At 58.3% G+C, this 56,618-nt stretch carries 53 protein-coding genes and 2 pseudogenes (1 of these 55 running past the window's edge); 29 read left to right on the top strand and 26 right to left on the bottom strand.

Features of this window, described 5'->3' with window-relative positions; all coding sequences use genetic code 11:
* Together ACQZ60_RS19575 and ACQZ60_RS19570 are read left to right on the top strand one after the other, a co-directional pair.
* Positions 1–1,045, top strand: partial view of a putative bifunctional diguanylate cyclase/phosphodiesterase gene (locus ACQZ60_RS19575; protein WP_448735932.1) — the 3' portion only. 1,031 nt of this gene lie to the left of the window's left edge; only the last 1,045 of its 2,076 coding nucleotides appear in the window; its start codon lies beyond the left edge, outside the window; it ends in the stop codon at positions 1,043–1,045.
* An 85-nt stretch (positions 1,046–1,130) separates the two neighbouring features.
* On the top strand, positions 1,131–2,351 hold the full coding sequence (locus ACQZ60_RS19570) for an ABC transporter substrate-binding protein (protein ID WP_448736063.1): 1,221 nt from the start codon (positions 1,131–1,133) through the stop codon (positions 2,349–2,351).
* 25 nt (positions 2,352–2,376) lie between these two features.
* On the opposite strand, the gene ACQZ60_RS19565 is transcribed toward ACQZ60_RS19570, so the two are convergent.
* Positions 2,377–3,387 (bottom strand): AraC family transcriptional regulator, encoded by a 1,011-nt coding sequence (locus tag ACQZ60_RS19565; RefSeq protein ID WP_448735931.1) that lies wholly within the window; start codon positions 3,385–3,387, stop codon positions 2,377–2,379.
* Positions 3,388–3,816: 429 nt separating this feature from the next.
* Between ACQZ60_RS19565 and ACQZ60_RS19560 the strand changes: the two genes are divergently transcribed.
* Positions 3,817–4,812, top strand: coding sequence for an AraC family transcriptional regulator (locus ACQZ60_RS19560; RefSeq protein WP_448735930.1), 996 nt, complete (start codon positions 3,817–3,819; stop codon positions 4,810–4,812).
* A gap of 137 nt (positions 4,813–4,949) precedes the next feature.
* Here the strand turns inward: ACQZ60_RS19560 and ACQZ60_RS19555 are convergent, their stop codons facing one another.
* Complete coding sequence (locus ACQZ60_RS19555) at positions 4,950–5,861, bottom strand: LysR family transcriptional regulator (RefSeq protein ID WP_448735929.1); 912 nt, start codon at positions 5,859–5,861, stop codon at positions 4,950–4,952.
* A gap of 179 nt (positions 5,862–6,040) precedes the next feature.
* On the opposite strand from ACQZ60_RS19555, the gene ACQZ60_RS19550 reads away from it, so the two are divergent.
* The gene (locus ACQZ60_RS19550) at positions 6,041–6,814 is read left to right on the top strand and encodes a type 1 glutamine amidotransferase domain-containing protein (protein WP_031234424.1); all 774 of its coding nucleotides are present in this window, start codon (positions 6,041–6,043) and stop codon (positions 6,812–6,814) included.
* Between the two features lie 83 nt (positions 6,815–6,897).
* On the opposite strand, the gene ACQZ60_RS19545 is transcribed toward ACQZ60_RS19550, so the two are convergent.
* From ACQZ60_RS19545 to ACQZ60_RS19515, 7 genes are all read right to left on the bottom strand, one after another.
* Positions 6,898–7,965 carry an ABC transporter ATP-binding protein gene (locus tag ACQZ60_RS19545; RefSeq protein ID WP_448735928.1) on the bottom strand — a complete coding sequence of 356 codons (1,068 nt, stop codon included), beginning with the start codon at positions 7,963–7,965 and terminating at the stop codon, positions 6,898–6,900.
* Positions 7,966–7,994: 29 nt separating this feature from the next.
* Positions 7,995–8,375, bottom strand: coding sequence for a cupin domain-containing protein (locus ACQZ60_RS19540; RefSeq protein WP_020812739.1), 381 nt, complete (start codon positions 8,373–8,375; stop codon positions 7,995–7,997).
* Positions 8,376–8,388: 13 nt separating this feature from the next.
* Positions 8,389–9,480, bottom strand: a complete 1,092-nt coding sequence (locus ACQZ60_RS19535; protein ID WP_020812740.1) for a Gfo/Idh/MocA family protein — start codon at positions 9,478–9,480, stop codon at positions 8,389–8,391.
* A gap of 2 nt (positions 9,481–9,482) precedes the next feature.
* On the bottom strand, positions 9,483–10,310 hold the full coding sequence (locus ACQZ60_RS19530; RefSeq protein ID WP_020812741.1) for a carbohydrate ABC transporter permease: 828 nt from the start codon (positions 10,308–10,310) through the stop codon (positions 9,483–9,485).
* Entirely contained in the window at positions 10,307–11,314 is a 1,008-nt protein-coding gene (locus tag ACQZ60_RS19525) for a carbohydrate ABC transporter permease (protein WP_020812742.1), read from the bottom strand. The genes ACQZ60_RS19530 and ACQZ60_RS19525 overlap by 4 nt, the downstream gene beginning before the upstream one ends.
* A 1-nt stretch (position 11,315) precedes the next feature.
* Positions 11,316–12,569, bottom strand: a complete 1,254-nt coding sequence (locus ACQZ60_RS19520) for an ABC transporter substrate-binding protein (protein ID WP_448735927.1) — start codon at positions 12,567–12,569, stop codon at positions 11,316–11,318.
* An 89-nt stretch (positions 12,570–12,658) separates the two neighbouring features.
* Positions 12,659–13,324, bottom strand: coding sequence for a GntR family transcriptional regulator (locus ACQZ60_RS19515; protein WP_020812744.1), 666 nt, complete (start codon positions 13,322–13,324; stop codon positions 12,659–12,661).
* 130 nt (positions 13,325–13,454) lie between these two features.
* Between ACQZ60_RS19515 and ACQZ60_RS19510 the strand changes: the two genes are divergently transcribed.
* From ACQZ60_RS19510 to ACQZ60_RS19480, 7 genes are all read left to right on the top strand, one after another.
* Positions 13,455–14,651 (top strand): Tm-1-like ATP-binding domain-containing protein, encoded by a 1,197-nt coding sequence (locus tag ACQZ60_RS19510; protein WP_448736062.1) that lies wholly within the window; start codon positions 13,455–13,457, stop codon positions 14,649–14,651.
* 9 nt (positions 14,652–14,660) lie between these two features.
* Complete coding sequence (locus ACQZ60_RS19505) at positions 14,661–15,500, top strand: phosphoenolpyruvate hydrolase family protein (RefSeq protein WP_448735926.1); 840 nt, start codon at positions 14,661–14,663, stop codon at positions 15,498–15,500.
* A gap of 351 nt (positions 15,501–15,851) precedes the next feature.
* Positions 15,852–17,114 carry an ABC transporter substrate-binding protein gene (locus tag ACQZ60_RS19500; RefSeq protein WP_448735925.1) on the top strand — a complete coding sequence of 421 codons (1,263 nt, stop codon included), beginning with the start codon at positions 15,852–15,854 and terminating at the stop codon, positions 17,112–17,114.
* 65 nt (positions 17,115–17,179) lie between these two features.
* Positions 17,180–18,061 (top strand): carbohydrate ABC transporter permease, encoded by an 882-nt coding sequence (locus ACQZ60_RS19495; protein ID WP_031234425.1) that lies wholly within the window; start codon positions 17,180–17,182, stop codon positions 18,059–18,061.
* Between the two features lie 3 nt (positions 18,062–18,064).
* The gene (locus tag ACQZ60_RS19490; protein ID WP_020812750.1) at positions 18,065–18,916 is read left to right on the top strand and encodes a carbohydrate ABC transporter permease; all 852 of its coding nucleotides are present in this window, start codon (positions 18,065–18,067) and stop codon (positions 18,914–18,916) included.
* A 59-nt stretch (positions 18,917–18,975) separates the two neighbouring features.
* Complete coding sequence (locus ACQZ60_RS19485) at positions 18,976–20,118, top strand: ABC transporter ATP-binding protein (RefSeq protein ID WP_031234426.1); 1,143 nt, start codon at positions 18,976–18,978, stop codon at positions 20,116–20,118.
* 22 nt (positions 20,119–20,140) lie between these two features.
* Complete coding sequence (locus ACQZ60_RS19480; RefSeq protein WP_020812752.1) at positions 20,141–22,279, top strand: beta-galactosidase; 2,139 nt, start codon at positions 20,141–20,143, stop codon at positions 22,277–22,279.
* Between the two features lie 99 nt (positions 22,280–22,378).
* On the opposite strand, the gene ACQZ60_RS19475 is transcribed toward ACQZ60_RS19480, so the two are convergent.
* The 4 genes and pseudogenes from ACQZ60_RS19475 to ACQZ60_RS19460 all read right to left on the bottom strand — a co-directional run bounded on the left by ACQZ60_RS19475 (position 22,379) and on the right by ACQZ60_RS19460 (position 26,131).
* Positions 22,379–23,548 (bottom strand): ROK family transcriptional regulator, encoded by a 1,170-nt coding sequence (locus ACQZ60_RS19475; RefSeq protein WP_031234427.1) that lies wholly within the window; start codon positions 23,546–23,548, stop codon positions 22,379–22,381.
* A gap of 287 nt (positions 23,549–23,835) precedes the next feature.
* Positions 23,836–24,241, bottom strand: a pseudogene (locus tag ACQZ60_RS19470) (DUF1612 domain-containing protein); the annotation flags it as partial.
* Positions 24,242–24,320: 79 nt separating this feature from the next.
* Complete coding sequence (locus ACQZ60_RS19465; RefSeq protein WP_020812755.1) at positions 24,321–25,346, bottom strand: SAM-dependent methyltransferase; 1,026 nt, start codon at positions 25,344–25,346, stop codon at positions 24,321–24,323.
* Positions 25,343–26,131, bottom strand: a complete 789-nt coding sequence (locus ACQZ60_RS19460) for a DUF1295 domain-containing protein (RefSeq protein WP_448735924.1) — start codon at positions 26,129–26,131, stop codon at positions 25,343–25,345. Before ACQZ60_RS19460 ends, ACQZ60_RS19465 begins: the two co-directional genes overlap by 4 nt.
* Before the next feature lie 192 nt (positions 26,132–26,323).
* Between ACQZ60_RS19460 and ACQZ60_RS19455 the strand changes: the two genes are divergently transcribed.
* From ACQZ60_RS19455 to ACQZ60_RS19425, 7 genes are all read left to right on the top strand, one after another.
* Positions 26,324–27,694 (top strand): NAD(P)/FAD-dependent oxidoreductase, encoded by a 1,371-nt coding sequence (locus ACQZ60_RS19455; protein WP_448735923.1) that lies wholly within the window; start codon positions 26,324–26,326, stop codon positions 27,692–27,694.
* Entirely contained in the window at positions 27,691–28,509 is an 819-nt protein-coding gene (locus ACQZ60_RS19450; protein WP_020812757.1) for a DUF1365 domain-containing protein, read from the top strand. The genes ACQZ60_RS19455 and ACQZ60_RS19450 overlap by 4 nt, the downstream gene beginning before the upstream one ends.
* On the top strand, positions 28,496–29,728 hold the full coding sequence (locus ACQZ60_RS19445) for a class I SAM-dependent methyltransferase (protein WP_448735922.1): 1,233 nt from the start codon (positions 28,496–28,498) through the stop codon (positions 29,726–29,728). Before ACQZ60_RS19450 ends, ACQZ60_RS19445 begins: the two co-directional genes overlap by 14 nt.
* A gap of 27 nt (positions 29,729–29,755) precedes the next feature.
* Positions 29,756–30,133, top strand: a complete 378-nt coding sequence (locus ACQZ60_RS19440) for a DUF2147 domain-containing protein (protein WP_269828650.1) — start codon at positions 29,756–29,758, stop codon at positions 30,131–30,133.
* 68 nt (positions 30,134–30,201) lie between these two features.
* On the top strand, positions 30,202–30,630 hold the full coding sequence (locus ACQZ60_RS19435) for a DUF2177 family protein (protein ID WP_448735921.1): 429 nt from the start codon (positions 30,202–30,204) through the stop codon (positions 30,628–30,630).
* Between the two features lie 140 nt (positions 30,631–30,770).
* Positions 30,771–31,313, top strand: a complete 543-nt coding sequence (locus tag ACQZ60_RS19430; protein WP_269828648.1) for a sigma-70 family RNA polymerase sigma factor — start codon at positions 30,771–30,773, stop codon at positions 31,311–31,313.
* Positions 31,310–32,020: an anti-sigma factor gene (locus ACQZ60_RS19425; RefSeq protein WP_448735920.1), complete on the top strand. Its 711-nt coding sequence runs from the start codon at positions 31,310–31,312 to the stop codon at positions 32,018–32,020. The genes ACQZ60_RS19430 and ACQZ60_RS19425 overlap by 4 nt, the downstream gene beginning before the upstream one ends.
* Positions 32,021–32,090: 70 nt before the next feature.
* Here the strand turns inward: ACQZ60_RS19425 and ACQZ60_RS19420 are convergent, their stop codons facing one another.
* The 8 genes from ACQZ60_RS19420 to ACQZ60_RS19385 form a co-directional block, all read right to left on the bottom strand.
* Positions 32,091–33,515: an aldehyde dehydrogenase family protein gene (locus ACQZ60_RS19420; protein ID WP_448735919.1), complete on the bottom strand. Its 1,425-nt coding sequence runs from the start codon at positions 33,513–33,515 to the stop codon at positions 32,091–32,093.
* A gap of 17 nt (positions 33,516–33,532) precedes the next feature.
* Positions 33,533–35,227, bottom strand: coding sequence for a GMC family oxidoreductase (locus ACQZ60_RS19415; protein WP_448735918.1), 1,695 nt, complete (start codon positions 35,225–35,227; stop codon positions 33,533–33,535).
* Positions 35,224–36,021, bottom strand: a complete 798-nt coding sequence (locus ACQZ60_RS19410; protein WP_448735917.1) for an ABC transporter permease — start codon at positions 36,019–36,021, stop codon at positions 35,224–35,226. The genes ACQZ60_RS19415 and ACQZ60_RS19410 overlap by 4 nt, the downstream gene beginning before the upstream one ends.
* A 3-nt stretch (positions 36,022–36,024) precedes the next feature.
* On the bottom strand, positions 36,025–36,897 hold the full coding sequence (locus ACQZ60_RS19405; protein ID WP_448735916.1) for an ABC transporter permease: 873 nt from the start codon (positions 36,895–36,897) through the stop codon (positions 36,025–36,027).
* 24 nt (positions 36,898–36,921) lie between these two features.
* The gene (locus ACQZ60_RS19400) at positions 36,922–37,962 is read right to left on the bottom strand and encodes an ABC transporter substrate-binding protein (protein WP_174058494.1); all 1,041 of its coding nucleotides are present in this window, start codon (positions 37,960–37,962) and stop codon (positions 36,922–36,924) included.
* A gap of 61 nt (positions 37,963–38,023) precedes the next feature.
* Positions 38,024–39,328, bottom strand: a complete 1,305-nt coding sequence (locus ACQZ60_RS19395; RefSeq protein WP_448735915.1) for an NAD(P)/FAD-dependent oxidoreductase — start codon at positions 39,326–39,328, stop codon at positions 38,024–38,026.
* Positions 39,329–39,347: 19 nt separating this feature from the next.
* Entirely contained in the window at positions 39,348–40,079 is a 732-nt protein-coding gene (locus tag ACQZ60_RS19390) for an HAD-IA family hydrolase (protein WP_059755226.1), read from the bottom strand.
* Positions 40,080–40,116: 37 nt separating this feature from the next.
* Positions 40,117–41,208, bottom strand: coding sequence for an ABC transporter ATP-binding protein (locus tag ACQZ60_RS19385; RefSeq protein WP_004433116.1), 1,092 nt, complete (start codon positions 41,206–41,208; stop codon positions 40,117–40,119).
* A gap of 232 nt (positions 41,209–41,440) precedes the next feature.
* On the opposite strand from ACQZ60_RS19385, the gene ACQZ60_RS19380 reads away from it, so the two are divergent.
* The 10 genes from ACQZ60_RS19380 to ACQZ60_RS19335 all read left to right on the top strand — a co-directional run bounded on the left by ACQZ60_RS19380 (position 41,441) and on the right by ACQZ60_RS19335 (position 52,435).
* A complete protein-coding gene (locus ACQZ60_RS19380; protein ID WP_004433115.1) occupies positions 41,441–42,403 on the top strand; it encodes a LysR family transcriptional regulator in 963 nt (320 codons plus the stop codon).
* Positions 42,404–42,585: 182 nt separating this feature from the next.
* Positions 42,586–43,737, top strand: a complete 1,152-nt coding sequence (locus tag ACQZ60_RS19375; RefSeq protein ID WP_448736061.1) for a transporter substrate-binding domain-containing protein — start codon at positions 42,586–42,588, stop codon at positions 43,735–43,737.
* A 12-nt stretch (positions 43,738–43,749) separates the two neighbouring features.
* Entirely contained in the window at positions 43,750–44,358 is a 609-nt protein-coding gene (locus ACQZ60_RS19370; RefSeq protein WP_020812771.1) for an ANTAR domain-containing response regulator, read from the top strand.
* A gap of 248 nt (positions 44,359–44,606) precedes the next feature.
* A complete protein-coding gene (locus ACQZ60_RS19365) occupies positions 44,607–45,857 on the top strand; it encodes a transporter substrate-binding domain-containing protein (protein ID WP_059755234.1) in 1,251 nt (416 codons plus the stop codon).
* Between the two features lie 151 nt (positions 45,858–46,008).
* Positions 46,009–46,902, top strand: coding sequence for an urea ABC transporter permease subunit UrtB (gene urtB / locus ACQZ60_RS19360; protein ID WP_020812773.1), 894 nt, complete (start codon positions 46,009–46,011; stop codon positions 46,900–46,902).
* Between the two features lies 1 nt (position 46,903).
* Entirely contained in the window at positions 46,904–48,043 is a 1,140-nt protein-coding gene (gene urtC, locus ACQZ60_RS19355; protein WP_020812774.1) for an urea ABC transporter permease subunit UrtC, read from the top strand.
* A 1-nt stretch (position 48,044) separates the two neighbouring features.
* Complete coding sequence (gene urtD / locus ACQZ60_RS19350; RefSeq protein ID WP_020812775.1) at positions 48,045–48,794, top strand: urea ABC transporter ATP-binding protein UrtD; 750 nt, start codon at positions 48,045–48,047, stop codon at positions 48,792–48,794.
* Entirely contained in the window at positions 48,794–49,489 is a 696-nt protein-coding gene (gene urtE / locus ACQZ60_RS19345) for an urea ABC transporter ATP-binding subunit UrtE (protein WP_020812776.1), read from the top strand. Before urtD ends, urtE begins: the two co-directional genes overlap by 1 nt.
* A gap of 27 nt (positions 49,490–49,516) precedes the next feature.
* Entirely contained in the window at positions 49,517–51,268 is a 1,752-nt protein-coding gene (locus ACQZ60_RS19340) for a nitrilase-related carbon-nitrogen hydrolase (protein ID WP_448735914.1), read from the top strand.
* 12 nt (positions 51,269–51,280) lie between these two features.
* On the top strand, positions 51,281–52,435 hold the full coding sequence (locus tag ACQZ60_RS19335; RefSeq protein WP_448735913.1) for an iron-containing alcohol dehydrogenase: 1,155 nt from the start codon (positions 51,281–51,283) through the stop codon (positions 52,433–52,435).
* Positions 52,436–52,544: 109 nt separating this feature from the next.
* Here the strand turns inward: ACQZ60_RS19335 and ACQZ60_RS19330 are convergent, their stop codons facing one another.
* Together ACQZ60_RS19330 and ACQZ60_RS19325 are read right to left on the bottom strand one after the other, a co-directional pair.
* Positions 52,545–53,249 carry an anti-sigma factor gene (locus ACQZ60_RS19330; protein WP_059755252.1) on the bottom strand — a complete coding sequence of 235 codons (705 nt, stop codon included), beginning with the start codon at positions 53,247–53,249 and terminating at the stop codon, positions 52,545–52,547.
* Positions 53,246–53,791 (bottom strand): sigma-70 family RNA polymerase sigma factor, encoded by a 546-nt coding sequence (locus tag ACQZ60_RS19325; protein WP_031234431.1) that lies wholly within the window; start codon positions 53,789–53,791, stop codon positions 53,246–53,248. The genes ACQZ60_RS19330 and ACQZ60_RS19325 overlap by 4 nt, the downstream gene beginning before the upstream one ends.
* Positions 53,792–53,994: 203 nt before the next feature.
* Between ACQZ60_RS19325 and ACQZ60_RS19320 the strand changes: the two genes are divergently transcribed.
* A complete protein-coding gene (locus tag ACQZ60_RS19320; RefSeq protein ID WP_020812781.1) occupies positions 53,995–54,783 on the top strand; it encodes a DUF4394 domain-containing protein in 789 nt (262 codons plus the stop codon).
* A gap of 86 nt (positions 54,784–54,869) precedes the next feature.
* Here ACQZ60_RS19320 and ACQZ60_RS19315 read toward each other — a convergent pair.
* The 3 genes and pseudogenes from ACQZ60_RS19315 to ACQZ60_RS19305 form a co-directional block, all read right to left on the bottom strand.
* Positions 54,870–55,019: pseudogene (locus ACQZ60_RS19315) on the bottom strand (fasciclin domain-containing protein); the annotation flags it as partial.
* Between the two features lie 37 nt (positions 55,020–55,056).
* Positions 55,057–55,473 carry a DoxX family protein gene (locus ACQZ60_RS19310; protein WP_020812782.1) on the bottom strand — a complete coding sequence of 139 codons (417 nt, stop codon included), beginning with the start codon at positions 55,471–55,473 and terminating at the stop codon, positions 55,057–55,059.
* Positions 55,463–56,461 carry an alpha/beta fold hydrolase gene (locus ACQZ60_RS19305; RefSeq protein ID WP_448735912.1) on the bottom strand — a complete coding sequence of 333 codons (999 nt, stop codon included), beginning with the start codon at positions 56,459–56,461 and terminating at the stop codon, positions 55,463–55,465. The genes ACQZ60_RS19310 and ACQZ60_RS19305 overlap by 11 nt, the downstream gene beginning before the upstream one ends.
* Positions 56,462–56,618 lie beyond the last annotated feature (157 nt).

Genomic DNA, 56,618 nt, shown 5'->3' with positions numbered 1-56,618 from the left:
AACGCTGGAAGCGATCGCCCACTGCGCGGTCGCTGCAATTGCGGATGAATATCGTTTCGAGGGACGGCTTCTGCCCGTATCAGCCAGCATCGGCGGAGCGGTCGTCCCTCAACATGCCAATGACGAGGGCATGCTTGCTCAACTCGCCGATCTCGCACTCTACGCCGCCAAAGGCAAGCGCAACACCGCCACGATCTTCGACGAGCGTTCGCACGCCCAGCGTCTGCAAGAAAACCAGCTTGCCCTCGCCCTCGCCGCCGCCATCGATCGAAACGAATTCGTCGTCCACTATCAACGCAAGATCGAGTTGCAGACAGGCTTGCATCTCGGTTTCGAAGCACTGGTACGCTGGCAACATCCGGAACTCGGCATTTTGCCGCCCGCGCGTTTCCTGCCTCTCATCAAGCGAAACAATCTGATGTGCGGCATGACACGCTGCGTCATAAATACGGTAGCCTCGGATCTAAAGGGCTGGAAAGCAAGGGGACTGCGACCCGGATCGATTGCCATCAACCTTCCCGAAGCCTTGCTGATCGGCGAGGACGGCTACAATCTGGTTGCGACTGCGATAGATACAAATCGTCTGGAATGGGCAGATCTTGCCGTTGAAGTGACGGAAGATGTTTTCCTCAATCGCGGTGCCGATCAGATACGTGAAACCATCGCCCGCTTCAGAGACCACGGAATGTCGGTTTCCCTGGACGATTTCGGTACAGGATTTGCCTCGCTGGTGCATTTGCGTGATTTCCCGTTCGACGAATTGAAGATCGACAGGAGCTTCGTAACAGACCTCGGCAACGATATACGGTCCGAGCAGATCGTCAGGGCCATGATCGATCTCGCGCACAGCCTGGGCAAGCGATGCGTTGCCGAAGGTATCGAGAACGACATTCAGCGCGATTTTCTTCTCGCAGCGAACTGCGATATTGGCCAGGGTTATCTCTTTGCGAAGCCTGAGCCGGCGGCAATTGCGGCCAAGCGCCTGATATCAATCGCCTCCACCCAGCCCGCGATACAGCCATCACTGCAGCAGGCCGCAGGCTGATGTTTTGAAACGGCAAAAAAAGTCCCCCAAGACTCCACACATCAACGGAGGCATGCAAATGAATGTGCATAAAAGACTATGGCTGATGGCTTTCCTCGTATCAGCCGCCGCACCAGGCATTGCCAATGCCGGCAGCGGCATGTCGGTCGATGTGGTCCATTTCTGGGTGTCTAAAAGTGAATCCGCTGCGCTGGACGTATTCCGCAGAAACTGGTTTGCCGCAGGCAATCAATGGGCTGACATCCCGGTCGAAAACAAGGTTGCCGATCAGCGGCTGGTGAGCGACCGCATCGCAAACGGCTATGCGCCGGCCGTCATGCAATGGAACGCTAACGAAGGTTCGCGGGAATTGCCGGAAATGGGGGTCGTTCAGGATATAGACGATGTCGCCCGGGCCGATCACTGGCGCGAGATCATTCCCGCAACCGTATTCGACCGGATATCCTACAAAGGAAAGGTATATTTCGCCCCGACCAACATCCATGCAGAAAACTGGCTGTGGACGAGCACCAGGGTTCTGGGGCAAGTCGCCGCCGCCGAACCGCGATCCTGGAACGAAATTTTCGAAACAGCCGAGAGGATCAAAACCTCCGGGAAGATCGCGATTGCAATTGGCGGGGCTCGATGGGAAACCTCGCTTATCTTCAATGACATTATTTACCACGTCTTCGGACCGCAGGGATATGCCGGACTGATGAGCGGTGACGCGGCACTGGTTCAGGATCCACGCATGACCGAGGCATTGAGTATGCTTCGGCGTCTGTCTCGATATGCCGCGCCCTATGAAACACGAAAAAACAAGACCTGGGCGGATGCCGCAGCTGCAGTTGGCGCCGGTGAAGCAGGCATGCAGTTCATGGGAGACTGGGCAAAGGGCGAATTGATAACGCGAGGCTACCGCGTCGATGACGATTTCGGTTGCAGCCTCGTCCCCGGCACATCAATCGCATATTTCATGGTAATCGACGCATTCGCATTTCCCATAGCCAACCGGGACGGCGTGGCGGATGCACAGCGGGCATTCGCCCGCATGGTCCTCGACAGCGGCAATCAAGTCGCCTTCAGCCGCATCAAAGGTTCCCTCCCCGTCCGGATCGATGTCGATCCGACCATCCTCGACCGTTGCGGCAAACTTGGGCTGGAAATGATCCGGGCAAAAAACGGCGAGGTCAGCGCACAGTCGCAGGCCATGCCGAGCCAGATGTCGGAAGGCTGGATTGGCATTGTCGGTGACTTCTTCAATGACGAAAGCATTTCCCCTCAACAGGCGCAGCAAAGGCTCGTCGATCTCCTGATCCAACACTAGATGGCGATCTGTCAGCCCTTCGCTGTCAGTATCGGCGTCGCGTCTGCGACGGTAGCTGGCCGAAACGGCGGGAATAATCCGCCGCAAATCGCCCCATATGGCTAAACCCCCATTTGCAGGCAATATCGGCGACGCTCAGGCCGGGATCGCAATGGAGGAGATCGTCATGTGCAGCAGCCAGACGGATATCTTGAAGATACGCCATCGGCGTGGTGTTCTGAAACTCCCGGAAACCCTGCTGCAGCGTGCGGACACTCACTTTCGCCGCAACAGCGATATCCGTCAGTGAAAGGGCGGCGGAAATGTTTTCATGCATGAAGTCAATCGCCCATTTGACATGGCGCGGGGACGGAGACGCCACCTGGGATGCAAGCTCGGCCGAATAGCGACTATGACAGTTCTCCAGCAAAAGATAGATTGCCGCATCGTAGAGAGCGTTCAAGCTCAAAGGCGAAGCTTCCAGCCCGCTTTGCGATGCAGTCAGGCTGTGCATATCGTCTACGATGCGCATTAGCATCCTGCCTGCGCCAGCCTTAAGATCGATCATCGGCTGAATGTCCAGATTTCCGGTAACCGAACGGTCGAGTATGTGGGAAAGGATATGGGTAATCTTCCTGCGCTCGAGAAAAAGAGCGAAATGGCTTCTCGGCCCCACTATTCTGGTTGCTCCGGTCATCGCCTCACCTTCGAGAATGGTGCCGGTTCCGGGTGAGGAAACGAATTCATGTCGACCGAAGCAAGCTTCTCCGCTGATCGGCAGGAACACCAGAAGCTTGTCGCTCGGCACCTCTCTTTGGATGAGAAGATCGCCTCCATAGGTGCACTTCGCAAGCGTTGTTCCACCGACGGAGAAAAATCGGCAGTTAAAAAAGAGAGCATCGTCCGTCTGCGAGGTTACGGTAAGCGGTGACGACGTTGTCGATAACAGCGCACTCAGTTCCTCGGGATCGTCTCCCCTGTATTCCAGGCAGCGCGGGGCTTCTTTGGGTGGAGGACTGAAACGTTGTCCGCCCCGCCCCGAGAGTTTGACACCCATAAGCAATCTCACGGCAAAAGAACCGGCTCGTTTGGGAGGATCAGGACCGGCTGATATGAAAATCCAGTCGCCACTGAAATCGTCTCGCTGACATGACCTGGATTGAAGCACGCTCCGGCGATGAAAACCCGTGTGACATGTTTAAGACGATTAGCCTAAAACCCTTTAATTTCCATAGGTTAATTCCAAAGACCAGACATAATTGCGCAAATCGGATGATCATGCGATAAATGGATAATTAAAAAGAAACCGCTCCTGCGGCTTATTTCCTGCACTATTGCGCTGCGGTTATGATCAAACCAAGCAACGGAAGCTAAAATGCTTAAGCATTTCATCTTTTGATTGCTTACAATATCAAGATGCAGCCCCTTGTTGCCCAGGACATGTTTCAAGTTCGGTTTCCAGGCTTCGTATCATCTCTGGATTTCCATGATAGAAAACCGAATTCCGGATTTTAATCCTCAGCTCAAGGATGAAACCTTTGATGACATGGTCGGTGCCCTGACCGCCGGTTTCGGTCATTTCGAGGCATGGCGAACGGACAGAGGACAGTTACTCGACTGGAAAGTCGGCTTTTGGGGCAATGAGCAATTGTCACTGGTCAGCAATCAGGATTGCGGCGGCTGGGGAGCGAGAACGATTGAGCAAACACCGGAATGCCTGGCAATTCTTTTGCCCCGTTCCGGTTCTGTCGATGTGAAACTCGGCAACAATATAATTGAAGGCACGCAGGGGCGGCTGTTACTTACGAATAATCACGAGCCGGAACAGGTTGATGTCCGCGGCGGTTTTCACCGCTCGGATACGCTCAGTCTGAACTGGAATACTCTCTCTCGAACCTTTGCCGCCACATTGGATGCCCCTCTGGTCGGGCCAATGGACCTGGAGCCTATCATCGAGCTTTCGACGGGTACCGGTCAATTGATCGGCAGTCTGGTTGAGACGATTATTCTTGGCATGCGCAACGATGGCCCACTGCTGCGATCTCCTATCGCAATGTCGAATTTAACGCAGGCGCTCGCCGATCTTGTTATCCGGCATGTGCCCCATCGTCTCTCCTATCTTCTCGACAAAAGAGTCTATCTCCTATCGCCGCGACACGTAAACCGTGCCATCGAATTCATGCATTCAAACATGGGGCAGCCGCTTACCATGCAAAACGTGGCCGAGGCTGCGGGCACTTCCCTTCGCGCGCTTGAGGTTAGCTTTCGCGATTTCAAGCGCATCACACCCTCCGCTTATCTGCGGAAAATTCGCTTGCAAGCTGCGCGAGAGGATTTGCTCGATCCCTTTAATCAGCAATCGCTGAGAGAAATCAGTTTGAAATGGGGCTTTTTTCATTTCGGCCGTTTTTCCGCGATCTATCGGGCAGCCTATGGAGAAAACCCGTCAGACACAAAAAGACAATCGCGGACGATCAAATAATCGCCTGCCGGGCAATACGCGTGACCGTCGACGTTTTTCCGGCCATATTTTTCTCTGCCAAAAGCAAACATGCAGCCGCCCCGTTTATCGTGTTCACATGATGGCAAATTCGCTCCCATCACGAGCGACGACAGTGTCTAGGCCGAAGATGAACGCCTTAGCTTCGAACAAATATCGATGAAGGCACGTAGCTTGGGCTGGTTCTGGGCAGTTTTCGTAAAGTAAAGGAAGAGCCCGTCCTCGCCTTGCGAGTATTCCAGCAAGGCAGGCTCCAGAAGCCCGGCTGACAGTTCCTGCGATGTGTGAAACGTCGAGGAATAAATAAGCCCGAGCCCTTGCACCGCAATTTTCCGCATGAGTTCACCATCATTGACCGTGATTGGTCCATTGGGTTCTATGCGCACATTCTGGCCGTCTTCAACAAACCCCCATCGGTAAATGTCACCCTTTTCCGGTCGGCGGAAGCGGATACATTGATGTTCCGTCAGATCATTCGGCACTTTGGGGCAGCCGTATTTCCTGAAATAGTCTGGCGAGCCAAATACCGCCCATTTGAAAGGTGGCGAGAGCCTCACCGCAATCATGTCCTGTGCAATGTATGAACCGATGAGAATGCCTGCATCATAGCCTTGCGATATGAAATCGTCATGTCTGTTGCTGACCGTAATATCCACTTTGATAAGCGGCCAGGCCTCCCGAAATGCCGGCAATATCGGCTCGATGACGTGTGGCAATGCCAGCCGCTCGACGATAAGCCGCAAGGTGCCGGAGGGCTCCGTCGTGGATTGCTGCGTTTCTTCGAAACTCGTCTCGATCGGCTTTGCCGCAGGGGCGATCTTTGCCAGCAGCATGTCTCCCGCTTCGGTCAAGGATATCCTGCGTGTCGTCCGATGAAACAAAGGTGTCGCCAGCCGTCGCTCCAGCTTCTGTAAGGCCTGGCTGATCGCCCCCGGCGTCACGCCCAGTTCCAGAGCAGCTTTGCGGATGCTGTGGTGTTTCGCAATCGCCAGGAATTCGGAAAGACCGTCAAATGCATTGTGGCGAGTCATCGATGTCTTTCGTTCTCAGAGCGGTTCTAAAGGCCATGATAGCGAAATATGGAGATTATTCGACCGAATACAGTTCAATTAAGTTGATTTTCTAAACAATCCATTTAGCGGCAGACGGCTTATTTTGCACGGTCAGGCCGGACATATGGTGGGTGTCGCAACAAGCTAAAGGAATGAGCATGTCCATCGTCAATCACGTCGCCGGTCTGTGCGTTGCCATTGCAGCCCTGGCCGCCATACCCGCGCAGTCGTTCGCCCAGCAGGCAGACAATGCCAAGAAAAAAATCCTGATCGTCGTTTCCAGCCTCGACAAAAAAACACCCGAACTCGTCGGCGGTTACTGGTTCCCAGAGCTGACGCACCCGGTTGAGGTTTTTGACGAGGCCGGCATCGACTTCGACATTGCAAGCCCCAAAGGCGGCCTCTCACCCTTTGACGGTTTCGATCTCAAGGACCGCGCAACGCTGAATTTCTGGACCAATCCGGAACATCGGAACAAGATTGCCAACTCGATCAAGCTCTCCGACGTGGATGCGGACCAATACGCCGCCGTTCAATTGGTCGGCGGTCACGGTCCCATGTGGGACTTCCGCAACAACAGGGAACTTGAGGATATTGTCCGTAAGATTTACGAAAGTAACGGCATCGTCAGCGCCGTCTGCCACGGCCCCGCGGGGCTGATCGATGTCAAGCTGAGCAACGGTGAAAGCCTGATCAAGGGTCGCAAACTCACCGGCTTCACAGCCGAAGAGGAAGCCGCCCGCGCTTACGACAAGATCGTGCCATTCGAGCTTGAAGCCGCGCTGAAAGACGCCGGCGCAACATTCGAGGAAGCGCCGATTTTCCAGAGCCGTGTCGTCGTCGACGGACGCCTGATCACCGGTCAGAACCCGGCCTCGGCGAAGGAGTTCGCCGAGGCAATCGTCAAGGCCCTTGAAAAGAAAACGCAATAAGCTCGCTACTCGGCTGGCGTCCCGTCCTGTCGGACGGGGCGTCAGAACAAAATTCCATCCCCGATCAAATTGGGTTTTATCGCCTAAACACGTTGGCCAGTCTCTTCGTCGAAAAGATGGACGTTGCCTGCATCCAGGCTAAGGAATACCGTTTCGCCGGGACGCAATGAGACGCGCTCGCGCATCAACACTGTCAGGTACTGCTCTTCCATAAGGACCGTTATCTGGGTTTCGGAGCCGGTAGGTTCGACCAAAACGACGCGCGCGGGAATATTGCCTTCCTTCACGATGGAAAACTTTTCCGGTCGGACTCCGTAAAACAGAACACGCTCGCGGCTTAGGGATTCTCTGTTCGCCGGCAGCGGCAAGGGAATACCGCCGATGGTGCGAAAAATCTTGGGATCGTCCGCCTGTATGCGGCCTTTAATCAGATTCATCGGCGGCATACCAATAAAACCGGCAACAAAGGTAGTCGCGGGATTGTCATAGATATCGAGCGGCGTGCCTACCTGTTCGACAAAGCCATCCCTCATCACCACGATGCGATCCGCCATCGTCATCGCCTCAGTCTGGTCGTGGGTAACATAGACGGTGGTGATCTTCAGCCGCTGATGCAGTTCCTTGATCTCGGAGCGCATGGCCACGCGAAGCTTGGCATCAAGATTGGACAGCGGCTCGTCGAACAGGAAAACCTTTGGGTCGCGTACCATCGCACGGCCCATGGCCACGCGCTGGCGTTGCCCCCCTGAGAGATGGCGCGGGTACCGGTCGAGGTAAGGTTCGAGCGCCAGAATCCTTGCCGCATTCTCCACGCGCTTCGCGATTTCCTGCTTTGCCACGCCGCGAAGCTGAAGTGAAAAACCCATGTTTCCGGCAACGGTCAAATGGGGATAGAGGGCATAATTCTGGAATACCATGGCAATGTCCCGATCTTTGGATCGCAGATCATTGACCATTGTGCCGTCAATGGAGAGTCGGCCATTGGTGATCGATTCAAGCCCGGCGATCATTCTCAGCAATGTGGATTTTCCACATCCCGAGGGACCGACCAGGACGATGAACTCGCCATCTTCGATGACGACATCGATGCCGTGGATGACAGGCAAGCTGCCGTAGCTTTTGCGGATATTCTGCAATTCAATCGAAGCCATATTCTGCGCCTCTTCCTCCCGAATGGCCCTCAGGCCGTCCCTTCGCCTTCGTGGTTCACGGCTGTTCGCTGGCCGGATGAGAATACGATCAGGGCAAATAGCGGCTCCGGGCCGAGAGCCCTTGCCCAATGGCGGATATTGCGGGGGATACGGATCGCATCGCCCTGTTGCAGTAGATAGAGCGCGTCGCCCAGCTTGTGTTCACAACTGCCGGAGACAACATAGAGGATTTCCTCACAATCGGGATGTGAATGCAGCTGGTTGCGTTCGCCAGGATTGATCCGGCAGGTGCCGAAGGTCATTTCGGCCCCGGATGCGCCTTCGCCGGTGATCTTCCAGTTCAGTTCGCCCCAGGATGTCGGTACGAACTCGCCAGCCGCCTTCCTGAAAATAATGTCGTTTTCTGTCATGTCGGTCCCCGGATCAAAGGTTGATAGTGACGCCGGCATCGGCGGTGCGGTAGAGTTCGAAGAGCTTCATGATCTCCCGTGCGATGGCGAGCGTGCCCTTGGTAATCGTCCGCCCGGACTGGATCGCGTCGGTCAGGTGCAGGATTTCCGGTACATAGCCGAGATAAAAGAGATTGTTGTTGTAGAGCTGACCGAGCGAATGTTCCGGCTCATAGACAAGCGCCGCATTCGCGTCCGGCTGGATGAAGCTTGCGGCGCGACCATAGGCCGGTAGGTCGGCCTTGCGAAAATAGGTCAGCTTGCTGCCATTCTCGACAATGGCATTGGCGCCTTCACCGATGATCTCGACCCGCTCGAACAGGCTGCTGCCGGACTGGCCAGCAGCGAAATGCAAGGTGCCGATGGCGCCGGAGCGAAACCGTATATTGGTGAGAGTAGCCCCCGTGACCGGTTCCCACTCATAGCTGGCCCGCTCGATTTCACCGCCGAGGAAGTTGAGAATCGAGCCAGGATGATAGATGTGATCGAGGAAGCTCTGCATCTTGACGAGATTTGTTCGTTCATCCGGCACCGGCAGGCTTTGCGGATAGCGCAGGTTGATAGATGTCAGCCTGCCGAATTCCGAAGAGCCGATCAGGTCCTTGAGCTTCTCGATGGTCGGGAAGAAAGTTTTCTTCAGCCCCGTCATTACCATGCGCCCTGCCGAAGCACTGGCCGACATCAGGCGCTCGATCTCCTCGATGCTGGCCGCCGTCGGCTTCTCCATCCAGACGTGGCACCCGGCATTCAGCGCGTCCAACGCAAGATCGGTGGCCTGAACGCGTCCGTCGGGGCGATAGGCTGTCACGAGAAACACCAGATCGGGTTTTTCCCTGGCAAGCATCTCGTGATGATCACTATAGGCCCTCTCGGCGCCGAACAGCCTGGCGAACTTGGCAGCACGATCGATATCGAGATCGCAGATGCCGAGCAGTTCCACCGGCGCATACCGCAATGCCGGGTAGACGTTGCGATATGCATGACCGCCAGCTCCGATAAAGCAGGCTTTAATGCGGTTTTCGAATTCGAAATTATAGCGGATTTCCCGCTGGACATGGTGTGACATGGTCAGCCCTTGATTGCACCCTGTGTCAGCCCTTCGGTAAAACGTCGCTGCATCAGGATGTAGAGAATGATGATCGGCAGAAAAGAGATGACAGTGCCCGAAAAAACCAACCGGTATTCAGAGGCATAAGTACTTGCGAACCGCACCAGACCGAGAGGCAGGGTCTGCACCTCGGGGCTGATCAACACGATCAGCGGCAGGAAGAAATCATTCCAGGTGGAAAGCGCACTGATAATCACCAGCGCCTGGATCGCCGGTGTCGAAATCGGCAGCAGCACCCGTGTCAGAATCTGCAGGTGGGAAGCGCCATCGATCTTTGCCGCCTCCATCAATTCGTCCGGCACACTGATGAAGAAGCTGCGCATCAGGAAGATGCCGAAGGGAATGCCGCTGCTGACCTGGGCCAGCACGATACCCGAAAGCGTGTTCACCAGATTCAAGCCGAACAGCACCTGATAGAGCGGAATGACGATAGCCTGGATCGGAACCGTCAGCCCAAGAATGAAGACATAGAACAACCATTCCCGGCCGGGAAAACGGACCTTGGCCAAAGCGTAGCCGGCCGGGATGCAGGTCAGCAGCGACAGAAGCACAACGCCTGTCAGGTTGAGCAGACTATTGCCCACCAGCTCTCCAAACCCTCCGATCTGCCAGGCATCCTGATAATTGCGCCACATCATATCTGCGGGCCACGCATATGGATTAGCCTGCCCGATCTCGGCTTCGGTCTTGAGGCTTGACAGGATGAGCCAGACAAAGGGCGCGAGAACAAGCAGCGCGGCGGGCAAGAGGCCGAGCACGACAGGCCATTCACGATGACGGGTACTCATTGGGACAACCTCGCGCGCCAGCGGTTGAAGACGAGGGTGATGACAATCGCCAACAGGCTGAGCAGAATGCACAAGACGGCTGCTCGCCCATGATCCTGCGACTGGAAGGCGAGCCGGTAGATGTAAGTGGTGATCAACTCGCTCTGGTAAAATGGTCCGCCATTTGTCATGACGAAGACCGTCGCGAATCCTTTCAGGCCGTTGATCATGGCCAGCGAAACGACAAAGGTCGTTACCTCGCGCAGTCCCGGCAGTGTGACATGCACGAGCTTCTGGAAAGCAGAGGCGCCGTCCACTTCAGCGGCGTCGTAAAGCGACCGGTCAATATTCTGCAATCCCGCGATGAAAAGCAGCATGTAAAGGCCGAAGCCCTGCCAAGAACTTGCGACATTGACGGAAAAAAGCACCAGAGCAGGATCGGAAAGCCACCCTTTCGTGAAAGCGCCGAGGCCCATTTCCACAAGCGCGGTGTTCAGCAAACCGTAGAACGGATCGTAGATGTTGGCCCAGATGACCCCCACCACCGCCAGCGATACCAGATGCGGCAGGAAAAACGCCGTCCGAAAGAAAACCTGGGTTACCTTCAACCGGCTGATGGCAAGCGCCAGCACGAGACCCAATCCTCCAGCCAGAACGACGTGATAAATCAACCACAGCAACGTGTGCCACAAACTCAGCCAGACGATGGGGTCGGCGGCGGTTGCAGCGTAATTGTCGAGGCCCACGAAGCTGGATGCCGTGTTGAAACCGGCCGAACTGTTGAAACTTAGCCAGAATGTCGCGGCTATGGGCGCAAGGCTGAAAACCGCGTAAAGCGCAAGCGCAGGCGCCATCAGCCAGATCGCGCTTCGGGTGTCGTGTCTGTCGAAGCGGCCGCCGGTACTGGTCTGCCGCCGTTTTTTGAAAATTCGGCCGGTTGCAGCGGCCACCATTGCCTCGGCTCCATCGGCGCGGTCGCCGAGGGGAGCAGCGTTGCTGCTCCCGGACGTTTCGCGAATGCTCACCTTACTTCGCCTCTGCCATTTTTGCCTGGACCTGCTTCATCCCGACCTCACCGGTGACCTGTCCGGCGATCAGCCCTTGAATCACCTGGAAATAGGTGTCGAGTACTGAGGCGGGCAGGTAAACGCTGGGATTGTAGCCAACTCCACCCTCAGCGGCTGCGAATATCTCCTTGAGCACGGGGGTTGGCGGCTCGATACCGGTGAGTGCGCGCGGATAGATCATGGTGCTGGCCGACGCCTGAGCACGCTTCTTCATAACGGCGTCGGACAGCATGAAATCGATCCATTTCATTGCGAGTTCGGGCTGTTTGGAATTGACCGGCACGAGCCAGCTCCAGCCGACACCTCCGGTGGGTATTGCCTCACCGGGCAGATCGGAGGGCATGGGCGAATACCCGGCATTGGCAAGATCATATCCGGCCTTGCGGGCATTGGCCGTGAACCATGGACCGGCGACGAACATTGCGGCGCGCTTGTTGAACCACAGCCGCGCGGCGCCATCGAGATCAAGACCCGCCATTTCTTTCTTGATGTATCCCGCTTCCACCAGCTTTTGCAGACGCAAGGCGCCCGCCGATATCTTCGGATCGTCCCAGGCGATTTCACCTCGCAAGGCCTTGCCGATCGCCTCCCTGCCGCTTGCCGATTGCAGCAGATTGCCGAACAGGTGTCCGGCACTGCCGGCGGTGCGCGGACCGATGGCAATCGGCTGCAGGCCTTTGGCCTCGATGTCCGCCAGCAGGGTTTCGAACTCCGTCCATGTGGCGGGGATTTTCCAGCCAGCCTTTGCGAAGATGTCCTTGTGATACCAGATACCCAATGCGTCCAGACCGTCGGGCACCTCATAAATCTCGCCACCGAATTGGCTTTTAAGCTCCGTATAGAGCCACGGATAGATCGCATCCTTCCAGCCACGCTTTTCATATTCGCCGGTAAGTGGCATCACCTGCCTGGCATTCTTCACGATGCTGACGCGGCCGATGCCGGAATTGGTCAGGATAACGTCCGGCCCCGCGTCGGACTGGATCGCGGACTGCACGGCGCCGTTGCTGATCGTGCCGGTCGGCGGCATGAATTCGACATTTACACCCGGATTGGCCTTTTCGAAATCTGCCTTTATGCCGTTCCACAGCTCGGCCACCAGCGGCTCGGTGATCTGCTCCGGACCCCACATCTTCAGCGTTTCGGCATTGACCGCGCTACAACCGGCGAAGATGGCCAGCGCGGCGACACCGCCTGCAAGAAATTTCAGCATTTCTTCCTCCTCCTGAGCAGGCCACGATGTGGACACTGCCTCCCTTTTTATTGGAAAAGGGGGACCTCCCACCCCTTCCCATAACCTGGCTATGATGCCGGGATCTCCTTCCTGAAGCGGGTGAGCACCGCCTGCTGAACATCGCTGATATGCGCATGCATCAGCGCCTTGGCACGAGGAATATCTCTCGCCCTGAACGCTTGCAGGATATCGTCGCGCTCCTGTGCCGCCCGTTCGGCAAATTCCTTGCTTTCATTAGCGATAGCGCGGCAGATCTGTATCTGCAGGGCAAGCCTTGCCAATGTTTCGATAAGCGGCGCGCTGCCGGACAATTCGGCGATTGTCTCGTGAAACTCCCGGTCGCGCGTGCCGTAAGTCTGAAGGTCGCCACGCCGCAATGCCGCCACTGCCTCATCCAGTATCCGCTCGAAGCCGGCGATGTGGGTGTCGCTCATCTGCGGAACAGCAAGCTCCACGGCAAAGCACTCCAGCGTTTTGCGCAACTCATAGAGATCCTCAATCTCCTTGCGGCTGAAGCTTCTGACGAAGAAGCCGCGATAGGGCTTGATCTCGATCAGCCCTTCCTTGGCAAGCGTGCCGATCGCCTCGCGAAACGGCGTGCGGCTTACCTGAAGCCGCTCCGTCAAAAGCTTTTCATCGATAGACACACCGCTCGGCAGTTCTCCCGATACGATCAAGCGAACGATTTCCTCATAAATCCGCTCGCGAAGCGTCTGATGTTGGGGAGCATTCATGATTAAATTTCCATCTGGATTTCGATAATTAAGTATGCAATATCCAAAATAATATACAATATGCAAAATGAAAATTTACGAAAAAACCGGCCATCCTGGAGGGGAACGGTCAAAAACGGGAGGAATAACAATGGGAAAGGTGTATATTATCGGCACCTGCGATACAAAATTTGCTGAGCTGGATTTTGCCAGAACCATGGCGCGGCTAGCCGGTGCTGACGTCGTCATGGTCGACGTGGGGACACAAGGCGTCCATTCTGGCGCGGATGTGGCCGCAAAGGACGTGGCGGCTTGCCATCCCCTCGGCGCCGGCGCCGTGCTTGATCGAACAGACCGCGGCAAGGCCATATCCGCTATGGCTGAGGCATTGTCTGTTTTCCTTGATAAGCGAGACGATATCGGTGCCGTACTCGGTCTCGGGGGCACGGGTAACACCGCTCTCGTCACCCAGGCCATGCGCGGCCTGCCAGTGGGATTGCCAAAACTAATGGTATCGACAGTGGCATCGGGCAATGTCGCTCCGTATATCGGTCCAAACGACATCGCGATGATGTATTCGATCGTGGATATCGCCGGGCTTAACGCCATATCTCGCAGGGTCATAGGGAATGCCGCCCGAGCAGCAGCAGGAATGGCTGCACATGCCCAGACACCTTCGGCAGATGATCGCCCGGGTATCGGCATGACGATGTTCGGCGTCACCACCGGCTGCGTCACGCAGCTTCGAGAGCTATTGGGCGAAGCCTACGAGCTGTTCGTCTTCCACGCTACGGGTGTCGGCGGCCAGTCGATGGAAAAGCTTGCGGATTCGGGCCTGTTACAGGCCGTCATCGACGTTACGACAACAGAGATTCCGGACCTTCTGATCGGCGGCGTGTTTCCGGCAACGAACGACCGCCTTGGCGCCGTCATCCGCACCAAAATTCCCTATGTCGGCTCGGTCGGCGCCGTCGACATGGTCAATTTCGGCGCTATGGAGACCCTGCCCCCCGCCTTCCGTGACCGTCTGCTGCATATACACAACGCCCAGGTGACTCTGATGCGCACCACGCCGGATGAAAACAGGCGCATCGGCAGCTTTATCGTCGAAAGGCTGAACCGCATGGAGGGCCCGGTGCGTTTTCTTCTGCCGTTACGGGGCGTATCGGCACTCGACGCGCCGGGACAGACGTTCCACGACCCCGCAGCAGATGATGCCCTGTTTTCGGCCATCCGGACGCAATGGCAGGATGCACCGAACCGAAAACTGTTGGAGATCGACGCCCATATCAACAGCCCGGAATTCGCAGCCGCTCTCGCTGCCAATTTTCGCGACATTACCGCCTGAGGAGACACCATGACACATCATTTACGTAACGAAATCCTGCAACGCTTGCGCCGAAAGATCGCCGAGGGAAGACATATCATCGGCGGGGGAGCCGGTACGGGTCTTTCAGCCAAGAGCGAAGAGGCCGGAGGCATCGACCTGATCGTGATCTACAATTCAGGCCGCTACCGCATGGCCGGTCGCGGATCGCTGGCCGGCCTGCTGGCTTATGGGAATGCCAATGAGATCGTTCGGGAAATGGGCCGGGAAGTCCTTCCCATCGTGCGCCATACGCCAGTGCTGGCAGGTGTCAATGGAACCGATCCTTTCATGCTGCCGGACATGTTTCTGGACGAATTGAAGGCCATGGGGTTTGCCGGCATCCAGAACTTCCCGACGGTCGGCCTGATAGATGGTACGTTTCGCGCCAATCTCGAAGAAACCGGCATGGGGTTCCATCTCGAGGTCGACATTATCGCGCGCGCCCACGCCAAGGACATGCTGACGACACCCTATGTCTTCAGTACGGAGGACGCTATTGCCATGACCGAAGCAGGCGCCGATATTGTCGTTTGCCACCTCGGCCTGACGACCGGCGGAGCTATCGGGGCGGAAACCGCGCTTACCCTGGATCAGTGCGTGGAGCGCATCGACACATGGTCGGATGCGGCACGCTCCGTGCGGCAGGATGTGATCGTATTGTGCCACGGAGGCCCCATCGCCATGCCGGACGACGCAGCCTATGTGCTGTCGCGATGCAAGAGATGCGACGGGTTTTATGGGGCAAGTTCCATGGAGCGACTGCCGACGGAAACGGCGATCAAGGCACAGATCGAGGCCTTCAATACTCTCCGCAATGAAGCGTCGTAAAACTACGTTGGCGCCCGAAAAATCCTTGAGAATTTTCGGCCCGATTTGACAAGCTGCTTCAGATGAAACTGTTATCTGGGAGTGGTGGGGCGGTCGATCATGACAAGCAGAAGCCGTTCGTCGAGCACCTCCACGGCATGATTGCTTCGATTTCGACCGCATCGCCCATCCACTAGCCATGTCCCCCGCTCGCATCCCCACAATCGCTGCCGATAAAGAAGCCGAAACTAGACAATCCACCTACGCTTCACGTTAATTTATTTATTAAATTAATATTCACTTGACTCGATCACGCCTTCGTGTTTTTCGTTTGTCCGTCAGTAATAGGGAGCTGGCGGAGGAGCTTTACACATGATCAATGACGCGCATATCCTGCGGCCCACCCGGCGCCGCTTCCTGCAGGGCACGGGCATCGCACTCGCCTCGGCCACTTTGTCCTCGCCCGTGATCGCGCAGAACAGGCAGTTGACGATCATTTCCAATCGCGGAAACGCCGACCAGCGCGCCGCGCTTGAAAAGATCGCCGCAGACTTCGGCAAAGCGGCCGGTTTGACGGTCACCGTCAACAATATGGACCACGAGGCCCACAAGACCGCGATCCGCAATTATCTCGTCGCCAGCCCGCCCGACATCTGCTTCTGGTTTTCCGGCAGCCGCATGCGCTCCTTCGTGGAGAAGGGACTGTTCGACGATATTTCCGATCTCGTCCAGAAAGAAAACTATGCCGATGTTCTCGGCGGCACGCTGGGTTCGGTCACCGTCGGCGGCAAGCAATATGGCCTGCCCACGGGCGGCATTCTCTGGGGACTGTTCTATCGTCAGGACACGTTCGACCAGCATGGGCTGACGGTTCCAAAAACCTTCGACGACTTCTTCACCCTTGCCGAACAGTCCAAGAAGGCGGGCATCGTGCCGATGAGCATGGGCACCAAGGATCAGTGGCCCTGCGGCGGCTGGTTCGACCACATGAACCTGCGCATCAACGGTCTCGATCATCACATGGACCTGATGGCAGGGAAGGTCAAATACACCGATGCCTCTCTCAAAGAGGTCTTCGACAAGTGGGAAGCGCTCATCAAGGCTGACTTCTTCACGCCGAACGGCACCTCCTATGCCTGGGATCCCGCAGCGGCCGCGCTGGTACAGAAAAAGGCCGCGATGATGGATCTCGGTAACTTCATCAAATACGCCTTCCCGGCGGAAGACCTGCAGCATGTGCGCTTTGCGCCCTTCCCCACCATCAAGGCGGGCATGGAGCAATATGAGGATTTCTCAGTCGACTCCATCCACCTGCCTTCGGGATCGAAGAACAAGGATGCGGCACGCGAATTCCTGGCCTATTTCTACAAGCCGGAAAATCTCAGCGCCTATCTTTCCCCGGAAGGCAACGTTCCGGCACGCAGCGATTGCACGATCGGCAATGATCCTATCCTGCAGATGGCGGTCGCGGAATTGAAGAAGGTCAAGGCCACGGCGCAATATTACGATCGCGACAGTGATCCTGATCTCGCCCAGGCCGGGCTGAAGGGTTTCCAGGAATTCATGGTCAAACCCGAACGGCGCGACAATATTCTTCAGCAGATCGAACGCGCCCGTCAGCGTATTCACGGCTGATCGCCAGTAAGGTCAAAGGCAGGCGGATAAGTTCGCCTGCCATTCACTTCCAACAGGATATGCCCATGTCTCTCTGGTGGCGCAGCCGACGAAACTGGCTGACACCCGCGTTGCTGCTTGCACCGGGTCTCTTACTCTTCCTCGTCATCATCATCGCCTCGTCGCTCGAGACCTTCTGGATCTCGTTCTTCGACTGGGACGGCATGGGACCGAGAACATGGATCGGTTTCGGCAACTACCGGGAGCTGTTCGACGATCCCCAGTTTTACGTATCGCTTAAAAACAATACCATCTGGCTGGTGATGTTCCTGCTGGCGCCGCCGGCGGGCCTTGCAATCGCGCTTCTCGTCAACCAGAAGATCGCCGGCATGCGCTTCATGAAGTCGCTGTTCTTCATGCCGCTTGTCCTCGCCACCGTGACCGTGGGCGTGATATTCGGCTGGTTCTACGATCCCACCTTCGGCCTGCTTGCCATCATATATCACGCCTTCGGCGCAGAAGCCCCCGCACTTCTTTCGGACGAGAACCTGGTGACATTCGCCGTGGTCGGCGCAGCATTATGGCCTCAGATCGCTTTCTGCATGGTCCTGTTCCTCGCAGGTCTCAACAATCTCGATGAGGAACTGATCGGCGCCGGTCGAGTCGATGGCGCCAAGGGATGGCCGATGCTTCGCCATATCGTGCTGCCACAGCTGAGCCAGGTGGCCTTTATCGCCGTCGCCATCACCATCGTCGGCGCGTTGCGCTCCTTCGATGCGATCTCAGTGATGACGGCAGGCGGCCCTTTCGGCTCCTCTACGGTGCTCGCCTATCAAATGTACGACCAGTCGCTCTTCTCCTATCGCTTCGGTTATGGCGCAGCGATCGCCACCATCCTGTTCCTCATCATGTCCGTCTTCATCGCCTGGTATCTGCACGGGCTGATCAAATCCGAGAAGAGGAGCTGAGCCATGTATCCGCGCCCCATTCCCGAAAACAAGAAACTCGCCCGTCTCGGTTACATGGCCGGCGTTCTGGCGATCCTCATCCTCTGGCTGCTGCCGCTCTTTGCCGTCATCATGACCTCCTTCCGGTCCTTCGATGATGTGATGTCCGGCAACTACTGGGGCTGGCCGACAAAGTTCAGCCTGACGGAAAATTATGTCGCGGTCTTCGAACAGACGAAAATGCTGCGCTACTTCACCAACAGCCTGATCATCACCATTCCCTCCGTCATCGCGGTGCTGATCCTGTCGACCCTCACCGGCTTCGTGCTGTCGCGCTACCGTTTCCGAGGCTCGATGGTGATCTTCGCCATCTTCGTCGGCGGCAACTTCCTGCCGCAGCAGATCATGATGATCCCGATCCGCGACCTGATGGTCTCGGCGGGCCTTTACGACACCTTCTTCGCGCTTATCCTTTTCCATGTGGCGTTCCAGACGGGCTTTGCTACGCTCTTCATGCGCAACTTCATCGCCGCCCTGCCGGACGAACTGTTCCAGGCGGCGAGAGCCGAAGGCGCATCGCCCTGGCAGACGCTGATCCACATCGTCATCCCGCTGGTGCGTCCCGCACTTGCCGCCCTTGCCATTCTGGCGTTCACCTTCATCTGGAACGACTATTTCTGGGCGTTGGTGCTGACCCAGAGCGATGCCGTCAAACCCGTCACCGCAGGTCTCTCCAACCTCAAGGGCGAATGGGTCTCGGCCTGGAACATCGTATCGGCCGCCACGATCTTCGTCGCCGTTCCGCCGGTCGTCATGTTCTTCCTCATGCAGAAACACTTCGTCTCAGGCCTGACCATGGGGGCGGTAAAGGGATGACCTCCGCTGCCCAACCCCTGTCCTCCTCCGAAACGACGACCAACAAGGACAAGATCGGCATGAAAAGCGTCGAACTTCTCAATGTCGAGAAGCACTATAGCGGCTTCCACGCGCTGAAGAACATCAACCTCACCATCGAAAAGGGCGAGTTCATCGTCATGGTCGGTCCGTCCGGCTGCGGCAAGTCCACCCTGCTCAAGACCATCGCGGGCCTTGAGACCATAAGCTCGGGCAAGCTCATCATCAATGATCGAGACGTCACCAGGGAAGAGCCCGGCGAGCGCGGTATTGCCATGGTCTTCCAATCCTATGCGCTCTACCCGCATATGACTGTCGCCGAAAACATGGGCTTCGGCCTGAAAATGGCGAAACGCCCCAAGGCGGAAATCGATGCCGCCGTGAAACGCGCCGCCGAAATCCTCAGGATCACTGAACAGCTCGACAAAAGACCGAAACAGCTTTCCGGCGGCCAGCGCCAGCGCGTGGCGATCGGACGCGCCATCACCCGTTCGCCCGAGGTCTTCCTGTTTGACGAGCCGCTCTCCAATCTCGATGCGGCGCTCCGCACCCAGATGCGCGTGGAGCTGTCCACACTTCACGCCGAGCTTGGCTCGACGATGATCTACGTGACCCACGATCAGGTCGAAGCCATGACCATGGCAAGCCGTATCGTCGTGCTCAACAGGGGCGCGATCGAACAGGTCGGCTCACCGCTGGAACTTTACGCCAATCCGGTCAATCGTTTCGTCGCCGGCTTTCTCGGTGCGCCACGCATGAATTTCTTCGAAGGCAAGGTTGCCTCAGTGAGCGAGATCGGTGTGACGGTTACGGTTCCCGGACTGCCAGATCTTCAGGTGAAGGCCCATGAAGCCTTGGGTCTCAGGGCCGGCGAGGATATTGCCATCGGCGTGCGCCCCGAGCGCCTGAATATCGATGCGAACGGTTCCGCCGAGGTTGCCTTCGATGCCCGCATCCGCCTTATCGAGCATCTTGGACGCGAAACCATCCTTCACGTCGATGCCGACCCCGTGGTCACCACCGGGTCGGATACCGGCACCCGCAATGTCACGGTGCAGCTTGGCGATGTCGTTACCTTCGCCAACGGCGAAACCGTCCGCATCGGTTTCGACCTTAGTGACACCTATTTGTTCGGCCCTGACGGAAAGACCCTGACGCCTCCCAAATCCGCCACCCGAACCTGATCAAAATCGGAGTTTTTATAGCATGAAACGGTCGAAACCCGCGCCCCTGTCGGTCTGGCGCACCCTTAACCTTGACGATTTTATGCTCGGCGTGCCGCATTATCCCGAGCATGTCGACGAAAGCTACTGGCAGCGCGACGCCGATCGCATGAAGGCGATCGGCTTCAACACCGTGCGCATGGGTGAATTCGCCTGGCATATCTGGGAGCCATACGAAGGCAAGTTCGACTTCGACCTCTTCGACCGCGCCATCGACCTTTTGGGCAAGGCGGGCATCAACACCATTCTCTGCACACCGACAGCGACCCCGCCGCGCTGGCTGACGCAGAACTATCCGGAAGTGCTGCGCGTCGACCGCAATGGCCGCCGCGCAAGCCACGGCTCGCGCCAGCATGGCGATACGACCAGCCCGGTCCTGCGGCACCATAGCCGCCGCATCACCACGGCGATGGCCGAGCACTATAGGGACAATCCCTATGTCATCGGCTGGCAGACGGACAATGAACTCAATACCACGGTTTCGGAATCCTTCTCGGATTCCGCCGCCCTCGCCTTCCGCAATTTCCTGCGGCACAAATATGAAACCATCGACGCGTTGAACTTCGCCTGGGGCGGCCATTTCTGGGCCACCGCCTATGATAATTTCGATCAGATCGTGCTGCCCTTCCCGATGGCGCCGTCCTATCTGAGCCCGGGCCACGTGCAGGACTATCACCGCTTCCTGGCGGCGGCGACCGCGGCCTTCCAGCGCGATCAGGTCGACATATTGCGCGCGACCAATGCCGACTGGTTCATCTTCCATAACCTCGGCAACCTCACCGACATCGACTTCCGAGGCCAGTTCGGCCAGGACCTTGATTTCATCGGTTTCGACATCTACCCGATGCTCTATGACGAGTTCCGCCGCACCGGCGGCCATGCCGCGACGCAGGCGCTGCAGCTGGACGTCTGCCGCAGCTATTCCGGCAACTTCATCGTTCCGGAGCAGGCCTCCGGCCTCGGCAGCCAGCCCTCCTTCACCACCATGGCGCCCGAACCGGGCGAGATGCGGCGCATGGCGCTTTCGTCCGTTGCCCGAGGTGCTGATGGCCTGATGTTCTTCCGTTGGCGTCCGGCGCATTTCGGGGCCGAGATTTACTGGATGGGCATCATCGACCATGACGATGTGCCCCGCCGCCGCTATGAGGAAGCCCGCCATTTCGCTTCCGACATCCGGAAAATCAAGGACAGGCTGCTCGGCACCTCCGTTCGCATCGATGTCGGCATCGCCGGTGCCGATTTCGACAATCAGGAAGCCCACAAGACCTACCCGATTGGCCTGCCCTCGCCACTGGAGGACGCAACCTTGTTGCACCGACACTGCTACAAACGCGGCATTTCCTGCGGCTTCATTCATCCTGAGGACGACCTAACCCACCTCAAGGTTCTCTATGTACCGCATTGGGTGATGTGGAACCAGAAATGGACGCAGAAGCTCGAAGCCTTCGCATCGAACGGCGGCATCGTCATTGTCGGCGCGATGACGGGCACCCGTGACGTCAACAACCACATCATCCGTGAGCAGGCGCCCGGCGGCGCGTTGGCAAAGCTCACCGGCATTCGGGTCGAGGAATTCGGCCGCATCACCGCCACTGGCGGCGAGGGTCTGTTCCAGCGATCCGCGCCGGAAGCCGGCCTTTATGTGCCTCCCGATCTACCCCCCTCCTCCTCCTCAGACCGCAAATACTCGCTCGAGATCGGTGGCCGCCTGATCGAGGCCGAACATCTTTATGAATTGGTAGAAATCGGTGACGATGTCGAGGTGATCGGAACCTGGGCAAACCGCTTCGCCAAGGGTCGGGCGGCGATCACATCCCGCAAGGTTGGCAAGGGTCGCGTCGTTTACGTCGCAACCTATCTCACGGAAGCTCTTGCTGCCATCCTTGAAGAGGTGGTTCTGGCGGATGCCGGCGTTGCGCCGCTGGTGGCCGATCTGCCCGCCGGCATCGAAGTGGCGATGCGGCAGGCAGCGGATCGCAAACTGCTCTTCGTCATCAATACGCTCGAAACGGAGCAAAAGATCGCCCCTCTTCCGCAAGGCAAAGATCTTCTCTCCGGCAGGCAAATGACCGCAGGCGAAACACTGGAGCCTTATGGTTGCCGCGTTATCGAACTCGTTTGATCAAGTCTGTATAATTGAGGTCGCATCGGCCCCATGACCTCCGCTTGAAAGCGGCGAAGAGATGATCTCGCCGCTTTCTTGTTTCTGCTCGGCGGCAATCTAGGGAGCCGAGCCGTTCAGCACCTCGAAATCGAAGATGCCCTGGGTCGCCAGTGCTGCGGCGCCGGAACTCCAGAAATTGTCACGCTCATCCGGGACGATCGGCGGCGGCGTGGTGAAACAGTAAACCTCAAGCGCCCGGCGCATAGGCTCAAACAGAAAATTCCCGAAGGTGACGGCCTCGCCGCCGACGATAATGATCTCCGGATCGACAATGTCGATCATCGTTCCAAGGTGCTGGCCGATGGCCTCACCGGCCTCCCTTAGGATTTCACGCGCAATGGGGTCACCCGCGAATGCTGCCGCCGTCATTGCAAAACGATCCGCCGCATCCAGACCTTTTTCCTTTCGCCAACGCTCAACAATCGCGTTCTCCGAATAAAATGCCTGCAGGCAACCGTGGCGTCCGCATTCGCAAAGCGGGCCTTGAAGCCTGTGGCGGGCATGACCCAGCTTGCCGGCCTGGCCATGGGCGCCGCGATGGACGGTGCCCTCCACCACCGTCGCGCAGCCGATGCCGACACCGATGGCAAGCGCGGCAAAGACCCTGTGTTGACGGCCAAGCCCAAAAAGATGCTGAGCCAACGCGAAGGCACGCGTGTCGTCCTCCATCCAGACCGGAACATTGACCCGCTCTCGCAGCATTTTAGCAAAGGGCACGTTTTCCCAGAAGAAACGGTGGCTCTTGATGCATATGCCGTTTTCAGCATCTATCGAACCCGGCATGGAAAAACCGATCCCGGTGATTTCTCCCGCCTTTTCAGGTGTCGATTGTTTCAGCCGTCGCACCGCGCGTTCAGCGGCATCAAGCACGGTCGCCGGCGCCGGATCGTCAAAATCGACGGTGACGGACGAAAGCGGCGCGGTTGAAAGATCCGTCAGCACGCATTCCAGCGATCCGACATTCATCTTTATTCCGATTGCGAGGTGCCCGGCATAATTGATCTCCAGAGGGACCGGGCGGCGACCGGCCGCCCCGGCCGTTGCATTACCCTCGATCAGGTACCCCTCTGACAGCAGATCGGTCGTGACAAACGTCACGGCCGCCGGGCTCAAACCGGTGGCCACAGCAATTTCAGCGCGGCTCAGCGGCCCTTCTCGTCTGACCAGATTAAGGATCAGACGCCGGTTCATCGCCCGTGTCGTTCGCTGATCTATCTTCACTCGCATGCCTCTCTTGCAGCTATCAAAACCACGTTTGAAGCGTAGATGGAGATGCGTCAACCAAATAGCGCTCAATATGCCCGTTCCGGCTGGTGAGCCACTTCAGTATTCCGGTTTCCCCTCCGCAAAGGAGTGTCAAAGAGCTATTTAGACATATGATATCCGCCAGCACTTTTTCTAAAAAGTTTAACATAGGGCTTCGTCAGTAACCCGTAGATGAGGATCATCCGTTTTAACCCGCTCCGCCTCCCGTTCGCTGATGCGCCGAGCGCTGACGCTTCACCGCCTGAGACCACATCATAACCCTTGGCCACCATCCCAGCCGACACCAACGCTTCGCCATAGCCAGGTTAACCAGATCCAGCAAATTCAAAGAGGTGCGGTTTCCCGACAATTTGCGTTCCATCATTTTCGCGCCAGCATCAGCCTGTCTTGTCCCTTGATACCGATCTTGGCGGCCACTATCAGGCCGTGGGCAACCACCAGCAACCGGATCTCCCCATTACGATATCGGCGTCGATCGACGGGAATGGTTTTCAGGCCGAGATTGGTGGCCGCAGGATGCGGCGCCGGTGGCGATGCCGGCTTGCCGCAAGATTGAAACTAAGAGCAACCGGCCCAGCCATGGGAGCACAGCGCGTTCTAGCCATCGAAGGCGACGACCGCCTGCAGCACGCTCAGCAGGTTTTCCGATTGCCGGGGATGCAAACGTTCGTTTTGGCAAACGTTTAGAGCGCGGTTTTTAGAACGTGCCGACGCCGATTGTGTGGCGCTAACACTAAACCCTCTTAAAAAAGTAGTGCCCTACACCCCACACGTCACCGCCCTCGTGCCCGAAAAGCCCCGCGGTCGCCAGGAAGAACAATCGCCATCGCCTTTCCCACAGCCGGGCGTCGGCACCATAGGTTTGCTGCAGAATGGGTCGGATACGGTCAATTTTTTTGTCGAAATTTTCGAGCCAATCGAGCGCTGTCCGACGATAGTGCGACCCTGACCAGCGCCACTCCCGCTCGACGGCGAAAAGCTGACTGAAGCGATGGGGAAGGTCGAAGGCCGGCATGATGCCGCCGGTGAAGAAGTGCCGGGCGATCCAGTCGGCAGGATTGTTGTGGTCGAAACGATAGGATCGGTCGCGGTGGTTAAACACATGCAGGAAAAACCTGCCGTCCGGCTTCAGCCACGAGTGAACACGCTCGAACAACACGCGCCAATTCGACATATGCTCGAACATTTCCACCGATACGACACGGTCGAAACGATCGCCCGTCGTGAAATCATTCATATCGGCCGTCACTACAGAAAGGTTTGAAAACCCCCGTTCTCGGGCACGACCGATTATATATTCGCGCTGCGACACGGAGTTCGAGACTGACGTGATGCGCGCATTTGGGAAACGGCCAGCCATATAGAGGGATAACGAACCCCATCCGCAACCGAGTTCCAGAATATCCATGCCGTCCTCAAGGGCGGCATGGGCCGAGGTCTTGGCCAAAGCAATATTTTCAGCTTCATCCAGCGTCGTCGTGGCATCGTCATAATAACAGCAGGAATATTTGCGCTGCTCTCCCAGAACGAGCGCAAAAAATGCCGCTGGCACTTCATAATGCTGTTTGTTTGCATCGTCGGTATGGCTGGCGACGGGAAACTTCACCATATCCGCCGCGAAAGCCTCTTCCGCATCCGCTGTAATGGCGGCAAGCCGCCGCTTCGTCCGTGCGCAGAGCATATCTATTCCGGCGAGCGTCACGCTGTCGCTGAGCGGCGCGCGCTCGGCGGCGTTGATGGCGAGTGCGAGCATGTTCATGGCCTGTCCTCGTTCTTGCGCGGCCCCGGAAAAAAGGCATTGACGCGTTGTTGAAGGGCGTGGAATTTTTCCCCGCGCGATTGGAGCATATGGTCTTCAAGCGGCGGAATGCCGGAGACATGGACAAGCAGCCAGTACATCATCGCCGGTGCGGCGAGCGATACCCATGACAATGCCGGCCCCTGAATGGCCAGCAGCGGAAAACCGCACCAGAAAAGCCATTCGAAAAAATAGTTGGGATGGCGGGAATAACGCCACAGCCCGGTTTCGCAGACACTGTTTTTTGCCGCTGCGGTCTTTCTGAATTTCCAGAGCTGGGCGTCGGAGAGCGCTTCGCCTGCCAGCGCGCCAAGGGCAACCACCATGGCGATAACGTCAACCATACGCGGAAACACATGGGTGTTGCTTGCCGCAAGATAGACCGCAAGAACGAGCACGAAAGCGGCGATTGCCTGTATCTGCAGGAAGATGAATAGCCGCAGGGCGGCAGCGCTCCCCCACTGCTCCATAAGCTTTGCATAGCGGGGATCTTCCCCGCCTCCTCGCGTGCGCATGCCGATATGGCCGGCAAGCCGCAGGGACCAGACAACGACCAGGAAAAGTACAGCACCGCGCCGCCAGCCGTCTCCGCCGGCGAAAACAACAGCGAAAATTCCGCCAAGCCCGACACTCCCAGCCCAGACCGTGTCGATCCAGCCGCTTGAGCCGGTTGCTCTCTGCAACGCCCAAGCGCCCGCCATCAGAAGCGACATGAGAATGGCAAGCGTCAGGACTACAGAAAACATCACTAATTCGCTCGCCATTTTGAATGGTTTGAGGTCGGGTTTCGTGATGGCAAATACGAGCGGACCCGCAAAATAGTTTCAGGCGCCGGACAAAATTTCAAAAAATCGGTGCGCCGGTGAAACTGATCGGGCGGCCTCCTCGTACATGTCGCAGTCCCCAAGACTGGATTGGCAGTGCTATAGCGAGGAAAAATGGTCGACACCGAAGCGAAAAAAGAACAAAGCCACCGCATCGCCGTCGTCGGAACGGGAATTTCCGGTTTGTCAGCGGCCTGGCTTTTGTCGCAACGACACGATGTAACTGTTTTCGAAGCGGCTGACCGCATCGGAGGCCACACCAATACGGTGACGTTCAGCACGGACCATGGACAAGTCCATGTCGATACCGGATTCATTGTCTATAACGAGCAGACCTATCCCAATCTCACCGCGCTTTTCCAGCAACTGGGCGTGGCGACCGCAGCTTCGAACATGTCTTTCGCCGTTTCTCTGAATGATGGCGGTTTCGAATATTCCGGTGGAACGGGCCCTGGCCTGCTGGCCCAGAAGTCCAACATCCTGAGGCCACGTTTCTGGGCGATGCTTGCGGACCTTTTGCGCTTTTACCGCAATGCCCCACGCGACCTGCATTTGATGGGCGATCTGTCTCTCGACGAATATCTCTCCCGCAACCGGTATGGTTCAGCGTTCCGCGACGATCATCTTTACCCCATGGCTGCGGCCATCTGGTCCACGCCGGCCATGGAGGTCGGTCGTTATCCGGCGGCGCATTTCATCAAATTCTGCCGCAATCACGGCCTGCTGTTGCTGCGCAATCGACCGGTCTGGCGCACAGTCGTCGGTGGCTCGCGCGAATATGTGAAACGCATCACGGCACCGTTTGCGGATCGAATTCTCCTCTCGACGCCGGTGAAGCGCATCCACCGCCTGCCGGAGGGCGTCGAAATCACCACTGCGGACGGCAAAGCCGTGCGCTTCGATGATGTGGTGATCGCAACTCATGCGGATCAGGCGCTGGACATGCTCGCGGATGCAACACGCGCCGAACGGCGCATTCTTGGCGCTTTTGCCTACACCCAAAACCGCGCCGTGCTTCACACCGACAGCCGTTTCATGCCGCGCCGCCGCGCTGCCTGGTCAAGCTGGAACTATGTGGCCGACACGCGCATTAAAACGAGCCTGCCGAGCATTACCTACTGGATGAACAGGCTTCAGCCGCTGGGCGAAATCCCGGACATTTTCGTAACGCTGAATCCGGCGCGGGAACCGGATCAAGGAAAAATCATCGCCGAGGAAACCTATCACCATCCGGTTTTTGACGCTGGCACCGAACAGATGCGTCAGGAGCTATGGGCCTTGCAGGGTCTGCGAAACACCTGGTTCTGCGGCGCTTATTTCGGATCCGGTTTTCATGAAGATGGTCTTCAGGCCGGCCTTGCCGTCGCCGAAGATCTTGGCGGCGTATCCCGTCCATGGAAGGTTGCCGACGACAATGGCCGGATCATCCGCCTGGATTTGGCGACGATTGCGACAGACACGGAAATCATGGAGGCGATGGCATGACGCCTCCCCTCACCTCGGCGCTTTTTCCCGGCCATGTAACGCATGCGCGCTTCAAGCCGAAAACCCATAAGCTCGCCTACCGGATTTATTCGCTGCTCCTCGACCTCGATGAGTTGAACGTGCTCGACCGGAAATTGCGATTTTTCTCCGTAGACCGGTTCAACCTGTTCTCGTTTCACAGCAGGGACCGCGGCAACCGCAGCGCCATCGGGCTGCGCCAACAGATCGAGGCAGCCATGACGGCGGCAGGCATGGCAGTGGACGGAGGGCCGATACGTCTGCTCACCATGCCGCGCGTACTCGGCTGGGCCTTCAACCCACTCAGTGTCTTCTTCTGCTACGGGCGCGACTTGTCGCTCAAAGCTATCCTCTGGGAGGTGGACAACACGTTTGGCGAGAGACACTCATACCTGATCCCGGTGGAAGCCGGCAAATCGACCGAGATCGTCCAGCGATGCGACAAGGCCTTTTATGTCTCTCCATTCATGGACATGGATCTCCACTATGTTTTCCGCGTCGCGCCGCCCGGCGACAGGCTGAAAATCGTCATCGATACTTTCGACAATGACAGCCTGGTCCTGACGGCGCGGCATCTGGCCCGGCGTGTCGAATTGACGGACGGTGCGCTTCTGAAAGCTTTCTTCGCAATTCCCCTCCTGACGCTCAAGGTCATTCTGGGCATTCATTGGGAGGCCCTGAAAATTTGGCTGAAAGGCGTGCAGCTCAGAAAACGGCCGCTGCCGCCTGCCGGTCCAGTCTCCTTCCGTCATCCTTCATCGTCGCAAATCGAGGCCAAAATTCATGACCCCGTTTGACAATCTCACGGAATTATCGGCGAAGAATACGCGCCTGAACGACCGCATCAGCCCAGGCATGTGGCTTATCAACCGGCTGTTGAGTAATATCGACAGGGGAAGATTACATATCATTCTTCCCGGCGGCGGCGTCATTGAAAAATCAGGCGCAACGAATGGCAGCGAGGCAATCCTTGTCCTGCATAGCTGGCGGGCGATCCGGCGGATGCTGCTAAACGGCGACATCGGCTTTGCCGAGGGTTTCATCGAAGGCGACTGGACCACACCAGATCTGACGGCGCTGATCCGCTTTGCGGCCCAAAATCGCGAGGCGTTCGCAAGGTCAATGCGCGGCAGCCTGCCGATGCGCCTTCTCAACCGCACTGCGCACGGGTTGAATGCCAATACCAGACGCGGCAGCCGCCGCAATATCGAAGCGCATTATGATCTCGGCAACGAGTTTTACCGGCAGTGGCTTGATCCCTCTATGCTGTATTCGTCGGCGATTTTCGACGACATGGCGTCTACGCTCGAGGCCGCCCAACTGAAAAAACTGGAACGTATCGTCGATAAACTGAAATTGAGCGGCGGCGAAAACATATTGGAGATCGGCTGCGGCTGGGGCGCACTCGCCATTCACCTTGCCACGCAGGCCAAAGCCAACGTCACCGGCATCACTCTCTCCCCCTCCCAGTTAAAATGGGCAAAAAATGCAGCGGAAAAAGCCGACAGTATAGACCGCATCGATCTGAGGCTGCAGGATTACCGCGACCTGAACGGCCAATTCGACAGGATTGTCTCCGTCGAAATGTTCGAAGCAGTCGGCGAGGCCTATTGGCCGAGCTATTTCGAAACGCTGAAAAGATGCCTGAAACCGGGCGGCAGTGCGGTGCTGCAAATCATTTCGATTGAAGAAAGCCGCTTCGATACATATCGGCGTAAGGCGGATTTCATCCAGAAATACGTCTTTCCCGGCGGCTTTCTGCCCTCAAATGCCGCGCTCGAAAAGGCGGTCGGCAAAACCGGCCTGAAGCTCACCGATAAGGAACTTTTCGGCCAGTCCTACGCGCTCACGCTCGCCGAATGGCGCCAGCGTTTTCATGCGCGGTGGCAGACGATTTCCCTGCTCGGCTTCGATGACCGCTTTCGACGGCTTTGGGATTATTACCTTTGCTATTGCGAGGCAGGCTTTGCCGAGGGGAGCATAAACGTCGGCTTCTATACGATCGAACACAGATAAGGCGGGACCAAACTGCGGAGAGAGACAATGATGATAAACGGATTGACGGTTGCTTCCGTCCTATGGCCACTGCTGGTCGCGTCCAACGCGACGGCGGCCGATATCGACGGCAACTGGTCGCGCGGAGACGGCAAGGCGAAAGTACTGATCGCGCCCTGCGGTGAAAATATCTGTGCCACAAACACCTGGATCAAGCCGGGCACTCCGAAGGAAAAGGCCGGGGACCGGCTGATCATGGACATAAAGCAGACAGAGGCAGGTAGCTATTCCGGCACCGCTTTCGACCCCCAGCGGGATAAATCCTACAGGATAACAGTGACAATAAACGGCAACGGCATGACCACGAAAGGCTGTATCGTCGCCGGTCTGCTGTGCAAGGGCATAAACTGGACAAGGATCGACTAGCCACATCTCCACGTTGCTTCGACCCACATCGCCGCTTCCTTATCGATGCCCTTCAAAGGAAAACATCAATGAAAACCTATTTCGCAGCCTACCTTTTTACCCTCGTCGCCTTTCTGGTGATTGATTTCATCTGGTTGAGCACGATGGCGTCACGTCTTTACCGCCCGGCCATCGGCGATCTTCTGGCAGAAAACTTCCGGCTTGCTCCGGCGATTGTCTTTTACCTCATCTATGCCGCCAGCCTGACCTTTCTTGCGGTTCGCCCGGCCTTTCAGACAGGGGAATGGACGACCGCGCTGCTTTATGGCGCAGTGGTCGGCTTCATGGCCTATGCCACTTACGACCTGACCAATCAGGCGACGTTGAAAAGCTGGTCCACGACCCTGACCGTCGCCGATCTTCTATGGGGAACCTTCGTCTCCGCGGCAGCGGCTACAATCGGCTATCTCATCACGGTGCGGCTGATCGGCCCGCTGGAAAATCCGACGGGCCTATGATGATGACATCCCCTCTTACCGGCCGCTTAAGTCCGATAACCCTGCATCCCAGTCGTTGCCAGGTTCGCAGCATGAGCATGCATCTCTTGTCTTCCTGCGAAAGACGACCCTATAAAGGAGGCGCAGCAAGGAAGGTTCGAATGCAGGGCACAGAGATCGCAGGCCTTATCAACCGCGTCGGCATGGGTGATCGTTCAGCATTCGTCTCGCTTTATCAGGCAACCAGTCCGAAGCTTTTCGCGATCTGCCTGAAAATTCTGCATGACAGAACGGAAGCCGAGGAGGCGCTGCAGGAAATCTATATCAAGGTATGGCAGCGGGCGCGAACATTTGCCGCCAGCGCCGGCAAACCCGCCACATGGCTTGCCGCCATTGCCCGCAACCATGCAATAGACACGATCCGCGCGCGCAAGCCCATAACCGACGACATTGAGGAAGCCTACGATCTTGCCGACGAGAGCGTCCGCGATCCTGAGCAGCAGATCGTTCTCGCCGATGAAGGCCGCAGGATCGAAGACTGCATGCGCGAGCTTGAGACCGTACACGCACAGGCAGTGCGCCGGGCCTATGTCGAGGGCTTGAGCTATCTCGAACTCGCCGAAGAATTGCGCGTGCCGCTCAACACGGTCAGAACCTGGCTACGACGCAGTCTTCTCAAACTCAGAGAGTGCATGCAGCGATGACGACGGGCGAACAGAGCGGCGGCAAGCATTCGCGCGACGACATCCTCGCCGGTGAATATGTTCTGGGCGTCCTGCCGCTCGAAAAGCGTCGTGAACTGGAACGACGCATGCAGGACGATGAGGCCTTCGCACAGCTGGTGCAGCGTTGGGAGGCGGAATTTTCCGACTTCAATGCCGATTACCAGGAGCAGGCACCGAGCGCCACTGTTCTTGCGCGTATCGAAGAACGCCTGTTCGGCAGCAGGACCGTCAATACCAATGGCAGTCTCTGGAATTCCGCGTCCTTCTGGCGCTGGATCTCTGTTGCCACCAGCGCAGCCGCCGTGGCCGCCATCGTTTACGCCGCCTTCCCCGAAAAGTGGCAGGGCGCCACCCCGCTGGTAGCCGAACTTGCAACGACCGACAGCCAGGTTAATCTCCTCGCCTCCTACGATGCGGAATCCGGACGGATGCGCATTGTGCCTGTCGCAACCGGCAAGACCGACGAAAAATCGCTGGAACTGTGGCTGGTGATGGAAGGCGGCAAGACCCGCTCGCTCGGCGTCTTTCAGCCCGGCACGAATGGCGATCTTATAATCCCCGCAGACATGCGCAACAGCATCACCGAAGGCACCACCTTCGCGATCAGTGTCGAACCTTTCGGCGGCTCGCCGACTGGTCAGGCAACCGGCCCTGTTATCGCCGTCGGCACGGCGCGATGGGGATGAAGGTCTAACGCTTCCCGATTTCGAGGCGAGTCCCGATGAACGCGTCACGATACGAGATGGGTCGTAACGGTCAGTCTCCGAAGCCGACGATGCCCTTGATTTCGGTGAACTCGTGCAGACCGAACTTGCCATATTCCCGACCGTTGCCCGACTGCTTGTAGCCGCCGAAGGGGGCGGCCCCATCCCAGGCGGAGCTGTTGAGGCGCACTATGCCGGTTCTGAGCCGTCGTGCGAAGGCACGCGCCTCCTCGGGTGCACCCTGAATATAGGATGCCAGCCCATAGGGCGTGTCGTTGGCGATATCCGCCGCCTCGTCCTCGCTGCCATAACCGAGAATGGCAAGCACAGGCCCGAAAATCTCTTCACGCGCGATCGTCATGTCGTTCGTAACGCGCGCAAAGACTGTCGGCCGTATATAATAGCCGCTGTTCAGATGCGCTGGCCGGTCGAGCCCGCCGGCAACGAGCTCCGCCCCTTCCTCCATTCCCTTGCGGATGAGGCTCTGGATCTTGTCGAATTGCGTTTTGCTGGCAACCGGCCCGATATCCGTTTCGGCATCGCCGGGTGTACCGACACGGACCGATTCCGCCGCCGCACGGGCGATGCCAATCACCCGGTCCATTTGCTCCGCAGGGACGAGAAGACGGGTCGGCGCATTGCAGGACTGGCCGGAATTGGCAAAGCACCTGCTCACGCCGGCGCGCACGGCAGCGTCGAGGTCAGCGCTTCGGAGCACTATATTGGGCGATTTGCCGCCCAGTTCCTGATGCACGCGCTTCACAGTCGGGGCCGCCGCCTGTGCGACCGAAATGCCGGCGCGTGTCGAGCCGGTGAAGGAAACCATGTCGATATCGGGATGGCTCGCCAGTACCGCACCCACGGTCGGGCCGTCACCATTGACAAGGTTGAACACGCCGTTGGGAACACCGGCCTCGTGCAGAATTTCGGCGAAAAGTATGGCGTTGAGGGGCGCGATTTCCGAGGGTTTCAGCACCATGGTGCAGCCGGTGGCAAGCGCCGGGGCGACTTTGCAGGCGATCTGGTTGATCGGCCAGTTCCACGGCGTGATCATGCCGACGACACCAATCGGTTCATGGACGATGCGGGTCGTACCCCGCATGTATTCGAACGGAAAATCACGCATGGCGCGGATCGTCTGCTCGAAATGCGCCACGCCGATACCCGCCTGCTCATCCCGCGACATTTTTCGAGGAGCCCCCATCTCATGAGAGATCACGTCGCCTATCTCGTTCTGCCGACGTTTCAATATCTCAAGAATGCGCTCAAGCAGGCCGAGGCGCTCTTCCCGCGTCGTCTGCGAAAAGCTAGCAAAGGCGCGGCGCGCGGCGGCGATGGCGCGCTCGGCATCCGCCGCCGATCCCATGGCTATCTCCGCGAAAGGCTCTTCGGTGGCGGGGTCGACGACGGATAGACGCTGGCCGCCGAGCGGATCGACCCATGCGCCATCGATGTAGAATTTGAGATAGTTGTCCATATCCGTCTCCAATGATCTCAGCGGCCGGCCAGGATGAAGTCGGCGACCCGCTCCGCGATCATGATTGTGGGAATGTTGGTATTGGCGCAAGGGATCGACGGCATCAGCGATGCGTCGCAGACCCTCAATCCTTCCACGCCGTGCACGCGGCCCGTGGACGACGCCACCGCCATGGGATCGTCAGCCGATCCCATGCGGCACGTTCCCGACGGATGCCATGTGCCGCCCACATGGCGGCGGACGAATTCCGTCAACGCATCGTCGTCCTCAAGCAGCCCCCGCATGGTCGTGCCGAGTGTTATCGCCGAATGCACCAATGCGGAGCGCAGCGGGCCCGCCACATCCAGAAGACCCGAGAAAAGACCCCGCTGCAACGCGTTCCATGTCCCTGGTACAGCGACCTTCGCCACCCGGGGCGAATAGCTCGATGGAAAAACAGTGCCGCTGTGCCCCGCCATGAAAGGATCGGATAGGGCTTCCGCGCCCATGCGCAGCGCAAGCTTGAGCCGCCTCAGATCGCGCTCGTCGCTCAGCATTCTGAAGTCGACCTCGGGCTCCACATGGGGATCAAGCGAAGCAAGCTTCACAAAGCCTCGCGAATAGGACTTGTTGACCCAGAAGAACAGGCTGCCCAGCCGCAAACCGATGGAATGCCAGCCGGATCGCGACAGGATGGCGGCATGCATGTCACCCTGCGGCGCGCCGTCGAGACCGGACGAGAAACGCCAGATCGCCTGTTCGTGGTGTTCTCCCCTGTCACGCACCCGCATCTGCGGCGGCAGATAGGCAGCGACGGCGATCGAAGGATGCTCCATCAGATTGCGCCCGACGCCGCTGCGGCCGGCCACGACATTGCCCCCCACGGCGGCGATGTCACCGACGGGGCCGATACCGGAGCGCATCAGCAATGCGGGCGTGTGAATGGCGCCGGCCGAGACGATCACTTCCGCCGCATGGATCGTCTCCGCCGTAGCACCCGCCAATCTCGCACCCGTGGCCAGACGACCATCGAACAGGATGCAGTCGGCGACGCTTTCGGTGATGATCCTGAGATTAGAACGTTTGCGCACGTCCGGCGTCAGATAGGCAAGCGAAGTCGGCAAGCGCTCCCCGCTATCGCTGACGGCGATGGCGCCGCGAAAGACGCCGTCTTCCCAAGGCCCGTTCTGATCCGGCCTTATCGGATGGCCGCGGCGGTCGAGCGTTTTCATGACTCGGTCGACGAAGGGTGAAATCCTGTCGTCGGATATGCGCCGGATCGTCAGCGGCCCGGCCGTGCCGTGAAGCGGGCCGGAGAAATCCCTGTCGGCTTCGATCTTCAGAAAATAGGGCAGGCAATCGTCCCAGCCCCAGCCGTCCGCCCCAAGCGCCTGCCACTCGGCATAATCGGCGGGTGCGCCGCGATTGGCCATCAGCGCATTGATCGCCGAGCCTCCGCCCAGAAGCCGCGCCTGCTCGTAGCGACGCGGTGGACGGGGCGTCGCGTTGGAACGGGCATGACCCATCAACGCCGTGAGCTGCGACCAGATATTGCGCGTATCGAGATAGGCACGGCCGGGATAACGGCTGCGCACCTCATCCGGGATATCGTCCGCCGAAATATTGCGCCCGGCCTCGACCAGAACGACCGTCCGCAGCGGATCTGCGGAAAGGCGTGCGGCCAGCACGCAGCCCGCCGATCCGCCGCCGAGGATCAGGTGATCGACGATCATGTCGCCCGTCCCTGCGAATATTCGGTGTTGCGGGCGTTGATCGCCGCCAGCATCAGCAGGATGAACGAGATCGCCGTCAGCAAGGAGCTGATCGAGGCGATGGTTGGATCGATCTCGTCGCGCAGCGCTGTGAACATGCGCTTGGTGAGCGTCTGATATTCGCCGCCGGAAATGAAAAGCGAAACCACTGTCTCATCGATGGCGGAGATGAAGGCGAAGAGGAGACCGGAAATGACGCTCGGGCGGATTTGCGGCAGGGTGACGATGAAGAAGGTCCGCCAGCGGTTCATGCCGAGGCTTCGCGACACCATTTCCTGCGTGTGGTCGAACTTGCGCAGCCCGACCAGGACGGAGGTGACGACATAGGGGAGGCCCAGCATGACATTGGCGAGGATCAGCCCGGTCAGCGAGGCAAGAAGCCCGATCTGCGCGTAAACCAGAAAGACGCCGACGGCGGTGATGACGATCGGCACGATCAGCGGCAGAAGCAGCAACGCCTGCAGGCTGCGTACCAGCCGCGATTGCGTGAGATTGAGCGCATAGGCCGCCGCAGTGCCGAAAATGGTGGCGATGACGGCGCTGGAGACGGCGACGATCAGGCTTACACGCGTTGCCTGCATCCAGGCGGCGCTGCCGAGATAAGCCTCATACCAGCGCAGCGACCAGGATGGCGGCGGGAAAGCAAGGAAGCGCGCGCCGGAAAAGGACATTGGCAGGATGATCAGGATGGGGATCATCAGCCAGGCGAGAACGAGGGCTACAAAGCCGTAGAGAAGGATTTTCGACAGGTTCATGCGTCACCTCGTTCCCATGATGCGTTCGAACGGAATGATGAGGCTCGCCAACCGGAAAACCAGAAAAACGCAGACAAGCAGGACGACGCTGATCGACGAGGCCGCGCCCCATTCGTTATAAACCTCGATGTTGCGCGAAACGAGCATGGAGACCATGTAGGTGCGCCCGCCGCCCAGCAGTTCCGGCGTGATATAAAAACCAAGGGTGAGCACAAAGACCAGCACCATGCCGGCGATCATGCCCGGCAGCGACAGCGGCAGGAAAACCCGCCAGAATACATGCATGGGTGAGCCGCCGAGGCTGGCGCCGGCCATGGTCAGTTCCATGGGTATTTTCTTCATCGTCGCATAGAGCGGCAGCACCATGAAGGGCAGCAGGATGTGGATCGTCGCCATGACCGTGCCGAATTCGTTGTTGACCAGCCGGAGCGGCGCATCGATCAGGCCCGATCCCGTCAGCGCCGAATTGATGATACCGTTGCGCTGCAGCAGGATGAGCCAGGCATAGGCGCGCACCAGAACGGATGTCCAGAAAGGCAGCAGCACCATGGCGAGAACAAGCACGCTCCAGCGCTGGGGCAGGCCCGCCGCCACATAGGCGACGGGATAGCCGAGGAGGACGGTCATCAGCGTGACGACCGCCGCAATGCGGAAGGTCTGAAGAAAGGTCATCCAGTAGACGGAATCCGTCAGGAACCGCTGATAGTGAGCGAGCGTAAAGCCGCCATCCTGCCGGATCGACTGCCAGCCCAGCCACAGAAGCGGCAAGACCAGCAGAACGACGATGACCGCAAGGGCTGGCGCCAGCAGCATCAGCATGAGCCGTTGCTCACGCTGCTCATGCAGCGCAGACGGATTTCGTTTCGACTGTGCCATCAGTGACCCTCCACAGGCCGATGATTATTTCTGGATGAACTGCGCCCAGCGTTTTTGCGCCTCCTCGCCGGCCGGTGAACTCCACCACTCGTCCGACACCAGAACCTGAAGTGCGGCATTGTTCGGCGAACTCGGCATTTCGGCAGCGCGTTCCGGCGAAATCTTGCCGGTCTTGTACGCTTCAGGATTGCCTGGACCGTAATCGATATAGGCCGGGAAATTCGCCTGGATTTCAGGGGTCAGCGCCGCATTGACGAACTTGACAGCCGTTTCGAGGTTCGGCGCGCCCTTGAGAATGCAGAGCGACGTATACTGAAGGAAACCTTCATTGAACGAATAACCGATCGGCGCGCCCTCCTTCACCACCGCAGCAACGCGGCCGTTCCACGCCATTTCCATGTCGACTTCACCGTCAGCCAGAAGCTGCGCGGACTGGGCGCCGGAGGTCCACCACACCGTGACATAGGGTTTGATCTCTTCGAGCTTCTTGAAGGCCCTGTCGACATCGAGCGGATAAAGTTTGTCCACTGGCACGCCATCTGCAAGCAAAGCGGCCTCCAGTGTCGCCAGGGGATGGTTACGAAGCGCCCGCGTGCCCGGAAATTTGTTCACATCCCAGAAATCCGCCCAGCTCTTGGGCGGGTTGCCGCCGAACTTGTCCTTGTTGTAGGCAAGCACGCTCGAGTAGAATTCATAGGCGACCGAATAGGGGCTCTTGTATTCGGCCGGCATCTTTTCCGCATTGGGTATTTTGGAAAAATCGAGTTTCTCGATCATTCCCTGTTCCCCGCCGCGTATGCAATCCTTCGCCGGCGTGTCGATGACGTCCCAGACGATCTTGCCAGATGCGGACTGAGTCTTGATCACCGGCCAGGCATCCGGCGCGCTATCCTGATTGACAGTGATGCCGAGCAGCTTGGCGACGGGATCGAGGATCGCCTTGGTCTGCGCCTCCTGATAGGCGCCGCCCTGTGAAACGAAGGTGACCTGTTCCGCCGACGCCAGGCCAGCCGAAAAGACGGCGGCGGATGCGGAAAGCACGAGCATGGAAAATCTGTATTTCATTCGTCGTTCTCCTCTTTATGGCGAGGCGCTGTCGCCCCTGTTGGCATGCGACTGTCGGGTCTTAGCGCCCGATTGCATCGAGGAACTGATACCAGCCGGCGACGAGCCGGACGGCTGGCTCCCTGATGGGATAAAAAGGCACGGGTTTGAGCGGCTCCGCGGTCAAGAGCCCGAGATCGGGGCTTTGCCCGGCAACCATGGCCGCAACGTAGCGGCCCATGTTGGAGGCCATGGCCACCCCGGTTCCATTATAGCCGACTGCATAGACGACCCGGTCGTCCAGCCGGCCCAGATGTGGAATGCTGTCCATCGTCATGGCCACGAGGCCGGACCAGCGATGGGTGACAGATACGGCTGCCAGTTCCGGAAACTGCCGCACCATGGCCTTGTGGAGCGCCGCAAACGCGCTTTCGGAATCCGCCTTGCCGAAGGCGCCGCGCCCGCCATACATCACACGGTCTCCAGCCTTGCGGAACCAGCGCATCATGCGCCGCGTCTCGGTATAGCTGCGTCCCTGCGACAGGAGGGAAGCACCCGGTCTGCCGGTCAGCGGCTCGGTCGCAATCATCGCGGAGCGGAAGGGAATGATGGACTTGCGGACCGCCGACGTGGCCGGCGTCAGATCGGAATAGGAATTTGTGGCGATCACCACTTGGCGGGCCGAAACGACACCGTCAGGCGTTTCAAGAACGATGCTGGCGCCATCTCGCCTGAATGCCGCCACCGGCGTCTTCTCGTGGATCGCGATGCCTGCGGCACTCAATCCGGCCGCCATGCCCAAAACGAAATTCAAGGGGTGGATGACGCCGCCATGGGTATTGAGCATGCCGCCGACGAAATCGCGTGAGCCCGTCTCCGCCTCCATTTCCTCCGGTGAGAGAATGGTGCAGGCATGGTCGCCAAGCGATCCACGCAGCCACTCGACTTCTTTTTTCAGGCCATCGAGTGACAGCTGATTGTGGGCACAACGCAGCGAACCGGTTGGGCGATAATCGGCAGCGGCGATTGCGTAATCCTCTACCAGTTCGCCAACATGATCGATGGCCTCGATACCGAGATCATGCATGCGCCGCGCCGTCTCCAGCCCGTAGCGGGCGGCGATGTCGGAGAAGGAAAGCCGGAACTTGCCCGACACCACGCCACCATTGCGGCCGCTCGCGCCCCAGCCGATCCGGCTTGCCTCCAGCACCACCGGAGACAGGCCGCGGCGGGCCAGATAGCGCGCCGCGGAAAGGCCTGTATAGCCGCCGCCGATGATCGCGACATCGAACCGACGATCACCCGAGAGCCGGTCGAAGGCAGGACGGCTCGAAGCCGTCTCCTGCCAGAGGGAGTGGATATCGGGAAAAGGGGGACGTGCGGCCATCGGTACGGCTCTCTCGCTTTCAGGCTGCCGTTGCCGTCTTGACGCCGGCAGCAAGCTCCGCGTCCACCGCATCGGCCAGTTGCTTGAGCGAGGAGAAGTGGAAGTCGGGCCTGGTCACCACCTTCGGAGCCGGCGTGCCGCCGAACCCCTGCTGGCCCTGGCGACGCTCGATCCAGCAGGTCGTGTAGCCAAGTTCGCGGGCCACGCCGATATCGTGATGCTGGCTCTGGGCGACATGCAGGATTTCCGACTGCTTGAAACCGAAAGCCGACTGACGCCCCTTGTTGAAGGCGAAAAACTGCGGATTGGGCTTGGCACACCCGGCCTCATCGCAGGTGACGCTGTCGTGAAACGGATTGCCAAGCGTATCGGAATAGGCGGAAAATGCCGTACGGTCGGCATTCGTCATGGCGACAAGACGGAAGTTCTTGCGCAGGCGGGCGAGCGCTTCCACGGAATCTGCGAAGGCTGGCCAGCGCAGCACGGCAAGCTGGAAGGCTTCCGCCGTGGCGTCATCATTGTTGAAACCGAGTTCGTTGGCGAGAGAAAGATAGACGTCTTTCATGGCGAAGGAAGACCGTCCATAGAACTTGTCACGGCCGCGCTTGTACGGTTCGAAAATCTCGTCGTCGGTGGCCCTTGCCGCCTTTTCGCCGCCGAGCGCACGCACCGCATTGAGCACACCCGTTTCGAAATCGATCAAAGTGCCGACCACATCGAAGGTCATGACCTTGAATTGCGTAAGCTGCATCGTCTTTATCCTTGTTGACTGCATGGAATGGAATGTCTCAACCCGCTTCGGGAACGATCACCGTGTCTTCGGGGTGGAGTGAAAGCGCGATCGCCTCACCTGGTGATTTCATCAACGCGCGGCCGGCATGGTTGCTGGGAAGCCGAAAACTCAGATCGTCACCGCTGTCCAGCCGCACGAAAACCCGAATGCTTTCGCCCTGATAGAGCGTATCCGTGACGGTGCCTGTCAGCCTGTTGCCGCCATCGGCTTCGGCGCCATCCGCCACCACGAGTTTTTCCGAATGAACCACGAGATGCAGGTTTTCGCCTTCCGGCACGCGATGCGCCGTGTGCAGCAGCCGGTCTCCCAGCCGCACCGCCGTTTCGCTCTCGCGCCGAACCGCAAGCAGGGTCGCCTCGCCGATGAAGCGAGCGACAAAGGCGTTGACGGGACGGTCATGCAGGCGCTCCGGCGTATCGACCTGCACCAGACGTCCCCTGTGCATGATCGCCACGCGGTCGCTCATCGTCAGCGCCTCGCGCTGATCATGCGTGACATAGACGATCGTGGCGCCGAGCCGCTTATGCAGCCGTTTGAGTTCGATCTGCATGGTCTCGCGCAGCTGCTTGTCGAGCGCCGAAAGCGGCTCGTCCATGAGAATGAGGCCCGGCTCGAAGATCATGGCGCGCGCCAGCGCCACGCGCTGACGTTGGCCGCCCGACAATTCGTGGATACGCCTGTTCTCATAGCCGGTGAGTTCGACCATCTCGAGCGCGGCCTTGAGTTTCGCCGGCCAGCTCGCCTTCGGCAGCCGCCGCGCCCTTAGCGGAAAGGTGATGTTTTCGCCCACACTCATATGCGGAAACAACGCGTAGTTCTGAAAGACGATACCGATATCCCGCTTATGCGGCGGCTCAAATGTAATATCCCGATCGCCTAACCAAATTGACCCCGATGTCGGCTGGACAAAGCCGCCGAGAATTCCCAGCAACGTGGTCTTGCCTGACCCCGAAGGCCCGAGAATGGAAACGAATTCGCCGGGAGCGACATCGAGATTGACATCGTCCAGCGCACGAAACGTTCCGTAGCACTTGACCGCCTCTTTGATGGAAACGCCTACCCGCTCTGTATTTGGCTGCTCAATCATATGATTCCACTAAAAAATCCCAGTACGTTCGGTGGTGCTCCGACGTATGGCAGCGCGTTTTTGCGGAACGAAGAGCAGATTTTCAGCCTGTGACGCCCAGCGCCGGCCTGAAACCAATCTGTCGCGTTCCCCTCAATTCATGGAAGGTCTCTCGCCTTCGTTGACAGCCAAGAGACCAAACAAAAGGCGGATAGGCAATTGAAAAAAAATCTATGCGATGTTACAAAATGTAATGACATTCCTTCGCCGTTCCCTGCCCTCCATGAATGGCCTCTTTACTTTCGAGGCGGCTGCACGCTGCGGCAGTTTTTCGAGGGCAGCAGACGAATTGAACGTGACGCCGGCGGCTGTGAGCCGCATGATGTCCCGGCTGGAGGAACATCTTGATACGACATTGTTTCTTCGGCAGCCCGGTGGCGTGATGCTGACGGAACCCGGCCAGCTGCTGTTCGATGCGATCGCCAGAGGCTTCGCCGGAATAGAAAGCGCCCTGCGGGAAATCGAGGATCGCCGAACCGGTATCGAAACCGTGTCCCTTTCCGTCTCGACCGGTTTCACCACGCACTGGATGATGCCGAGAATGGCCGAATTCAAAAGGGAATTTCCCAATGTCGATCTTCGGTTTCAGCTCATGATGGGCGCCCTGTCGGGGCCGGTCAACGACGTCGATCTTGGGATGCGCTTCGTCGATGGACCGGACAGGCATCACGAGGCAGCTTTCGTCATGCCCGAAATCCTGCTGCCGATCTGCAGTCCGGGTTACAGGGAAAGCCATGCCATTTCCGGCAACGATATTGATCGCGTGCCGGATACGACCATCAATTTAAGCGATGCGCAGCCCAACTGGTCGACGCTGTTCACCCCGGCCAGCGGTAGCGACCCGCAGAATTCGATGATCTTCTCCGATTACGCCATCGTCGTGCAGGCTGCTCTCCTGGGCCAGGGCGTGGCGCTTGGCTGGCTCAACGTCGTCGCCCATTGGCTACGGACGCGGACACTGGTTCCAGCAAGCGAACATTTGATGGTCACCGGCCGGCGCTGCCATCTTATCCGGCTGCGAACTAAACCCGCCCGACCAATCGTCACGCAGGTCAAGGAATGGATGATCCGTGAATTGAAGGCGGATGTCGATGCGGTGAGCGCGCTTTATCCATCCCTGAACATCGGCTGCGTGGGAAGCGATACCATCAACTAAAAACTAAATTTTGAACACGCTCGAACCGACATAGTCATAACGGCCCTTCGTTCCGCTATTGTCACCAGATAAAGAAACTGACATCATTGACGGGCAGGCTCAAAATGAGCCGCTGATATTCCATGAGCAGGGTAGCTCTCGACCGGAAACGGGCGGGGGCTTTTTTTATTTTTTGGTGGGCGATGATGCATTCAGAAAGCTGGCGGGTCGGTGTGCTGTTCTCCGAAACGGGCGTGACCGGAGCCGTGGAAACAACCCAGAGAGCTGCTACCTTGCTGGCGATCGATGAAATCAACGCAGCCGGTGGCGTGCTCGGCCGAGAGATAGAGCCCGTGGCCTACGATCCGCAATCAACTCCCAGTCTCTATAAGGAGCTTGCGGTCAAACTTTGCGACGAAGATCGGGTCCGGGTCGTTTTCGGCTGCCACATGTCGAGCACCCGCAAAGCCGCTCTTCCCGTCATTGAGGCCCGTGATGCTTTGCTGTTTTACCCGACTTTGTACGAAGGGTTCGAATACTCCAGGCATTGCATCTACACAGGTGCAGCTCCCAATCAGAACTCCGTCCAATTGGTCGATTTCCTCACCAAGCACTATGGAAAGCAGGTTTTTCTTGTGGGGTCGAATTACGTCTATCCTTATGAATCGAACCGGACGATCAGCGACCTTTTTCTTCAGGTGGGGGGACAGGTCCTGGACGAGATATATGTTCCGCTGAACCTCAAAGACGAGGACGTCGCCAAGATAATCCGACACATTCGCGCAGCGCAGCCGGACGTTATTTATTCAACGATCGTTGGCAACGGTATCATTCCTTTCTACACGGCTTTCAAGGAAGCGGGCTTCAACGCACAGAAGATGCCGATCGCCAGTCAATCGACAAGCGAGGCCGACGTGATACGCATGCGCCCGGAGGTGGCGGAAGGGCACATAACCGCTGCTCCCTTTTTCGCTTCTCTCGACACCCCCCGCGCCCGCGCCTTCGTTTCGGCCTATCAACAACGGTACGGCCAGCAGATGCTGCCCACTGCGCCAGCCGAAGCGGCTTATTTTCAGGTATATCTCTATGCGGCGGCTTTAAAGCTTGCCGGCGGCGACGGGCTTGAGCAGCTTCTGCCGGCACTCTATGAGGTCGAATACGATGCCCCTCAGGGCGCGGTGAAGATAGACCGGCTGACAAACCACACGCATCTGTGGCCAAGAGTGGCAAAGGTGAATGCGCAGGGCGGCTACGATATTGTCTATGATCCGTCACTGCGGGTGGCGCCCGATCCGTTCATGCGCGAATATCGACCGGATCTGACGCAAACTTTCCCGCATCGCGTCCGGGTCTGAGAAGGAGCGACGATGTCATTCGCCCTTCTCAGAGATTTGCGGGATCTCAAGGTCCTGGTTATTCATCCCCGGACATCGGAGGGAGAGTTCCTCGTCGATCACCTGCGCCGTATCGGCTGCACGGTCAGTTGCCTCTGGCCGGTGCCTGCCGAATTGCCGCATGGCACAGACGTCGTCTTTCTTGCCATGGAAGACGAGGCGCGACCGGAAATCGAACGTCTGCTGAAGTGTTTTCCAAACCCCGCTCCGACCATGCTTGCCATCGTCGGTTACGAAAATCCCTCGACGTTGCAGATCGTTCTGGAAAGCGGCGCGCTCGCCATTGTCGAGAGGCCGATCAAGCCGTTCGGTCTGCTGACCAATCTCGCCATCGCCCGCAGCCTGTGGCTGGAGCGCCAAAAGCTCGTGAAAGAAGCGCGCAAATATAAACGCAAGGTATTGGGAGACCAGAAGCTCGCCCGCGCCAAGGCGATTTTGATGGCCAATCTCGGCACCAGCGAAAACGAGGCGTACCGCGAAATGCGGGAGCAGGCGATGGCCCGGCGCGTACCGATCGATGAAATCGCCAATTCGATTATCAATGCCGAACAGCTCTTGCGCCGCCCCCAAAAACATGATTAGTTTTTCATGTGTTTCAAAGGAACACCTCCGGCACATCCCTTCCTTTTGCGAAGCCATGTGCCGCTGTTGCACGCGGCGAGGCCGTGATGCTGTGATGGCAAAGGTGCCCGCAGGCTGTGACAGGCCTAGCGGGTTTTTTGTTGTCTGCTGACAGTGTCGTCAGCCTTCCAACATTTTGTCGGCATGAAAGCCTGGCTGTTGAACCGGGCAGTGCCACTGCGTGCGCCAATCAAAAAAGGGGAACCAAGATGGTGTTCAACAGACGTGAATTTCTGAAAACCGCAGCCACCGCTTCTGCCGCACTCACGCTGCCGGCGCTGGGCGGCCGGGCCTTTGCAGCCGACGCAATCAAGGTCGGTGCGCTCTACTCCCAGACGGGTGGGCTTTCCGTCGCCGAAAAACTTCTCGCCAACGGTGTCATGATGGCCGTGGCAGAGATCAATGCGGCCGGCGGCGTTCTCGGCCGTCCGGTCGAAGTTGTCGTTGAAGACGGAGCCTCCGATCCGAAGATCTTCAGCGAGAAAGCTTCGAAGCTGATCCTCAAGGACAAGATTTCAACCGTATTCGGCTGCCACACATCCGCCAGCCGCAAGGCCGTGCTGCCGATCTTCGAACGGCGCGGCGCGATGCTGTTCTATCAGACGCATTATGAAGGCTTCGAGTGCTCGCGCAACGTCGTCTATTCCGGCGCCGTTCCGAACCAGCAGCTCTCCAACTACATTCCCTGGATCGTCGAGAAACTGGGCAAGAAGAAGTTCTTCATCGTCGGCTCGAACTACGTCTATCCGCGCGAGATGGCCAAGGTTTCCAAAAAACTGATCGAGGCAGCCGGCGCGGAATGGGTGGCGGACGAATATCTGGAACTCGGCCACTCGGAATGGGCCGTGATGGTCAGCAAGATCAAGGAATCGGGCGCGGACGTGGTTCTTTCCAACGTGGTCGGCGATTCGATCATCGCCTTTTACCGCGAATTCAAGAACCAGGGCCTTTCGCAGGACGTTATCCCAATCTGCGCGACAGTAACTTCCGAAATCGAGATCGCGGCCATGGGGGCTGAATACGCGGCAGGCAGCTACACCTCTTTCCCATATTTCATGTCGATTGAAACGCCGGCGAACAAAAGCTTCATCGACCGTTTCAGAACCTTCGTCAACGATCCCAAGGCCGTGACATACCATTCGCTGGAGGCCGCCTATTTTCAGGTGTTTCTGTGGAAGCAGGCAGTTGAGAAGTCCGGTGATCTGTCAGCCGACGCGATCCGGGCCGGCATTCGCGGCCAGACCTATGACGCGCCCGGCGGCAAGGTGACGACCGACCCCGACAACCTGCATTGCTGGCTGACGCCACGCATCGGACAGTGGCAGCCGGACGGCCAGAGCAAGGTGGTCAACGCCTATCCGGCACCGATCAAGCCGCTTCCCTATTCGGCTTATGGCGAAACGGAGAGCAACCTGTTCTGCACCGTCAAGGGTCTCGACGCAGCAAAACTCAAGGGCTGACCCATCCTCCGCGTTGTCCCGCCAGCCATGCCTGGCGGGACCATGTCTCGGCAAGGCGGATCTGCGCTTTTCTTCTGCGCGGCGCCGATCCGCTTTCGGATTGGCGCGAAGCAGGAAAACCCGACCCGCCCTTCTCACGAACGGTGGCTTCATGCTCGACATTCTTTTTATCGGCCTCAGTCTCGGCTCTATCCTTCTTCTGGTGGCGCTCGGTCTCGCCATAACCTACGGCGCCATGGGCGTCATCAACATGGCCCATGGCGAAATGGTCATGATCGGCGCCTATGTCGCCGTCCTCTCCGGCATATGGCTCAAGACAAGCCTGCTGCTCGCGATACCGCTGGCGTTCATCGTGACCGCGTTGCTCGGCCTGATAATCGAACGGCTGGTCCTGCGTCGACTTTATGGCCGTTTGCTGGATACGCTTCTCGCCACCTGGGGCATCGCCATCCTTCTGCAGCAGGCCGTGAGGCTCGAACTCGGCCTGTCCTTTTTCGGCATTCATATCGAAGGCCTTGGAGCCGGTCTGCAAAACGTCGGCGTGCCTTCGTATCTGCAGGGTACCTTCAGCCTGGCGGGCGCGGAGATCAATGCTTACCGCGCTTTCATCATCGCGGTTACCGCCGCGCTGACGCTGGTGACGTGGTTCATTCTCTATCGGACGACGGCAGGCATGCAGGTTCGCGCGATCATCCGCAATCCGAAAATGGCCGCAGCCTGCGGTATCGACGTGAAACGCGTCAACGCCATGACTTTCGCCTTTGGGTCCGGTCTTGCGGGCGTCGCCGGCGTCATGATGTCCGGCTTTAAGACCGTTTTCCCGGACATGGGCACGACGATGGTCGTTGACGGCTTCATGGTCGTGGTCACGGGCGGCGTCGGCAGCCTGTTCGGCACCATCCTGTCTTCGGGGTTATTGGGGGAGGTCAATGCGCTGGTGGCCATCGGCACGAACGACATTCTGGCGCGCGCCGTTGTATTCGGCGTCGTCATCCTCGTCATTCTCGTCAAGCCCAGCGGGCTGTTCTCGTTCAAGGGGCGTTGACATGAGTATCGAACGAAAATTCCAGATCGCCGCTTACGTCATTTTCATAGCATTACTTTTTGCGGCGCCCGTTTTCGGTGACGAATTCTGGCTGAACCGTATTTCAAAATATCTTGTCTACGGCATGCTGGGCGTCGCCATCGCGCTGACATGGGGATATGCCGGCATTCTCAACCTTGGCCAGGGACTGTTTTTCGGTCTCGGCGCCTACATGCTCGCCATGTCTCTTAAACTGTCGAGCCTGACCAGTCTGCAACAGGGCTCCGACAAGCCCGTTCCTGATTTCATGCTCTGGAACGCCGAACCCGGTGCACCCACGGAACTGTGCTGTATCAACAAAGGCTCTTTCCTCTGGCTTCCGTTTCAAAGCCAGTCTGTCGGTCTCATACTCGGCCTCGTGCTTCCCGTGGTGATCGCCGGCGCGCTCGGTATGCTGGTTTTCCGCAAGCGTATTTCGGGCGTATTCGTCTCGATCATCACTCTGGCGCTTGTTCTGCTCGTACGTCTCGTCGTGGTCGATGCTCAACCGGTAACAAACGGTTTTAACGGCCTGACAGATCTTGGCTGGCTGACGATCGGCGGCATAGAGTTCGATCCCTACAGCAGGGCGACCTATTATCTGTGCGCCATATGCCTGTCGCTGTCACTCATCGCCGCCCGTCTTGTCGTGGAAACCCGCGCGGGCATGATCCTGCAGGCGATCCGTGACGATCATGTTCGCGCCCGATATCTCGGTTTCGACGTCTCGCTCTACCAGGTGTTCTTCTTTGCCATTTCAGCCGGGATCGCCGGCGTTGCCGGTATGCTCTATGTGGTCGTTGCGGAGTTCGCCTCTCCGACCTTCATGGATCTATCCTTCTCGGTGACGATGGTCGTCTGGGCGGCCGTCGGCGGCCGTTCCTCCCTGCTCGGCGCCTGCATCGGCGCGATCCTGATCAACATGATCGAAGCTCAGGTCAGCGAGACCGAAGCGCTTGTCGAAGCATGGAAAGCGATCATCGGTCTCATCTTTGTGCTGGTCGTCCTGTTCATGCCGCGTGGTCTCGGCGGCGTCGCGCATGATGTGCTGCGACAGCTTATCCGCAGGCTCAAACCGGGTGCGGCATCTTCATCATTGCAACAACAGAGCGAGGCATCGTGATATGAGTGCAATCGCATTGACCCTCGACGGTCTCGGTGTCGATTTCGGCGGGTTCAGAGCTGTAAACAATGTCAGCATCACCGTCTGCGATGGTGAGTTGCGTGTGTTGCTTGGCGCGAACGGCGCCGGCAAGACGACCCTGATGGATCTGGTCAGCGGCAAGACGCGCAGTACGCAGGGCAAGGTCTTCGTCTACGACACCGACATCACAAATTGGCCCGAACATAAGATCGCACGCGCCGGAATCGGCAGAAAATTCCAGATTCCGAGCATTTTTCGCGATCTCACCGTGCGGCAAAATCTGGAGGTGGCCAATTGCCGCAATCCATCGGTGCTTGCAAATCTCCGTTTCGGATTTTCGCGGGCGGAAGCGAGGCGCGTCGATGACGTTCTTGCTCTCACAGCGCTTGAAACGGAACAGCAGACGACGGCCGCCTATCTCAGTCATGGCCAGACGCAATGGCTGGAACTGGGCATGCTCATCGTGCAGGACCCGAAGGTGGTTTTGCTGGATGAACCAACAGCGGGAATGACCCAGGCCGAAACCCGCAAGACGGCGCAGATCATCAACAATCTCAAGGGCCGACATACGATCCTCGTCGTCGAACACGATATGGGGTTCGTTCGTGAAATCGCCGAGCGCATCACCGTCCTTCATCTGGGAGAGGTTCTGGCCGAAGGAAGCGTCGGGGATATAGAGCGCAATCCGAAAGTCCGTGAAGCCTATCTCGGCTCGAAAGGAATATCCTGATGCTGACATTGAAAGACGTGCACAGCTATTACGGCCGCAGCCACATCTTGCACGGCATCACCCTCGATGTACCGGCCGGCAAGGTGACGAGCATCCTCGGCCGCAACGGCACCGGCAAGACGACCCTTTTGAAAACCCTGATGGCGCTGACCGACCGGGTGACGGGTGAAATGCATCTGCAGGGAAAAGATATCGCCGCCGCCCCGACGCATATGAGAGCACGGGCGGGGATCGCCTATGTCCCCCAGGGCAGGGAGATCATTCCCGATTTTACCATCCGCGAAAACATCCTGATGGGCGCTTTTGCGCGTGCCGATCGCAAACGCGAAATTCCAGCGCTGGTGCCCGAACTTTTTCCGTATCTGATGGCCAATCTCGATCGACCGGGTGGCGTGCTTTCAGGCGGCCAGCAACAGCAGCTCGCCATCGCACGTGCGCTGGCCGCAGATCCGAAAGTGCTGCTTCTCGATGAGCCAAACGAAGGCATTCAGCCCTCCATCGTCGAGGAGATCGAAAAGATCATTATACGGCTCAATCGCGAGATCGGCATGACGATCATTCTCGTTGAGCAAAACGTCGCATTTGCGCGGCACGCATCTCACCAGTTCGCCATGCTGGAGAAGGGAACCGTGGTCGCGGCGGGCGCCATCGACACGCTCTCCGATGCACTTGTTCATCGGCATATGGCTGTCTGAAACGGACTGAAATCCTTGGTAAAGAAAATGGGGACCATCATGACATCGACACAGAGCTACACCGCTGCCGCCATCCAGTTCGAGCCGACCATGTTCGAAAAGGCGCGCAATATCGCGCGGCTGGCCGCCCTTTGCGAAGAAGCGGCAGAAGCAGGTGCACGCCTGATCGTCACGCCGGAAATGGGCACGACAGGTTATTGCTGGTTTGACAGGGCCGAAGTAAAGCCTTTCGTGGAAGCCATTCCCGGACCGACAACCGATGTTTTTCAGGCCATTGCCAGCAGACACCGCTGCTATATCGTCATCGGCATGCCGGAAGTCGAACCGGCGAGCGATCTCTATTACAACACCGCCGTTCTGATCGGTCCCGATGGCGTTATCGGTCGGCATCGCAAGTCGCATCCTTATATCGCCGAGCCCAAATGGGCCGCCAATGGCGATATCGTCCATGAGGTCTTCGAAACGGAGATCGGCCGGATTTCGATGCTGGTCTGCATGGATTTGCACTTCTTCGAGACGGCACGGCTGGAGGCGCTGGCGGGTGCGGACATCATCTGCCACATATCCAACTGGCTGCAGGAACGCGCGCCGGCGCCCTACTGGATCAACCGTGCCTTTGAAAACGCCTGCTATCTCATCGAAAGCAACCGGTGGGGGCTGGAGAGAACCGTGCAGTTTTCCGGGGGAAGCTGCCTGATCGAGCCCGACGGAACGGTTGCCGCATCCATCGATACAGGCGACGGGATCGCCTATGGCGAGATCGATCTTGCCCGCGCACGCCGCCGCGAAGTCTTGAGCGAACCGGTCTTCAAATCGCGCCGGCCCGAGCTTTACATGAACATGATGACCAATAGCTTCACCTGGAATCCGGGCGACTACTTCCGCCTCTATGGCTATCAGCCCATTCCGCGCGGGCGCAAATCGCGCGCGGCCGTTGCCCAGTTCGCCCCCTCCTCCGTGATCGCAGACAACATCGCCCGCATCACCGCACTGGCCACAGAAGCAAAGGCGACGACAGCGCCGGACATTCTGGTTTTCCCGGAACTGTCGCTGACCGGGATTGAGGCTCCCCACACCCGGGCGGAACCGCTTTCAGGCCCGACGGTCTCCGCCTTCGTGCGCCTGGCAATGAAGCTCGGCTTCTATCTCGTCGCCGGATTTGCCGAGGCGGACGGAGACAAAGTCTATAACACAGCAGTGCTCGCCGGTCCCGAGGGGCTGGTGGGCAGCTATCGCAAGACGCATCTCGGCATGGCCGATAGCTGGGCGACGGCCGGCGACGAATGGAAAATATACGATCTTGCCATCGGCCGAGTGGGCCTGGCGATTGGCCACGACGCGCTATATCCGGAAGCCATTCGTTCGCTCTCGCTTATGGGGTGCGATCTGGTGGCCTGCCCTTCAGCAATTGCCGGTACCTTCACCGGCAGCCATGCGGGAACAAAAATCCCGCACAACTATCCCATCCCGAAGGGAGCAGACCCCTTTCATTGGCACGCTCTGCGGGTTCGCGGCGGCGAGAACAACGTCTATTTCGCCTTCGCCAATGTACTTGATGAGCCACGGGGATATCTGGGCAAGAGTGCCGTGTTCGGGCCGGACTCCTTTGCCTTTCCGCGTCAGGAATCGGTGATACTGGACGAGGAAGGGATTGCCGGTGCGACCGTCAACACCACCAATCTCGATACGCCCTATCCCACGAACATCGTCCGGCGAAAAGACCTTGTTGTCATGCGTCAGCCGCATCATTATCAGCCTCTCGTCAAATGGCATCAGTAAAAGGTCGGCAGGATGTCCGCATTCACATTCGCAACCGTCCCGCAGATCATTGCGGGACCGGGCTGTATCGCAAAGCTTTCGGAGCTGAGGAGCATGCTCGGTCCGCGCGTTCTGGTGATTTCGGACGATGGGGTCGTCAAGGCGGGGCTCGTTCAGCCGGCGCTTGCCAGTCTTACAGAAGCCGGCGCCGAAACATCGATCTTCACCGGCGTTGTCGCTGACCCACCGGAAGCCATCATCCATACGGCTGCGGCACAGGCGGTGACGTTTGGCGCAACCGGTGTGCTGGGCATCGGCGGCGGCTCGTCGCTCGATGTCGCAAAGCTTGTGGCGCTTATTGCCAAAAGCGGCGAAGCGCTCGACACTATCTACGGCGTTGGCAAGGTGACGGGGGAGCGTCTGCCGCTGGCGCTCGTGCCGACAACGGCCGGTACCGGATCGGAAGTCACGCCGATTTCGATCATCACCACGGGCGAACACCAGAAAAAGGGCGTAGTATCACCCGTACTTCTGCCAGACGTGGCGCTTCTCGACGCGAACCTGACCATCGGACTTCCTCCCGCCGTGACCGCGGCGACAGGAATTGACGCAATGGTCCACGCCATCGAGGCCTTCACGTCCGCCAGTGCAAACAACAATCCCGTTTCCCGTGCCCTTGCCAAAGAAGCCCTGCGGCTTCTCGGAGCGAATATCGCGATCGCCGTCGAGGATGGAACCGACCTTGCCGCCAGACAGTCGATGCTGCTGGGTGCAATGTTGGCGGGGCAGGCCTTTGCTAATTCGCCTGTCGCTGCCGTTCATGCTCTCGCCTATCCGATCGGAGGCCGCTACGGCGTTCCCCACGGTCTTTCCAACAGTCTGGTACTGCCGCACGTCTTGCGCTTCAACGCGACGGTGTGTGGTGATGCCTATGCGGAACTGGCACCGTGTCTCTTTCCTCACCTTGAGCCTGCCGATCAGAACGGACGGCTCTCCGGTTTCATCGACGGACTAACGATGCTGCCAGTGCGCCTTAATCTTCCCGTGAGGCTGAGGCATGTCGGAATTCCAAAGGAGGGAATTCCTCTGCTCGCGGAAAGTGCGATGGAGCAAACCCGCCTGCTGGTCAACAACCCGCGTACCATGTCGCTATCGGATGCCGCCAGTATCTACGAGGTTGCCTGGTAAGCAGGCCAGTACACACGTCACATGAGTTATAGCCATCCTTTCTATAACTCACATCATCAAAATACTAAGCTACCCTACAGGCACCAAACGGAGATATCTGGCGCGATTGTTATCGCAGCAACTTCGCGAGGCCCTTAGCGAGGATCGGTCCAGTCGGACGCCCGGTTGGAGATCCGCCAGCGTCTTCCAGGGTGATCTCGTAGAGCTGGTCCGCCCTTGGTGTTGGCAATTCCGGAACAGCCAGATGCGCCGAGCGCGCACCGTCGATCAGGCCAAGCGATACGGGCCCTGTGTCTTTGGACGGCAGGGTCCAAACCTGGATCGTCTTGTCCCCGGGGATGCTGAAATCAGCCAGTATACGGATCGTCGCCTGCGCGTTGCCGAAATCCTCGACGACGGCCTGCACCTCCCCAGCATCATTGATTAGAACCGCAACGACTAGCGGCTCCACCGTCCGGGTCAGGCTGTAAGCGAGACCGATCGCGAGCAAAAAGGCGGCGGCGACGGCCGAGATCGCGGCCATTCGCCAACCGTTCCTGCGGTTGTCATTGGCATTTGAGATCAGAGGCATAACGCCGGTATGATCCTGGAGCGGCAAGGCCGCTTCGATGCGCTGCCAAAGCTGCTCGGTGACGGTAGCAGGTGCCACGCTCATGTCGAGTGGCAGGAAGCGCTCGCGGCTGGCAGCAATTGCGGCACGCAGTTCAGCATCGCTTTCCATGACAACCTCAAGCTCCGCAGCATCCGTGGCCTCTATCAGGCCCAGGACATATTCATCGGCAATAGCAGGGATATCCTTGCGATCATAGATCATGCCATGCACTCCCGGAGAGCTGCAAGGCCACGCCTGATCCAGGATTTGGTCGTACCGAGCGGAATGCGCAGCCTCCCGGCGATCTCGCCATGCGAGTAGCCGCCGATATAGGCCATAAGAATGCCGCTCCGCTTGCGCTCATCGAGACCGCCGAGGCAATCGTAGAGCCGGGAATTGCGGTCCAGCCTGTGCCACGCCGCCATGACCTCATCCGCCTGCTCGCTTTCGCGCAGGGCCTCCACCTCCTCGACTGTATGCTCGCGTTTTCCGTCCCGCAGGAGATTAAGTGCCCGGTTGCGGACGATGGCATAGATCCAGCCTCGGGCGGAGCCGCGATCGGCCCTGTACTGATGCGCATGGGTCCATATCCGGATGAAGGCGTCCTGCACCACCTCTTCGGCAAGCTCGCGACGCCGGACAATGCGCTCGGCGACCGCTATCAGGCGTCCCGCCTCGCGATCAAAGATCAAGCGAAGCGCATTGCGATCACCCCAGGCGCAGGCAGCGAGTGCCGTATCGAGATCGTCCGGCGTAGAGCCCATCAGCATCAATACCTTCTCCCAACACCGACGAAGAAGACTGTCGGCTTTGAAAGCTATACCCGCTGGATCGACGAATGGATGCAAGTCGAAATTATTTTTTCGCAGGCTGCATCCAAACGGCATGGCTGGCGTGTCTTCAGTTCAGGAAGCGTCGAGAGCCGAGCGCTACACGACTTCCGAACGGTTCAACACGGGAGAAAGACATGAAGATCATTCGTTTCACACTGATTGCCTCCGCTGCTTCCATCACAGTGGCATCAACCGCATTCGCGGCCCCCGTCCTCGGCCTGAGCGGCGACAGGACGCTCATCATCTTCGATACGGAGAAACCGGCGGTGACGAAAAAGATGGACGTGACTGGCGTCGACAAACTTGTCGGCATCGACTTCCGCCCCGGCAACAAGACGGTGATCGGCGTCACCCCGGATCATCGCATCGTCTCGATCAATCTCGAAACCGGCGCCGCCACCGACGTCGCCAAGATGGACAAGATGCTGACCATGACGCAAGCCCCTGTCGTGGTCGATTTCAACCCTATGGCTGATCGCCTGCGCTTCATGACCGGAACGACCAACCATCGCGTCCACCCGGATACTGGCGCTGTAACGGTTGACGGTGTGCTTGCGTTCGAGGAGGGCGACATGCACAAGGGCGAGACCCCGAGCATCGTTGCTGCTGCCTATACCAACTCCGTCGGCAAGCCTGAAAAGACCGCCATGTATAATATCGATGCCACGATCGGCGCGCTGATCCAGCAGACCAAGCCGAATGACGGCACGCTGAAAGCAATCGGCAAGCTTGGCCTCAAAGACAAGCCTGCGGCATATGCCTTTGATATTCAGGGCATGGCGGACGGCAGGAACGTGGCCTATCTCGCCGCATCCAAGACGCTCTACACGGTCAACCTCGAAACTGGCGCGGCAACCGAAGTCGGCCCGATCACAGGGCTCGACAACGAAGTGCGAGACATCGCCGTTCTGCCGAACATGTAATTCGGCAGACGTTCAACGATGAAACTGAAAAGGCCGGCGCCCTCAAGTGTCGCCGGCCTTTCTGATGATGGAATGGCCCCGGACCACATCTTGCGCCGAAGAACCTTGTCGATGACATGGATGACGCCGTTGGATTGTTTGACGTCGGCGATCGTCACGTGCGCAACACCACCCATCTCGTTGGTGAGTGTGATCCTGCCCGTGCTTTCCGTGGCCTTCAGGATGCATCCGCCGACGATGAAACTTTGCGAATTTCGTCAGACGATATCAAAGCTATTTTTGGCCACGCCTGAATGGCCAGACGACGATGTTTCCCGCGAAGAGCGCCAACCACACCAGGTAAGGCTGCAAAGGCAATCGGATGAGATGGTAGGACCATTGCCATGGCGAAACAGTCGCTGCACCAAGGCTGTCGATGGCATGCTTGATATTGGCCGGGAATACGCAGATTGCATAGAGCGCCAGGCCAATGCCGGCGGCTTTCCGCAGCCGTGGCACCAGAAGTCCGACCGCACCGGCAATTTCACACAGACCGGTCAGGAAAATAACGGCCTCCGGCTCAGGAACCCAGGCAGGCGTGATACCGAGGAAAGGTTTGGGCAGGACGAGATGCAGAATGCCCGCGAGACCATAGACGCCGGATAGTCCCCACTGGCAGCGCCGCTGCCAGACATCAATCCTAGCCGTCACATGCTATCCTCTGCTCGACATCCCTTTTTACGGCGTTGAGGTTCGACTTGCGGCCCGCAACTGTCTCGATCCCCGCGATTGCCAGATCACTCGCGACGAAATCCGACTTGTGCCCGAGATTGTGCACGACGATCAGACGAGCACCGCGAATATCGCGGGCGAGATGACGGGAGTGGACCTCAGGGGAGACGATACTATCAGTATCACCAGTGATGATGACTGTAGGCACTTTGATTTTGTGGTAATTCACCGAAGCCGCCCTGGCCCAGTCGCTCAAAGCCGCAACCTCTCTCGCATTGTGCCGAAATGCAAGCGGCCGCAACGCTTGCAGGGCACGTGTCTTGTCGATGTAGTCGGCGGGAACCGGGTTCGGAGCAAAGACGCCTTTCGTGGCATTATCGATCGTCATAAGCCCGATAGGTGGCACGATAAGAGCGCTGAATAGAGTGCCTGTGATCGGGGCTCTGGCGGCCTCGTAGTACCAGGCGATCCCGCTATTCCATGGGTAGACCGCCGGAGACAGGAAGACGAGGCCTAAGACCATATCCGGATGGCGAACGGCGAAGGACGCGGCAATTGCTCCCCCGAAGGAGTGACCGACAATAATAGCGCGGTTGATGCCTCGCTTCTGCATGAGGGCGGCAATGGAGTCGGCTTGACCGTCGGGCAAAATGTTCTGCTCACCACCGACGTCGGAATTGCCGTGACCCGGGCGATCGACGAACAACAGCTTGGCCCGTTCCTGGAGCTTTTTCCGAAACGAGAACATCGGATCGTAAAGGCTGGCGCTGGCGCCATGAATAAAGACGATTGGTGGCAAGTCTGGCTTCCGACCATTCTCAACCAGGACGCTATTGAGCTTGAATCCACCGACATCGGTACGGACTTGATCGTCCCGCTTTGGCGCAGCAACCGCTTTAGAAGCAATCAACGCGAAGCAGCCGATCATCAGAAACGCGGCGGTCAGGCAAAGAGTTCGATCCGGCATATCCTAGAGCTACCCCGCGGTGCCACTGGCAAAGATAGGACCTGTCGGAAGGCCCGTTGGCATCAAAACGAAGGCGTTGTTTCCCGCCATTACATGTCGAATGATGTCAGCCTGCCGCCCGCGGAATGCATCGTAGCCATAGACGGTCTTGAGGATA

The organism is Agrobacterium sp. 22-223-1, assembly GCF_053522385.1.
The sequence above is the reverse complement of the archived record's forward strand: the minus strand, read 5'-3'. Positions and strand labels throughout refer to the sequence as shown.

Bases quoted from the DNA above. Each gene is read 5' to 3' on its own strand.
- ACQZ60_RS19570 (WP_448736063.1), top strand. From the start codon at position 1,131: ATGGCTTTCCTCGTATCAGCCGCCGCACCAGGCATTGCCAATGCCGGC.
- ACQZ60_RS19510 (WP_448736062.1), top strand. From the start codon at position 13,455: ATGGGAAAGGTGTATATTATCGGCACCTGCGATACAAAATTTGCTGAG.
- ACQZ60_RS19390 (WP_059755226.1), bottom strand. From the start codon at position 40,079: ATGCAGCTTACGCAATTCAAGGTCATGACCTTCGATGTGGTCGGCACT.
- ACQZ60_RS19425 (WP_448735920.1), top strand. From the start codon at position 31,310: ATGACGACGGGCGAACAGAGCGGCGGCAAGCATTCGCGCGACGACATC.
- ACQZ60_RS19435 (WP_448735921.1), top strand. From the start codon at position 30,202: ATGAAAACCTATTTCGCAGCCTACCTTTTTACCCTCGTCGCCTTTCTG.
- ACQZ60_RS19340 (WP_448735914.1), top strand. From the start codon at position 49,517: ATGGGGACCATCATGACATCGACACAGAGCTACACCGCTGCCGCCATC.
- ACQZ60_RS19530 (WP_020812741.1), bottom strand. From the start codon at position 10,310: ATGAGTACCCGTCATCGTGAATGGCCTGTCGTGCTCGGCCTCTTGCCC.
- ACQZ60_RS19370 (WP_020812771.1), top strand. From the start codon at position 43,750: ATGTCATTCGCCCTTCTCAGAGATTTGCGGGATCTCAAGGTCCTGGTT.
- ACQZ60_RS19520 (WP_448735927.1), bottom strand. From the start codon at position 12,569: ATGCTGAAATTTCTTGCAGGCGGTGTCGCCGCGCTGGCCATCTTCGCC.
- ACQZ60_RS19400 (WP_174058494.1), bottom strand. From the start codon at position 37,962: ATGAAATACAGATTTTCCATGCTCGTGCTTTCCGCATCCGCCGCCGTC.
- ACQZ60_RS19405 (WP_448735916.1), bottom strand. From the start codon at position 36,897: ATGGCACAGTCGAAACGAAATCCGTCTGCGCTGCATGAGCAGCGTGAG.
- ACQZ60_RS19505 (WP_448735926.1), top strand. From the start codon at position 14,661: ATGACACATCATTTACGTAACGAAATCCTGCAACGCTTGCGCCGAAAG.
- ACQZ60_RS19420 (WP_448735919.1), bottom strand. From the start codon at position 33,515: ATGGACAACTATCTCAAATTCTACATCGATGGCGCATGGGTCGATCCG.
- ACQZ60_RS19385 (WP_004433116.1), bottom strand. From the start codon at position 41,208: ATGATTGAGCAGCCAAATACAGAGCGGGTAGGCGTTTCCATCAAAGAG.
- ACQZ60_RS19500 (WP_448735925.1), top strand. From the start codon at position 15,852: ATGATCAATGACGCGCATATCCTGCGGCCCACCCGGCGCCGCTTCCTG.
- ACQZ60_RS19490 (WP_020812750.1), top strand. From the start codon at position 18,065: ATGTATCCGCGCCCCATTCCCGAAAACAAGAAACTCGCCCGTCTCGGT.
- ACQZ60_RS19305 (WP_448735912.1), bottom strand. From the start codon at position 56,461: ATGCCGGATCGAACTCTTTGCCTGACCGCCGCGTTTCTGATGATCGGC.
- ACQZ60_RS19450 (WP_020812757.1), top strand. From the start codon at position 27,691: ATGACGCCTCCCCTCACCTCGGCGCTTTTTCCCGGCCATGTAACGCAT.
- ACQZ60_RS19320 (WP_020812781.1), top strand. From the start codon at position 53,995: ATGAAGATCATTCGTTTCACACTGATTGCCTCCGCTGCTTCCATCACA.
- ACQZ60_RS19445 (WP_448735922.1), top strand. From the start codon at position 28,496: ATGACCCCGTTTGACAATCTCACGGAATTATCGGCGAAGAATACGCGC.
- ACQZ60_RS19335 (WP_448735913.1), top strand. From the start codon at position 51,281: ATGTCCGCATTCACATTCGCAACCGTCCCGCAGATCATTGCGGGACCG.
- ACQZ60_RS19480 (WP_020812752.1), top strand. From the start codon at position 20,141: ATGAAACGGTCGAAACCCGCGCCCCTGTCGGTCTGGCGCACCCTTAAC.
- ACQZ60_RS19540 (WP_020812739.1), bottom strand. From the start codon at position 8,375: ATGACAGAAAACGACATTATTTTCAGGAAGGCGGCTGGCGAGTTCGTA.
- ACQZ60_RS19545 (WP_448735928.1), bottom strand. From the start codon at position 7,965: ATGGCTTCGATTGAATTGCAGAATATCCGCAAAAGCTACGGCAGCTTG.
- ACQZ60_RS19430 (WP_269828648.1), top strand. From the start codon at position 30,771: ATGCAGGGCACAGAGATCGCAGGCCTTATCAACCGCGTCGGCATGGGT.
- ACQZ60_RS19325 (WP_031234431.1), bottom strand. From the start codon at position 53,791: ATGGGCTCTACGCCGGACGATCTCGATACGGCACTCGCTGCCTGCGCC.
- ACQZ60_RS19465 (WP_020812755.1), bottom strand. From the start codon at position 25,346: ATGAACATGCTCGCACTCGCCATCAACGCCGCCGAGCGCGCGCCGCTC.
- ACQZ60_RS19410 (WP_448735917.1), bottom strand. From the start codon at position 36,021: ATGAACCTGTCGAAAATCCTTCTCTACGGCTTTGTAGCCCTCGTTCTC.
- ACQZ60_RS19395 (WP_448735915.1), bottom strand. From the start codon at position 39,328: ATGGCCGCACGTCCCCCTTTTCCCGATATCCACTCCCTCTGGCAGGAG.
- ACQZ60_RS19380 (WP_004433115.1), top strand. From the start codon at position 41,441: ATGACATTCCTTCGCCGTTCCCTGCCCTCCATGAATGGCCTCTTTACT.
- ACQZ60_RS19560 (WP_448735930.1), top strand. From the start codon at position 3,817: ATGATAGAAAACCGAATTCCGGATTTTAATCCTCAGCTCAAGGATGAA.
- ACQZ60_RS19515 (WP_020812744.1), bottom strand. From the start codon at position 13,324: ATGAATGCTCCCCAACATCAGACGCTTCGCGAGCGGATTTATGAGGAA.
- ACQZ60_RS19365 (WP_059755234.1), top strand. From the start codon at position 44,607: ATGGTGTTCAACAGACGTGAATTTCTGAAAACCGCAGCCACCGCTTCT.
- urtC (WP_020812774.1), top strand. From the start codon at position 46,904: ATGAGTATCGAACGAAAATTCCAGATCGCCGCTTACGTCATTTTCATA.
- ACQZ60_RS19535 (WP_020812740.1), bottom strand. From the start codon at position 9,480: ATGTCACACCATGTCCAGCGGGAAATCCGCTATAATTTCGAATTCGAA.
- urtB (WP_020812773.1), top strand. From the start codon at position 46,009: ATGCTCGACATTCTTTTTATCGGCCTCAGTCTCGGCTCTATCCTTCTT.
- ACQZ60_RS19330 (WP_059755252.1), bottom strand. From the start codon at position 53,249: ATGATCTATGATCGCAAGGATATCCCTGCTATTGCCGATGAATATGTC.
- ACQZ60_RS19550 (WP_031234424.1), top strand. From the start codon at position 6,041: ATGTCCATCGTCAATCACGTCGCCGGTCTGTGCGTTGCCATTGCAGCC.
- ACQZ60_RS19440 (WP_269828650.1), top strand. From the start codon at position 29,756: ATGATGATAAACGGATTGACGGTTGCTTCCGTCCTATGGCCACTGCTG.
- urtE (WP_020812776.1), top strand. From the start codon at position 48,794: ATGCTGACATTGAAAGACGTGCACAGCTATTACGGCCGCAGCCACATC.
- ACQZ60_RS19460 (WP_448735924.1), bottom strand. From the start codon at position 26,131: ATGTTTTCTGTAGTCCTGACGCTTGCCATTCTCATGTCGCTTCTGATG.
- urtD (WP_020812775.1), top strand. From the start codon at position 48,045: ATGAGTGCAATCGCATTGACCCTCGACGGTCTCGGTGTCGATTTCGGC.
- ACQZ60_RS19455 (WP_448735923.1), top strand. From the start codon at position 26,324: ATGGTCGACACCGAAGCGAAAAAAGAACAAAGCCACCGCATCGCCGTC.
- ACQZ60_RS19495 (WP_031234425.1), top strand. From the start codon at position 17,180: ATGTCTCTCTGGTGGCGCAGCCGACGAAACTGGCTGACACCCGCGTTG.
- ACQZ60_RS19375 (WP_448736061.1), top strand. From the start codon at position 42,586: ATGATGCATTCAGAAAGCTGGCGGGTCGGTGTGCTGTTCTCCGAAACG.
- ACQZ60_RS19555 (WP_448735929.1), bottom strand. From the start codon at position 5,861: ATGACTCGCCACAATGCATTTGACGGTCTTTCCGAATTCCTGGCGATT.
- ACQZ60_RS19475 (WP_031234427.1), bottom strand. From the start codon at position 23,548: ATGCGAGTGAAGATAGATCAGCGAACGACACGGGCGATGAACCGGCGT.
- ACQZ60_RS19485 (WP_031234426.1), top strand. From the start codon at position 18,976: ATGAAAAGCGTCGAACTTCTCAATGTCGAGAAGCACTATAGCGGCTTC.
- ACQZ60_RS19565 (WP_448735931.1), bottom strand. From the start codon at position 3,387: ATGGGTGTCAAACTCTCGGGGCGGGGCGGACAACGTTTCAGTCCTCCA.
- ACQZ60_RS19415 (WP_448735918.1), bottom strand. From the start codon at position 35,227: ATGATCGTCGATCACCTGATCCTCGGCGGCGGATCGGCGGGCTGCGTG.